Origin of the sequence: Klebsiella grimontii (assembly GCF_042137965.1) — a bacterium.
Lineage (GTDB): Bacteria > Pseudomonadota > Gammaproteobacteria > Enterobacterales > Enterobacteriaceae > Klebsiella > Klebsiella grimontii.
Map to the genome: position 1 here is coordinate 678589 of NZ_CP169721.1, position 56791 is coordinate 735379.

The following is a 56791-nucleotide window of genomic DNA, read 5'->3' on the forward strand; positions in this document are numbered from 1 at the left end:
TTACGCTCAAGCCGATCGTCGAAGAGCAGGGCAACAGCTTTATTCTGCTGCTGCATCCGGTCGAGCAGATGCGCCAGCTGATGACCAGCCAGCTTGGCAAAGTGAGCCATACCTTTGAGCAGATGTCGGCGGACGACCCGGAAACCCGGCGGCTGATTCACTTTGGCCGCCAGGCGGCGCGCGGCGCTTTCCCGGTGCTGCTGTGCGGTGAAGAAGGGGTGGGTAAAGAGCTGCTCAGCCAGGCGATTCACAATGAGAGCGAGCGGGGCGGCGGGCCGTATATCGCGGTCAACTGCCAGCTGTATGCCGACAGCGTCCTGGGCCAGGATTTTATGGGCAGCGCGCCGACGGACGATGAAAACGGTCGCCTTAGCCGTCTTGAGCTGGCCAACGGCGGGACGCTGTTTCTGGAAAAAATTGAATATCTGGCGCCGGAGCTGCAGTCCGCGCTGCTGCAGGTGATCAAGCAGGGGGTATTAACCCGTCTGGACGCCCGTCGCTTGATCCCGGTGGACGTCAAAGTGATCGCCACCACTACCGTCGATCTTGCCAATCTGGTGGAGCAAAACCGCTTTAGCCGCCAGCTTTACTACGCGCTGCACTCTTTTGAAATCGTTATTCCCCCGCTGCGGGCGCGGCGCAACAGTATCCCCTCGCTGGTGCACAATCGCCTTAAGAGCCTGGAAAAACGCTTTTCCTCGCGGCTGAAGATGGATGACGATGCGCTGGCGCAGCTGGTGGCCTACTCCTGGCCGGGCAATGATTTTGAGCTGAATAGCGTTATCGAGAATATCGCCATTAGCAGCGATAACGGCCATATCCGTCTGAGTAATTTGCCGGAATATCTGTTTGCCGAGCGGCCGGGCGCCGACGCGGGGTCATCGCTGCTGCCCGCCAGCCTGACCTTTAGCGCCATTGAGAAAGAGGCGATTATCCACGCCGCCCGGGTGACCAGCGGTCGGGTACAGGAGATGGCGCAGCTGCTGAATATTGGCCGTACCACGCTGTGGCGAAAAATGAAGCACTACGATATCGATGCCGGTCAGTTTAAGCGCGGACGTATGGAGTAGTTTCCTGGTGACTGGTGCGGAATAGTCGAGTAGAAAAGCAGCACGCAAGCGTTTAGCTGCGGTCTGAATCAAAGAAAGGCAACGATCTCTTTGATATCCCGGCAAAGATGGGTCCATAGTGTAAGCATGTTCATTACGTGGTTAATTTTAAGGATAAGAGCATGCCAACAGCAATCGATAAAGCCCTGGATTTTATTGGTGGTATGAACACCTCGTTGTCGGTGCCGAATACTATGGATGAAAGTACCGCGAAGGGAATTTTGAAGTATTTGCATGAATTAGGCGTACCGGCGAACCCTGCCGACGTCACGGCCCGGGGTGAAAAGGAGGGATGGGATGCCGGGTTCACGGAAAAAGTCGCCGGATGGGCGGACAAAATTGCCTCCGGTAAGCGGATCGTCATTAAAAACCCGGAATTCTTCACCGTCTATATGCGCGAACAGCTGCAGGCGCTGGTGTAACCTGACCTCATTTTAAGCGGCGGCGCCGGATGGGGCTGCATAATGCAAAAAGGGCTGACGATTTCTCGTCAGCCCTTGCTGTATCTGGTGGCCCCTGCTGGACTTGAACCAGCGACCAAGCGATTATGAGTCGCCTGCTCTAACCACTGAGCTAAGGGGCCGTGGCGAAGGATTATAAAGTAACTGTTCCCCGCAATCCAGCCTAAAACGCACGCCTGCTGTTTTTATAAACAACGCATTTTCAATCCTTTATAATGACCTTTTAGGTATTGAGCTGGGGAAAATATGATTAACGATATTCTGGCGCCGAACCTGAGGGTCGTCTTTTGCGGTATCAATCCGGGGAAGTCTTCCGCCCATACCGGTTTTCATTTCGCCCATCCGGGAAATCGCTTCTGGAAGGTGATTCACCAGGCCGGGTTTACCGACCGTCTGCTGAAGCCCGAGGAGGAACTTCAGCTGCTGGATACTCGCTGCGGGATCACCATGCTCGTCGAGCGCCCAACGGTGCAGGCCAGCGAGGTCGAGCTGCTGGAGCTCCGTGACGGTGGCCGGGAGCTGGTCAGAAAAATGGAAGAGTATCAGCCGTATGCGCTGGCGATCCTCGGTAAACAGTCCTTCGAGAAAGCGTTTCAGGTACGCGGCGTAAAATGGGGTAAACAGCAGGTGACCATAGGCGCGACGGAAGTATGGGTGTTGCCAAATCCCAGCGGGCTCAACCGGGCGACGCTGGATAAGCTGGTGGAGGCCTACCGGGAGCTTGACGAGGCGCTGGCAACGCGAGGGCTTTAAGGCACTGCGGACGACTCTGCGCTGGCTAAAGCCTGAGGCTTTAGCCAGCTTTTGCGTTATCGCTAATATTCCCTTTTTCTATCATTAATAGTACTGAGTTAAAAGCGAAGTCGAGAAAGGATTTACGGTCTTTTTCAAGGTGACGTAAAAGATAGGATTCTCTATGTGAGGATTTTTCTACGAGTCCGGTCAGGCAGAGCCAGAACAGCATCGTGACGTCCGCGGCGGGAGCATTCAGCGCGATCTCTTTTTTTTCGGCGGCGTCGGTAATTTGCGCGGCGATAATATGGTTTATCTGTTCACCAATCATAGAGATACTTTTCAACGCTTTATTGTTTTTAGTGATTTTTTCAGAACTCGCGATTTTGCCTGTAATTGCGGGAAAATAGGCAATGCTCGCTTCGTGGAGAGCGATCAGCGCATGGCATAGCTCGCGATAAAAGTCGCGAAATGAATTTTGCCGATTGGCTATTTTTAGCACCTCCTGATGGAAATGCTCCATTCCCTGAAGGATAAGATGATCCAGAATATCTTTTTTATTTTCAAAATAGGTATAAAGCGTTGTTTTGCTAAAACCCGTTTCATGGGCGATCACATCCATGGTGGTATTTTCTATTCCGCGACTGAGAAATAAGGTATTAGATGTGGTTAAAATAACCGTTCTATTAAAATCAGCCAGCTGAATTTTACGCTTGCTATTCATTCCATTTCCCTATGATTTATCTTCCGTTTTAGGCCCTATGGGCTATCCATAAACCCATAGTACAAACGTAAAACGGTGAGTCCAGTTGTTTATCTGCCTATAAAGAAGTAATTAAGAATATGGCCTGAATATATTTTTAAGGGTTTTATATTTTGGTTTTAATATTTCTTAAATAAATGATTACCGTTCAGGCATAAAAAAAGCCAGTCATTTGACTGGCTTTTTGCGGTACGCGGCGATAATTAATCGTCGAGGAAGCTACGCAGCACTTCAGAGCGGCTCGGATGACGCAGTTTACGCAGCGCCTTCGCTTCGATCTGACGGATACGTTCGCGGGTAACGTCGAACTGTTTACCCACTTCTTCCAGCGTGTGATCGGTATTCATGTCGATACCGAAGCGCATACGCAGGACTTTCGCTTCTCGGGCGGTCAGGCCAGCCAGAACGTCATGGGTGGCGGCGCGCAGGCTCTCGGTGGTGGCAGAGTCCAGCGGCAGCTCGAGGGTGTTATCCTCGATAAAATCTCCCAGATGCGAATCTTCATCGTCGCCAATCGGCGTTTCCATGGAGATCGGCTCTTTGGCGATTTTCAGCACCTTACGAATTTTATCTTCCGGCATCAGCATACGCTCGGCCAGCTCTTCCGGCGTCGGCTCGCGGCCCATCTCCTGCAGCATCTGGCGGGAAATACGGTTGAGCTTGTTGATCGTCTCAATCATATGCACCGGAATACGGATGGTGCGCGCCTGGTCGGCGATAGAGCGGGTGATCGCCTGACGGATCCACCAGGTTGCGTAGGTGGAAAACTTATAGCCGCGGCGGTATTCAAACTTATCAACCGCTTTCATCAGACCGATGTTGCCTTCCTGGATCAGGTCTAGGAACTGCAGACCGCGGTTGGTGTATTTCTTGGCGATCGAGATAACCAGACGCAGGTTCGCTTCAACCATCTCTTTCTTCGCACGGCGGGCTTTCGCTTCACCGATGGACATGCGACGGTTGATATCTTTTACCTGCTCAATGGTCAGGCCGGTCTCTTGCTCAATCTGTTGCAGCTTCATCAGGCCGCGCTGGACGTCTTCTTTTACGTCAAGCAGCTTCTCTGACCACGGCTTGTTCATGGCGATGGCCGCGTTGAACCAGGTTTCGCTGGTTTCGTTGCCAGTGAACAGAGTGATGAAGTTTTTCTTCGGCATTTTGCACTGTTCAACGCACAGCTTCATGATAATACGTTCTTGAGTACGAACGCGATCCATCATGACACGCATGCTGTTAACCAGGTAATCAAACTGCTTCGGCACCAGACGGAACTGTTTGAACACTTCAGACAGCTTGAGGATCTCTTCCTGCGCTGCGGCGTGGCTACGACCTTTCGCTTTGATGGTGTCGCGGGTCAGTTCGTACTGCGTACGCAGTTCGGCGAATTTCTCGCGCGCCAGCTCAGGGTCGATGCTGTTGTCGTCATCGCTGCTGTCGTCGTCTTCTTCTTCATCTTCGTCTTCGTCGTCATCCATCTCTTCCTGAGAGAGTTCAGAACCGACGTGAGTGGCGGTTGGCGCCAGATCTTCTTCAGCGTTCGGGTCGACAAAGCCGGTGATCAGATCGGACAGGCGCGCTTCTTCCGCTTCAACGCGATCGTACTGCTCCAGCAGATAGGTGATCGCTTCCGGGTATTCCGCAACCGAGCACTGGACCTGGTTAATCCCGTCTTCGATGCGTTTAGCGATGTCAATTTCGCCTTCGCGCGTCAGCAGTTCGACGGTACCCATTTCGCGCATGTACATGCGCACCGGGTCGGTTGTGCGTCCTATTTCAGACTCAACGCTGGAGAGAACCTGCGCGGCAGCTTCTTCCGCATCTTCGTCGGTATTGTTGTTCGTTTCAGCAAGCAAGAGATCATCGGCATCCGGTGCTTCTTCCATCACCTGAATGCCCATGTCGTTGATCATTTGGATGATGTCTTCGATCTGGTCGGAGTCGACGATATCTTCCGGCAGATGGTCATTGACCTCGGCATAGGTCAGATAGCCTTGCTCCTTACCACGTTGGACAAGAAGCTTCAGCTGTGACTGCGGGTTTTGCTCCATAAGACGGTATCCACACTTAATTCGTTTGATTGGTGTAAGCAGGCGAACTGCCAACATTTAAAGCGAGGGCGTACTTATATTATTGCCGCTGCGCCTCGAGCGGCTGTCGGGGGCTTCCCGAACGATATTCGGCAGTTAAGCCGTTAAATACGTCATCCTTCAAGTTGTCTTAGCGTTAGCTGCGTTCCTTCATCCTGGTCATGGATTTATGTTTCCTTCCAGGAGTTCGTTCTCTTGCTGCCTTGATACAACTTGAATGATTTAATCTTTCGCTTATTTTTTGGCCAGTTCCTGGCTGATAGTCCAGAGCTCCCGGCGTTCTTCACTGCTTAAACCGTGCGTGCGGTCGCGAGCTATCAACTCTTCTTGCCGCAGTTCCAGCAGTGAATCAAACATATGGTTGAGCGAGTCGGTGAAGGTTTTTTCAGCAATATCCTTATCTGCTATATCGTCCCACATCGACAGTTTTTCAAGGGTTGCGGCTTCATTTGTGCCGCGATACTGCTCTAAAAGCAGTCCGGTAGTCAGGCCCGGCTGTGCTAAACAGGTTTTAACCAGTTCGTTGAACAAACCAAGCCCGGGCATTTTACGCGGGTCCAGCCCTTCGAGAGGCGGTACCAGCGGGGCCAGGTCCGGGTTTTGTACCAGTAGTCCTATCAGTATACGCATGGTCGTGCGTTTTAGCTGCGGAGCAGGGCGCTGGATGCCATTTTCAGACTGTTTTGGCATTAAACGTTCAAGCTGCGCATCGTCTAAAATCCCCAGCTTATTGCCTAACTCCTGACGCAGATAAATGCGCAGCGTTTCGCCCGGTACCTGAGTTATTAGCGGCAAGGCTAACGTACTCAGCTGCGCGCGTCCGTCCGGGGTGCTCAAATCCACCTGCGGTAGCAGGCTGTTGAACAAAAACGTGGAGAGCGGCTGAGCCTGCTCCATCCGCGCTTCAAATGCGGCTTTCCCCTCTTTGCGCACCAGCGTATCCGGATCTTCGCCATCCGGCAGAAACATAAAGCGTAGCTGACGCCCGTCGGTCATATACGGCAGCGCCGTTTCCAGCGCGCGCCAGGCGGCATCGCGGCCAGCCCGGTCGCCGTCGTAGCAGCAAACCACCTGATTGGTGACCCGGAACAACAGCTGAATATGGTCAGCGGTCGTCGACGTTCCTAACGACGCAACGGCATAGTTGATGCCGAATTGCGCCAGCGCCACCACGTCCATATAGCCTTCGACCACCAGCAGGCGGGACGGTTCAGCGTTGTCCTGCTGCGCTTCATAAAGACCGTACAGCTGGCGGCCTTTATGGAAAATATCGGTCTCCGGGGAGTTCAGGTACTTCGGCAGGGCATCACCCAGCACGCGACCACCAAAACCAATCACCCGGCCTCGCTTATCGCGGATGGGGAACATCACCCGTTCGCGGAAGCGGTCGTAACTGCGCCCCTGATCGTTCGTGACCAGCATGCCTGCATCAATCAGCGACTGGCGATTTTCTTGATTACCGCCAAAACGTTTTAAAACGTTGTCCCAGCCGGGAGGGGCGTAGCCAATCGCAAAGCGCGTAATGACCTCACTGCTTAAGCCGCGTTTTTCCAGATACTGGCGCGCGGGGTCGGCGGCGGGTTGCATCAGAGACTGTTGATAAAACGTGTTCAGACCATCCATCAACTGATAAAGATTTTGCCGCTGATGGCGCTCAATCTGGCTGGGCCCGCTACCTGCTTCATACGGCACGTCAAGATTATGCATGGCGGCCAGCTCTTCGACGGTTTCCACGAACTCGAGCTTGTCGTAGTTCATCAGGAAGTCGATAGCGTTGCCGTGCGCACCGCAGCCAAAGCAGTGGTAAAACTGTTTTTCACCATTGACGGTGAAAGAGGGGGTTTTTTCGTTATGGAACGGACAGCACGCGTGATAATTCTTGCCCTGCTTTTTCAGCTTTACCCGGGCATCGATCAGATCGACGATGTCGGTGCGCGCCAGCAGGTCATTGATAAATACTCGTGGGATTCGTCCAGCCATATGCCCCGTTTTATACACTTGAGCCTTCAGATTGCCTCTGCGTTGGCTAAGTTCGTTCACCCCTGCCACTTACTTGAGTAAGCGCCGGGACTCACTCCCTTACTGCCTGAGTGCATCCTGAATGATGTCGTGTATATGCTAATGCATAAACGAAAATAAGCCGCGCATTCCTTTCGGAAGCACGGCCTTACAACTACAACTCGGTCTGAATTGAGAGCTATGCTCCCAACAGATTAGTACAGACGAGTGCGGCGTGCGTTTTCGCGAGCCAGTTTCTTCGCGTGACGTTTCACTGCTGAAGCTTTAGCGCGCTTACGTTCGGTAGTCGGTTTTTCATAGAACTCACGACGACGAACTTCCGCCAGAACACCTGCTTTTTCGCATGAACGTTTGAAGCGACGCAGCGCTACGTCGAACGGCTCGTTTTCACGTACTTTAATTACCGGCATGTAACTCTCACCTTTGATAAATTCGGTTTGCCGCTGGCATCAGCGCCAGCTTATTTCAAAATGGTGCGGAATTTTACTGCAATTGCTGCTGCTTTGTAAAGCACCGACGCGATTTTTGAAAGGGACTTTTATAAGGACAGGGAGTATACACGAAGTGAACGCCAGGGGTGAGGAAAGTTTTACATCAACCCGCATTGGTCCTACACTGCGCGGTATTGAAACGAGGTAAAACTAGCCATGCGTGTACTGGGAATTGAAACATCCTGCGATGAAACCGGCATCGCCATTTATGACGACGAAAAAGGTCTGTTAGCCAACCAGCTGTATAGTCAGGTGAAATTGCACGCTGACTACGGCGGCGTGGTGCCTGAGCTGGCCTCGCGCGACCACGTGCGTAAAACTGTCCCCCTGATTCAGGCGGCGCTCAAGGAAGCCGGGCTGACGGCAAAGGATATTGATGCCGTTGCGTATACGGCGGGCCCGGGTCTGGTTGGCGCGCTGCTGGTCGGCGCCACGGTTGGCCGATCGCTGGCGTTCGCCTGGAACGTTCCGGCGATCCCGGTACACCATATGGAAGGGCACCTGCTGGCGCCGATGCTGGAAGATAATCCGCCGCAGTATCCTTTTGTCGCGCTGCTGGTTTCCGGCGGTCATACCCAGCTGATCAGCGTCACCGGCATTGGCCAGTACGAGCTGTTAGGCGAGTCTATTGACGACGCGGCGGGCGAAGCCTTCGATAAGACGGCTAAACTGCTGGGGCTGGATTATCCCGGCGGCCCGATGCTGTCGAAGATGGCTTCTCAGGGCACCGAAGGGCGCTTTGTCTTCCCGCGACCGATGACCGACCGCCCCGGCCTGGATTTCAGCTTCTCTGGTCTGAAAACCTTTGCCGCGAACACCATCCGCAACAACGGCGATGACGACCAGACCCGCGCCGATATCGCCCGCGCGTTTGAAGACGCGGTCGTGGATACGCTGATGATTAAGTGCCGCCGCGCACTGGAGCAAACCGGCTTTAAACGGCTGGTGATGGCGGGGGGCGTCAGCGCTAACCGTACGCTGCGCGCGAAGCTGGCGGAAATGATGCAAAAGCGCGGTGGGGAAGTCTTCTATGCCCGTCCTGAATTTTGCACCGATAACGGCGCGATGATTGCCTATGCCGGGATGGTTCGTCTGCGCTCCGGGGCGAAAGCGGAGCTCGGCGTGACCGTTCGTCCGCGCTGGCCGCTGGCTGAACTCCCGGCGGCATAACGTCTTCTGTTTCACAGGCCGACGTCCTGTCGGCCTGCCTTCCTACTTATTCCATACTCTTACACAGCGAGCAAATCGCGCCCTGATGCTTGTGCGAATGCATTACGTCCGGACGTTCGTACTCCTCCCGGCAGCTCAGGCAGCGGTAAACGGTGGTCGACGCGTTGCCCTGCGCATCGTAGCGCGGCTCGGGGATCCCGTCATCGCGCTGTTTAATGTAATAGCGCCCGCGGGTGGTGATCCCCATGACCGGCGTCATTACGAAAGCCACCGCCAGCGCGATCAGCGGCGAGAACGGCGCCAGCGTTTCGCCCAACAGGCCGAAGAAGGCGCTAATCGACAGGCCTGCTGCGAGGGCAAAAGCCACCACGCCAACCGGGTTGACGTTATAGATCATCCCGCGACGATACTCCGGCTGCGCCGGGGCCAGCTTCAGCAGGCCTTTGTTGACGGTGATATCGGTGGCGACTACCACCACCCAGGCGATGGCAAAGTTGGAATAGAAGCCGAGGATCCACGCCAGAGCGCTGAACATGTCGCCTTCCATCAGGGCAAGGGCAATGGTCAGGTTGACGATGACGAAAATAATCCGCCCCGGGTAGCGCTTGGTGGTGCGCGTCCAGGCGCTGGTCCACGCCAGCGAGCCGGAATAGGCGTTGGTGACGTTAATTTTAATCTGCGAGATAACCACCAGTACCACCGCGAGGGTAAGCGCCAGCCAGCCGGGGACCAGGTTATCGAAGACGCTGACGAACTGCTGTACCGGCTCGGTGTTATGCACTGCCGGGAAGCGGGTCAGCAGATAGAAGCCGAGGAAAGCGCCGATAATCTGTTTAATCGCGCCTAACACGACCCAGCCCGGACCAGCGGAGAACACCGCCAGCCACCAGCTTTTGCTGTTTTCCGCGGTCTTCGGCGGCATAAAGCGCAGGTAGTCGATCTGCTCGCCAATCTGCATGATCAGCGACAGGCATACCCCCGCGCCGAGCATAATGGCGGTCAAGTCTACCGTTGCGGCGTTGTTTTTACCGGCGAAGTTCATAAACCCATCCACCAGATCCGGGTCTTTGGCGATAAGCCAGGCCACCGGAACCACCATCAGGACCAGCCACAGCGGCGTTGTCCAGACCTGAAGGCGAGTCAGCGCCTTCATGCCGTAGACCACCAGCGGCAATACCATCAGCGTGGCGATGAGGTAGCCCATCCACAGCGGGATCCCCAGGCCCACCAGCAGCCCCTGCGCCATGATCGAGCCTTCAAGCGCGAAGAAGATAAAGGTAAATCCGGCGAAGATAATGCTGGTGATCACCGAGCCAAAGTAGCCGAAACCGGCGCTGCGGGTGATCAGGTCGAGGTCGATGTTATAGCGCGCGGCGGTAATCGCCAGCGGGATACCGGTAAGAAAAATAACCAGCGCCGCCAGCAGGATCGCGTAAATCGCATTGGTGGTGCCCCACGCCATGCCGATGCTGGCGCCGATAGAAAAGTCAGCCAGATAGGCGATGCCGCCTAAGGCGGTCACCGCCACAACCCCCGGTCCCCAGCGGCGAAAGCTCAGCGGAGCATAGCGAAGGGTATAATCTTCCAGCGTTTCTTTTGAGCCGGAGGCACTGGTTTGCGCAGGTAAATCAGTTTTTATATCCAGTGATGACATAGTCATTCCTTAATGGTTAGGCATGACTGGAATTAGCAAACCTTATGCCACATCGCAGGGCAGGCGCTATCAGGGCTTCATGAAGGGGATGGCTAAAGAGAGGGCGGGGCATGCACCATCCCGACACCTCTGCGCCGGGATGGTGCAGGGGTTACTTGCCGAGCATGCCTTTGTCTTCGATAAAGGCGATGATATTTTGCAGGCCGTCGCCGCTTTTCAGGTTGGTGAAGCTCCACGGGCGTTCGCCGCGCATGCGCAGGGTATCGCGCTCCATCACTTCCAGAGACGCGCCCACGTACGGTGCAAGATCGGTTTTATTGATCACCAGGAAGTCGGATTTGGTGATCCCCGGTCCGCCTTTGCGCGGGATCTTTTCCCCTTCCGCCACGTCGATGACGTAGATGGTGAGATCCGCCAGCTCCGGGCTGAAGGTGGCGCTCAGGTTATCGCCGCCGCTTTCCACAAAGATGAGATCGAGATTGCCGAATTTCTCGCTCAGCGCTTCCACCGCGGCAAGGTTCATTGACGCGTCTTCCCGAATGGCGGTATGCGGGCAGCCGCCGGTTTCGACACCGACAATTCGTTCAGGCTCCAGGGCGCCGGCTTCGGTGAGAATGCGCTGATCTTCTTTGGTGTAGATATCGTTGGTCACCACCGCCAGCTGCCAGGTGTCGCGCATGGCTTTGCAGAGGGCTTCCAGCAGCGCCGTTTTTCCGGAGCCGACCGGGCCGCCGACGCCGACGCGCAGCGGTTGCTTAATCATGTTCATACCTTCTCCTAAGAACGGAATAATCGGGAATACTGGGTTTCGTGCCGGGCGGAAGCGATAGCCGCCAGCGGCGTCGCCGAACCGAGGGCGTCGTCCGGGGCGGCGAGGGCGCTGTCCATGTCCGCCGCGTAGCGGTCGCACAGGCGTAGAATCAACTGCTGGGCCGCCTGCTGGCCAAAGGGCACCAGCTTGACGCCCGCCATCACCGCGCTTTCAATCCAGCTATAGCCAAGGCTCAGGGCCAGGTCAGGAATGGCGATTTGCCAGCGTACGCCGAGCCACGCCATGCCGGTTAGCTGACTTTGCTGGCACAGCTTGCGCCACTCGGGCGGGCAGTCCGGCTGCCAGTCGGCCAGCAGCCGGGTGAAGGCCGCGCCGCGGTTGCGCTCTTCATCGCGCAGCTCGCGGGTTTCCCGGCAGGCGAGCAGGTAAGCGGTCCAGCGCCTGGCGCAGGCCAGATCGCCCGCTTCGCAGGCCCGGTAAAGCCGGGCGAACAGCGGCAGATCGACGGTAAAAAAGCTCTGCTCCATCTGCCGCAGCTGCCAGCGCTCAAAGGCGGCGGTATCCGCTACCCAGCCCGCTTCCACCGCCCACTCCAGCCCCTGGGACCAGCTGTAGCCGCCAACCGGGAGGCTGCTGCTGGCAAGCTGCATTAAGCGCAGACGTTTTTCCGGCGTCGGCATTTAGTGGCTGTGCTCATGATGGTGATGATGGTGATGGCCGTGTGATTCGCTGGCGTAGGCGCCGGCTTCCGGTTCAAACGGCAGATGCGCGAAATCCACGGCCAGACCAAACTGGCGCAGCATATCGTCCAGGACGTGATCGTGATGATAGCGCAGCTCGCCGGGCATAATTTGCAGCGGCACGTGGCGATTGCCAAGGTGATAGCAGGCCTTCGCCAGCACAAAGGGGTCATCGCAGCGTACGACCGAAACGGCTTCATCGGCGGCGATCACTTCGATGAACTCGCTGCCGTTTTCGTTGCTGAGAATATCGCCGCCGCGCAGCAGCAGGCCGCGCGGCAGCAGCAGGCCCGCCTGACGACCATCGTTAAGCGTGACTTTTATGCGGCTTTTTACCCGCACGTCAATCGGCAGGGTAACGCTGGCCGTGGCCTGCGCCGGGGTCTCCACCCGTTGGGTTAAATAAAGCATGTGCGCTCCTTAAAACAGGAAATAACGTTGCGCCATCGGTAGCACGTCCGCCGGTTCGCTGGTAATCAGTTCGCCGTCGATGCGCACCTCGTAGGTTTGCGAATCCACGGTAATATTGGGCAGCAGGCCGTTGTGGTGCATATCGGCTTTTTGTACCTCGCGGCAGCCTTTCACCACCGCCGTCGCGCTGTGCAGGTTCAGCCGTTCAGCGACGCCGTTTTCCGCCGCCGCCTGCGACAGGAAGGTCAAACGGCAGCGGTGACGGGCGCTGCCCAGCGCGCCGAACATCGGGCGATAGTGCACCGGCTGCGGCGTTGGGATAGAGGCGTTGATGTCGCCCATCGGCGCCATGGCGATCATGCCGCCTTTAACGATTGTCGCCGGTTTCACGCCGAAGAACGCCGGGGACCACAGCACCAGATCCGCCAGTTTACCGGCTTCAATCGAGCCGACTTCGTGGGCGATACCGTGGGTCAACGCCGGATTAATCGTGTATTTGGCGATATAGCGCTTTACGCGGAAGTTGTCGTTATCGCCGCTCTCTTCCGCCAGCGGGCCGCGCTGAACTTTCATCCGGTGCGCTACCTGCCAGGTACGTAACACCACTTCGCCGACGCGCCCCATCGCCTGCGAATCAGACGAGGTAAGGGAGAAGGCGCCGAGGTCGTGCAGGACGTCTTCCGCGGCGATGGTTTCCCGCCGAATGCGCGATTCGGCAAACGCCACGTCCTCGGCGATATCCGGATCGAGGTGATGGCAAACCATCAGCATATCCAGATGTTCGTCAATGGTGTTGACGGTATAGGGCAGCGTCGGGTTGGTCGACGACGGTAAAATATTGGGGTGCGCGCAGGCGGTAATAATATCCGGCGCATGGCCGCCGCCCGCGCCTTCGGTATGGAAAGTATGGATAGTGCGCCCGCCGATGGCCGCCAGGGTATCCTCAACGAATCCGGACTCATTGAGGGTGTCGCTGTGCAGCGCGACCTGCACGTCCATTTCGTCAGCCACGGTCAGCGCGCAGTCGATTGCCGCCGGGGTCGCGCCCCAGTCTTCGTGAATTTTCAGGCCGATAACCCCGGCCGCGACCTGCTCACGCAGCGCGTCGGGATTCGAGCCGTTGCCTTTACCCAGTAGGCCGATATTGACCGGCAGGCTGTCGGCGGCCTGCAGCATCCGCGAGATATACCACGGCCCTGGCGTACAGGTCGTGGCGTTGGTGCCCGCCGCCGGGCCGGTCCCGCCGCCGATCATGGTGGTGACGCCGGAGACCAGCGCCTCTTCCGCCTGCTGCGGGCAGATCCAGTGAATATGCGTATCGACGCCGCCGGCGGTGACGATCTTACCTTCCGCCGCAATAATTTCCGTGGCCGCGCCGATCGGGATCGTGACGTTGGGCTGAATATCCGGATTGCCGGCTTTGCCGATCGCGAAGATCCGTCCGTCTTTGACGCCAATATCGGCTTTGACGATCCCCCAGTAATCGACGATCAGGGCGTTGGTCAGCACCAGATCCACGCACCCGGCGGAAAGCATCTGTCCCTGCCCCATTCCGTCGCGGATCACTTTACCGCCGCCAAATTTGACCTCTTCGCCGTAGGTGGTCAAATCATCTTCGACCTCGATCCACAGCTCGGTGTCCGCCAGGCGAACTTTATCGCCGGTGGTAGGGCCGAACATGTCGGCATAGGCCTGACGTGAAATTTCACTCATCGTTTGCCTCCAGCGCGCCCATCACCTCGCCGCGAAAACCGTACACCGCACGGGTTCCGGCCAGCGCCACCAGCTCCACCTCGCGTTTTTGACCCGGCTCGAAGCGCACTGCGGTGCCGGCAGCGATATTCAGCCGATAGCCGGTCGCCTGCTGGCGATCGAACTTCAGCGCCGGGTTGACCTCGGCGAAGTGGTAATGCGAGCCGACCTGAATCGGCCGGTCGCCGTGATTTTCAACAATAATGCTGCAGGTTGCGCGGCCAGCGTTGAGGGCTATCTGTCCGGGCTTTATCTGATATTCTCCAGGGATCATCGCGTTACCTCAGATTATCGGATTATGAACGGTGACCAGCTTCGAGCCGTCCGGGAAGGTGGCTTCGACCTGGATATCGGGGATCATTTCCGGCACGCCTTCCATGACCTGGTCACGGCTCAGGACGTGGCGTCCCTCTTCCATCAGCTCGGCGACGCTTTTGCCATCGCGCGCGCCTTCCATAATAAAGGCGCTAATCAGGGCCACGGATTCGGGATAGTTGAGCTTCAGGCCGCGGGCCAGGCGACGCTCCGCCACCAGTGCGGCGGTAAACAGCAACAGCTTGTCTTTTTCTCTGGGTGTCAGTTCCATAGCGTTCTCTTAAGTCAGCCAGATTCGGGGAAGTACCGGAGATTTGCCGGTCAGATGCGGGCGCATGAATTGCCAGATATCGCGCATCGCCCGCTGGCAAAGCAGATTATCATCGCTTAAAAAACGTACCGCTAGCAGGCCGTCGGTGAGCGTAGCGCCGGCGTAATTTGCCAGCGGCGTAAGCTTTTCGCGTACGCCTTCCAGCAGCGTTTCGTTCGCCGGGTAGAACAGCATCGTTCCCACCCACGGCTGCTGCGCGACGCAGGCCAGCTGTCCATCGGCCAGGCTCAGGCGCTCAATCAGCAGCGGAGAGCCGTCGACCCACACTTCCAGCCGATTGGCGAGCGCGCCGTGGCTAAAAGCTTCGCCGATAACCGGTCGGCCAAGGCACAGCAGGTCCCAGGCCAGCAGCGTGCTGGAGGCGGCGAGATGAAAGGCGGTAGACAAAGCGGCGTTGGCGCCGGGAAAGAAGATCGCGTCCTGCGGCAGCCACTCGAGCGTCGAGTTTTCGGCCAGCGTCAGGGTTTGCTGAAGCCGCGCCTGCGCGCCGCTGCTGCGATAAAACTTGCTGGCGCCGGGCATGGTGATCAGGGTATGGCAATCGGCATCAATGGTCGCGCTAATGGTGAGCTCATCGCCGCCGACGATGCCGCCGGGCGGATGAAGCAGATAGAGGTGGCAGGTCTCTGCTTCGGGATAAAACGGGCGCTGAACGGTGAGGGGACCGACATGGCGACGGGAGGCGAGCGTGGTTTTCCCGCCGAGAAATTGAAACTGGAGGTCCAGCGTGGCCTGCCAGCCTTTTTTATTCTGTGCTAACACGGTGCCGTGCAATGTCGCGCCCCTGCAAAATCAAGATAAAACAGCAGCGAAGAGTATTGATCGGGGGGCAATCATCCCGATCATATGAAAAGCTTATGCCCGTCATACTTCGAGCCGCAGCGGCGTTGGCTACGGGCTACTCGGCCCATCCATGGGCCTCGCCCTGGCGGGCCGTCGCAAGCGACGTTCAAATCTGCTCCCGGCAGATTTGTCGCTCGCCCGAATCACTGACTGGAGTAAGCTCATTGCCGCCTTGCGGCGAAGCAAAGGTTATTTCTGCTCCGGCGCTTTTTTCTTCTTTTTGAAACGAGACCAGATTCGGGTTTCCTGACGACGCCACAAACGCTGAATGTTGTCATGATGGCGCAGCAGGATCAGGCACGACAGCATCGAAACGGGGAAAGTGTACTGCGGTTTGAACCACCAGACATAGAAGGGCGCAATCAGCGCGCTCACGATGGCCCCAAGAGAGGAGTAGCCGCTGAGCAGAATCGTCAGCAGCCAGGTTCCGGCCATTACGCCGGTAAGATCCCAGCCGATTGGGGCAATGGCGCCGAAGGCGGTCGCCACGCCTTTACCACCGCGGAAGTTAAAAAATACCGGCCAGATATGGCCCACGCAGGCGGCAATCGCCACCAGACCGAGCCAGAACGGGGTCAGGCCTAGCGCCCACGCGCCCCAGACCGGCAGCATGCCTTTCAGTACATCAAAAATCAGTACCGCTACGGCTGCGCCTTTGCCGCCAATTCGCAGGACGTTCGTCGCCCCAGGATTGCCGGAGCCGCTGTCGCGAGGGTCAGGAAGGCCAGCGAGGCGGCAAACGAGAATGGCGCTGGAGATTGAGCCGCAGAGGTAGGCGAGGATAACCAGTCCAGGCGCGATTGCACTCATCAGCTGTTCCATTTAGAAAGAGTTGGTTTATCCCCAGCGCTGTCGGCGCGTTGGCCCGCCCGGACGCATCGCAACGCCGTGCGCCTGGAGCCTTGCCGCGTCGCGGTCTTACTGCAACGCAAATTATTTAGGGGATGTCTTTGCATCTGTGGATAATACGCATAATTGGTCAGAAGTGGTATCCGGTTTAGTCAAAAAGCAGGCGGGTCGTGATGGATATTGTATTTATAGAGCAACTTTCGGTAATCACCACAATTGGTGTTTACGACTGGGAACAAACCATCGAACAGAAGCTGGTGTTCGATATCGAAATGGCGTGGGATAACCGCAAAGCGGCGGCCAGCGATGATGTCAGCGATTGCCTCAGCTATGCTGATATCAGCGAGCTGGTGATCAACCACGTTGAGGGAGCGCGCTTTGCGCTGGTGGAGCGCGTGGCGGAAGAGATCGCCGACCTGCTGCTGGAAAAGTTTCAATCGCCATGGGTACGTATTAAAGTCAGCAAGCCCGGCGCGGTAGCGCGAGCGGCCAACGTTGGCGTCATTATTGAACGTGGCCTTAATCTGAAACAAAACTTTTCAGGTCATACTCGTTAAACAAAGCGTGTTTATACCGGTCATAGAATCCGGCTATCAGGCTATGCTATTTGCCGTTTTGTTCCTGAACAGCGCTCGAAATCCTTGCGTACAACCTGTACGCTCAGTTTTCTGCGCGCTGTCTGTGGCCAAATAAGCACGCCTGATAGCTCGGTTCTTCGTTCCTGGTTTTTTTCATTTTACTTTTTAAAGGGTTTAATTGGATGAGCGATATACACTCGCTGCTGATAGCGGCAATATTGGGTGTGGTTGAGGGTTTGACAGAGTTTTTACCTGTCTCCAGTACTGGTCATATGATTATTGTCGGTCATCTGCTGGGTTTTGAAGGCGATACCGCAAATACTTTTGAAGTAGTGATTCAGCTTGGTTCCATTCTGGCCGTTGTGGTGATGTTCTGGCGCCGTCTGTTTGGCCTTATCGGCATTCATTTTGGTAAAAAGCCCGAACATGAAGGCCAGGGCAGCGGTCGCCTGTCGCTTATTCATATTCTCTTGGGGATGGTCCCGGCGGTGGTGCTGGGGCTAATTTTCCACGATACCATCAAGTCGCTGTTTAACCCGATTAACGTGATGTATGCGCTGATTGTGGGCGGCGTGCTGCTGATCGCGGCGGAAGTGCTGAAGCCAAAACAGCCGCGCGCGGTGGGCATTGATGATATGACCTATCGTCAGGCGTTCGTCATCGGCTGCTTCCAGTGTCTGGCGCTATGGCCGGGCTTCTCGCGTTCCGGAGCGACGATTTCCGGCGGGATGCTGATGGGTGTAAGCCGCTATGCGGCCTCTGAGTTCTCGTTCCTGCTGGCGGTGCCGATGATGATGGGCGCAACCGTACTGGATATGTACAAGAGCATTGGGTTCCTCAACGCCAGCGATATTCCGATGTTTGCCGTCGGTTTTGTCACGGCGTTTATCGTTGCGCTGATTGCGATTAAAACCTTCCTGCAGCTGATTAAACGTATTTCGTTTATCCCGTTCGCCATTTACCGCTTTATCGTCGCGGCAGCGGTCTACGTGGTCTTCTTCTAAGCGCCCGCCCTCAGTCGCGCGGCTGAGGGCAACGCTTTTCTTTCCAGCGGGCGACGGCCTGAATTCGCCGACGCGTTAGCTCTTCACGAATCTCAACGCCCTGAAAACCTTCCGCCAACACCTCTTTTGTTGAAACCGACCGGGCAACTTCCCAGGCTTCCAGCAGCAGGCGTCCCTGCGGATAATCGCAGGCTTCAAAGCCGGTGCGCCCGCGCACGTCGGCCTCGCTGGTTAAGGCGATTTGCCTGACACGATGCGGCTTGCGCCAGGCGTCGATATTATCGAACAGCTTGACCAGCGTTTTCGGCTGCAGGATGGGGAGCGTATGAATCAGATCGTGAAATTCGGCGACCAGCTTAGCCAGGTCGCGAATGTCGTTCGGTACTCGCAGACGGGCGCAGAGCTGCTCGACCAGCTTAACCCCCGCCGGGCCGTGACCATGATGGCGGGGCCAGAGCGCTTTCGGCGTTAGCCCTTTCCCCAGGTCGTGGCATAGCGTGGCAAAACGGACATCCACTTCCGGAGAGAGCATCGCCGCCATGGTGACGGTCATCAGCGTGTGCAGACCAGTGTCGATTTCCGGGTGCCATTTCGCCGGAGCAGGTACGCCATAAAGGGCGTCGACTTCCGGGAACAGCACCTTGAGCGCCCGGCAGTCGCGTAGTGTCTGGAAGAAGACCTGCGGGTTGCGGGTGGCAAGGGCGCTTTCCGTCTCTTTCCACACCCGCTCAGGCGTGAGGTGCGCCAGCTCGCCGGCATCGGCCATCGCGCGCATCAGCGCCATGGTTTCATCGGCGATGCGGAAACCCAGGTGCGCGTAGCGGGCGGCAAAGCGCGCCACGCGCAGGACGCGTAGCGGATCCTCGCTAAAAGCGGGCGAGACGTGGCGCAACAGGCGCTGGCGTAAGTCAGTCTGGCCGCCGTAGGGATCGATAATCTGGCCGTCGGCGTCCTGGGCCAGCGCATTGATCGTCAGATCGCGGCGCAGCAGATCTTGTTCAAGGGTAACGTCGGCTGCGGCATAGCAGGTAAAGCCGGTGTAACCGGAACCTGACTTGCGCTCGGTACGCGCCAGGGCATACTCTTCGCGGCTTTGCGGATGAAGGAACACGGGAAAATCACGGCCTACCTGCTGGTAGCCCGCGTCGAGAAGTTGCTGAGGCGTGGCGCCAACCACGACCCAATCTTTGTCTTTAACCGGTAGCCTTAATAACGCATCTCGTACTGCACCACCGACCAGATAAACCTTCACGCCTTACTCTCCCGTCTTCATTTTCTTACGATGATACGTAAGTCTGGCAGAGAAGACGAATTAGTTCATCCAACGGTCTTTGCGTTTGCGGCTCGGTACCAGGTGCGGCAACACCAGTCCGAGGATCAGGCCGACGCCCAGCACGCCGCCGCCGTACATAAACCACTGCATGATAATGGTGCGCTGTTTGTCATCAAGCTGCAGATTCGCGGCGTTTACCTTTTTCTGCGCGACAACCAGCTCATTTTTCAGCTTTTGGTTCTCTTCTTTCAGGCCGTTGATAACGGCGTCGCTACCGGCGACTTTCTTCTGCATGTCCGCCGTGCGCTGGTTCCAGGTGGTGTCGATATTGTTCAGTTTGTCGGTCAGGGTTTTGACCTGGTTTTCCAGATCCGGCACGCGGGTGCGCAGGCTGGGCTCGTTGCTCAGCTCTTTCAGGGGGATCCAGGCTGTACGGCCGCTGCCGTCGCGTACCTGAGCATAGTTCGTGCTGTCGTTGGTTTGCAGCACCGCGACTTCCTCACCGGCGTTGATGGTGCCCACGAGACGATAGTTATCGCCCGGACCGCTGCGCATCCAGGTATTCAGTTCATCTGAAACGTAACGTTTTTCTTCCGCGTGAACCGCCGTGGCGGCGCTCAGCGCCAGCAAAGTCAATGTAATAAGGCGTAATTTAGGCATCAGGTCATCGTTTGGTCATAAAAAGTTGAACGATAGTAGTGGCATCGCCGAAGCGACGCAAAGTTTTCCGCCACAATCGGAATCATCCAGGAGGTGGCCCGGCAAAATGCGCATTGCATGGCGATTCGCCGCAAAATACTATTTACTGACAAGAAATATCGTTGTTAGTTCGCCGCAATTTCCCGGCACAGCATATAAGCGGAAGAATTCAGTCATGGCTCAAGAAATCGAATTAAAGTTTATCGTCGCTCAGGATGGCGTTGACGCGCTGCGTCAGCACCTCAACACGCTGGAGGCAAAGCATACGCCCGCGGGTCAATTGCTGAATATTTACTATGAAACGGCGGATAACTGGCTGCGCCGCCACGACATGGGGCTGCGCATTCGCGGCGACCAGGGACGCTATGAAATGACGCTGAAAATCGCCGGGCGCGTCGTCGGCGGCCTGCATCAGCGTCCGGAATACAACATTCCGCTGGACACGCCGGAGCTGGCGCTGGAGAAACTGCCGGCTGAGGTCTGGCCGCAGGGAGAACTGCCGGCGGAGCTCGCACAGAACGTACAGCCGCTTTTCAGCACTGATTTTGCGCGTGAAAGATGGGTTGTAAAGGACGGCGATAGCGAAATTGAAATCGCGCTCGACCGCGGCGCAGTCAAAGCCGGTGAACACCAGGAGCCGATTTGTGAACTGGAGCTGGAACTGCTGTCCGGTAAAACGCAGGACATTCTGACCCTTGCCCGTCGCCTGCTGGATACCGGCGTACTGCGCCAGGGTAGTCTGAGCAAGGCGGCGCGCGGTTATCATCTGGCGCAGGGCAATGAAGAACGTCCGCTCACCGCGTTGTCTATCCTTCGCGTCGCGCCGAAGGCCAGCGTCGAACAGGCACTGGAAGCGGCGCTGGAAAGCGCGCTCGCGCACTGGCTGTATCATGATGAACTCCTCAATCGCGGCAATGCGAAAGCGAAAGCGGAGATTCTGCACGCCATCGCCCGCGTGCGGCATGCGCTGGTGCTGTTTGGCGGCATTGTCCCGCGCAAGGCCACCACGCTGCTGCGTGAGCGTCTGAACGAAGCCGAAACGGCGCTGGCGGAGGCCGAAACGGCCCAGGCGGCGCTTTTCAGCGTGGCGACCGTCAGAGCGAAGCTGACGCTCACCGATCTGCTGGTAAACCGCGGCTGGCGTCCTTTCCTGAACGCCGCCGGGGAACAGAAGATTGCCGGATCGTTTAAACGCTTCGCGGATATTCAGCTCTCCAGAGCGGCGGCGGAGCTGAAAAACGCCTTCCGCCAGCCGTCCGCTGACGGTTATGTCGATCAGCTTCCGCGCCTGACCCGCGAAATTGACACCGTTCAACTGTTATCCGGAGCCTATCTCGACGTCGCCGGGCCGTGGCTGGAAAACTGGCAAGAGACCCGCCGGGCGATTGCGCATAACGACAGTAGCGTTATCGAATATTTTCGTCGCCAGGCGCTGGCAGCGGAGCCGTTCTGGCTGCATAGTGGAAAACGATAATTTCAGGCCAGGGAGCCCCTAAGATGCCGCTTTCTTCGCAGTTACAGCAGCACTGGCAGACGGTCATAGACCGACTGCCAGCGGATTTTCCCGTATCGACGTTGAGCGAACGGGCGCAATCGGTTATGGCCTTCAGCGATTTTGTCGCGCAGAGTCTGATCGCGCAGCCGCAGTGGCTGGCGGAGCTTGAAAGTGCGCCTCCCGAGGCGCTGGAGTGGCATCACTATGCCGAGTGGCTGCAGGTTCGCCTGGCCGAGGTCAATGATGAGGCCGCGCTGATGCGCGAGCTGCGGCAGTTTCGCCGCTGGATTATGGTGCGCATCGCCTGGGCCCAGGCGCTATCGCTGGTCAGCGAAGAGAGCAGTCTACAGCAGCTCAGCGCGCTGGCGGAGACCTTAATCGTCGCCGCGCGCGACTGGCTTTACGCCGCCTGCTGCCGCGAATGGGGGACGCCGTGTAATGCGGAAGGTTCAGCTCAGCCGCTGCTGATCCTCGGCATGGGCAAGCTCGGCGGCGGCGAGCTGAATTTCTCCTCCGACATCGATCTGATTTTCGCCTGGCCGGAGCACGGCTCCACCCGCGGCGGCCGTCGCGAGCTGGATAACGCGCAGTTTTTTACCCGTCTCGGACAGCGCCTGATTAAGGTGCTGGATCAGCCCACCCAGGATGGCTTTGTCTACCGCGTGGATATGCGCCTGCGCCCGTTTGGCGACAGCGGCCCGCTGGTGCTGAGCTTTGCCGCGCTGGAAGATTATTACCAGGAGCAGGGGCGCGACTGGGAGCGCTATGCGATGGTGAAAGCGCGCATCATGGGCGAGAACGATGGTGTTTATGCCGGCGAGCTGCGCGCTATGCTGCGGCCATTTGTCTTCCGCCGTTATATTGATTTCAGCGTGATTCAGTCCCTGCGTAATATGAAGGGAATGATTGCCCGCGAGGTGCGCCGCCGGGGTCTGAAGGATAATATCAAGCTCGGCGCGGGCGGTATCCGCGAAGTGGAGTTTATCGTCCAGGTCTTTCAACTGATTCGCGGCGGTCGCGAGCCGATGCTGCAACAGCGGGCCCTGCTGCCGACGCTGGCCGCCATCGAGGAGCTGCACCTGCTGCCGGAAGGCGATGCGCAGAGGCTGCGCGAAGCCTATCTGTTTTTGCGACGCCTCGAAAACCTGCTGCAGAGTATCAACGATGAGCAGACGCAAACTCTGCCGCAGGATGAGCTTAATCGCGCCCGGCTGGCTTGGGGGATGGGCGCTGCCGACTGGGAGACGCTCAGCGCGCGGCTGGCGGAGCAGATGGCCAACGTGCGGCGCGTGTTTAATGAACTGATCGGCGACGATGAAACGCAGTCGCCGGATGAACAGCTTGAAGAGTACTGGCGCGAACTGTGGCAGGACGCGCTGCAGGAGGACGATACCAGCCCGGCGCTGGCGCATCTTGCTGATAACGATCGCCGCAGCGTGCTGGCGCTGATCGCCGATTTTCGTAAAGAGCTGGATCGGCGGACGATTGGTCCGCGCGGCCGTCAGGTGCTCGATCAGCTCATGCCGCATCTGCTTAGCGAAATCTGTTCGCGCGCCGATGCCCCGGTGCCGCTGGCGCGCATCACGCCGCTGCTGACCGGAATTGTCACCCGTACAACCTACCTGGAGCTGCTGAGCGAGTTCCCCGGCGCGCTAAAGCACCTGATTAGCCTGTGCGCCGCATCGCCGATGGTCGCCAGCCAGCTGGCCCGTCACCCGCTGCTGCTGGACGAGCTGCTGGACCCGAATACGCTTTATCAGCCGACGGCCACCGATGCCTATCGCGACGAGCTTCGGCAGTATCTGCTGCGCGTACCGGAAGAGGATGAAGAGCAGCAGCTGGAGGCGCTTCGCCAGTTTAAGCAGGCGCAGCTGCTGCATATTGCCGCGGCGGATATCGCCGGAACCCTGCCGGTGATGAAAGTGAGCGATCACTTGACCTGGCTGGCGGAGGCGATGATTGATGCGGTCGTCCAGCAGGCCTGGCTGCAGATGGTGGCCCGCTACGGGCAGCCGACGCACCTTCACGAGCGCCAGGGGCGCGGTTTTGCGGTGGTCGGCTACGGCAAGTTGGGAGGCTGGGAGCTGGGCTACAGTTCCGATCTCGACCTGGTATTCCTCCACGATTGTCCGATGGAGGTGATGACCGACGGCGAGCGCGAAATCGACGGTCGGCAGTTTTATCTGCGCCTGGCGCAGCGCATCATGCATCTTTTCAGCACCCGCACCTCGTCGGGCATTCTGTACGAAGTGGACGCTCGCTTACGTCCTTCTGGCGCGGCGGGCATGCTGGTGACTACCGCCGATTCCTTTGCTGATTATCAACAAAACGAGGCATGGACCTGGGAGCATCAGGCGCTGGTTCGCGCCCGCGTGGTGTACGGCGATCCTGAGCTACAGGCGCGCTTTGACGCGATTCGTCGGGATATTCTCACCGCCCCGCGGGAAGGCGAAAAACTGCAAACCGAAGTGCGGGAAATGCGTGAAAAAATGCGCGCTCATCTGGGGAATAAGCATCCCGATCGCTTTGATATTAAAGCCGATGCCGGGGGGATCACCGATATTGAATTTATTACCCAGTATCTGGTCCTACGCTATGCCAGTGATAAACCGAAGCTCACGCGCTGGTCCGATAACGTCCGTATTCTGGAACTGCTGGCGCAGAATGACATTATGGACGAGGGAGAGGCGAGGGCGTTAACTCACGCTTACACTACGCTGCGCGATGCGCTACATCACCTGGCGCTGCAGGAACAGCCGGGGCACGTGGCGCCAGAGGCGTTTAGCGAGGAGCGTGAACAGGTCAGCGCCAGCTGGCAGAAGTGGTTGATGGCTTAACTAAAAAACCGGGTGTGCTATTATCGCGCGCAAAGTTTGCGTCTCGCAGGAGAGAGGAATGAAAGTAACGCTGCCAGAGTTTGAACGTGCAGGAGTGTTGGTGGTTGGCGATGTGATGCTGGACCGCTACTGGTATGGTCCCACCAGCCGCATTTCGCCGGAAGCGCCGGTGCCGGTGGTGAAGGTGGAAAATATCGAAGAACGTCCTGGCGGCGCGGCAAACGTGGCGATGAACATTGCGTCCCTCGGCGCGACCTCTCGCCTCGTTGGCCTGACCGGGATTGACGATGCCGCCCGCGCGTTGAGTAAGGCGCTGGCCGACGTTAACGTGAAGTGCGATTTTGTCTCCGTCCCGACGCACCCGACGATTACCAAACTGCGCGTGCTGTCGCGTAACCAGCAGCTGATTCGTCTCGATTTTGAAGAAGGGTTCTCCGGCGTTGACCCGCAGCCGATGCACGAACGTATTCAGCAGGCGCTGGGCTCCATTGGCGCGCTGGTACTCTCTGATTACGCCAAAGGCGCGCTGACCAGCGTTCAGACCATGATTAAGCTGGCTCGCGACGCGGGCGTTCCGGTGCTCATTGACCCGAAAGGCACGGATTTTGAACGCTATCGTGGCGCCACCCTGCTGACGCCTAACCTCTCAGAGTTTGAAGCGGTAGCGGGTAAATGTAAGGATGAAGAAGAGATCGTTGAGCGCGGGATGAAAATCATTGCCGATTTCGATCTCTCCGCGCTGCTGGTGACCCGTTCCGAGCAGGGGATGACGCTGCTGCAGCCTGGGCGGCCGCCGCTGCATATGCCTACTCAGGCGCAGGAAGTTTATGATGTTACCGGCGCGGGCGACACGGTCATCGGCGTGCTGGCGGCGACGCTGGCTTCCGGCAACACGCTGGAAGAGGCCTGCTATTTTGCCAACGCGGCGGCGGGCGTCGTGGTGGGTAAACTCGGTACCTCTACCGTTTCGCCTATCGAACTGGAGAACGCGGTGCGCGGGCGCTCAGAGACCGGTTTTGGCGTGATGGGCGAAGAGGAGCTGAAGCTGGCGGTCGCCGCGGCGCGTAAGCGCGGCGAGAAAGTGGTGATGACCAACGGCGTGTTCGATATTTTACACGCGGGCCACGTTTCCTATCTGGCGAACGCTCGCAAGCTGGGCGACAGGCTGATTGTGGCGGTGAACAGCGACGCATCAACGAAGCGTCTGAAAGGCGAGTCTCGTCCGGTCAACGCGCTGGATCAGCGTATGATCGTGCTGGGCGCGCTGGAGGCCGTCGACTGGGTGGTCTCTTTTGAAGAGGACACACCGCAGCGGCTGATTGCCGGCATTCTACCGGATCTGCTGGTGAAAGGCGGCGACTATAAGCCGGAACAGATTGCCGGTAGTGAAGAGGTATGGGCAAACGGCGGCGAGGTGCTGGTGCTCAACTTCGAAGACGGCTGTTCGACGACCAACATCATTAAGAAGATCCAGAAAGATAACAAACAGTAATGTTTTCTCTCCCCACCGTAGCGGCGGTATATCCGGGATTATCGCGCTAAACGCCGCATAACCGACGATTTCGCTACAAAGTAGTGCAAAAGAGGCCCGCGATCGCCTAATCGCGGGCCTCTTTTTATTTAATGACGGCATAAATGATTTGGCGCAATAAATCACCATGTTGGGCGCATTTTTCGTACAAAAAACGTTAAGGTAAGGATAAATACTGAAGTAAGTAAAAAGCATATGACCAATCAGAACACCAACGGCTGAAGGAGTATGCGTATGAAGAATAACGATATGTATTTAATGAAGAATTTTGATTTTCTGGCCCAGAGTTTCGCCAGAATGAACGCACAAGGTCAGCCCGTCGATCTTCAGGCCATTGTTGGCAATATGGATGAAGCGCATCGTGAATGGTTCTGTCAACGCTATGAGCTTTACTGCCGGCAGGCGAACAGCGCGATGACGCCAGAAGCGGAGCTGGAGCACTAATCAACTTTCCACCTTACCGATATGACAACGGGCCTTGCGGCCCGTTGCTTGTTTTTACTGCTTCTCTTCAGCGTCAGGCGTCGCCGACGCGCTCAGCGAACGGCTTTCCAGATCGTTAAGACGCTGCTCCAGCAGCGCCAGCTTTTCACGCGTGCGCAGCAGCACCTGCGTCTGCACGTCGAACTCTTCGCGGCTTACCAGGTCCAGGCGAGTTAACTGCGACTGGAGCACCTGACGAATTTTTTTCTCCACGTCTTCCCCCAGATCGCGGAGCCCTTTCGGCATCGATTCATGAACCTGACGGGCGATTTGTTCAATTTTTTTCGGGTCAATCATGGTGGTATCCTGCTCTGGTCGGTTATGGGCTCATTGTAGTGCGATCGTCGGTGCCTATAAACCATAAATGTTTGAAGCTTATGCATTGCCGACGATAGTCAATAGCGTTATAGTGACTTTGCTTATTCTCAGGGCGGGGCGAAATTCCCCACCGGCGGTAAATCAACCATAGCGTTGAAAGCCCGCGAGCGCTTTCTGTGAATGCAGAAAGGTCAGCAGATCCGGTGTAATTCCGGGGCCGACGGTTAGAGTCCGGATGGGAGAGAGTAACGGCTCAGTCGGGTTTCTGCCCGCTTGCGTTGACTTTTGCCGCTAAACCGGCGCTCCTAAGACTGCCCTGATTCTGGTAACCATACAATTAATGAGGTTTTTTTTACCATGAATCAGACGCTACTTTCCTCTTTTGGTACCGCTTTTGAACGTGTGGAACACGCTTTAGATGCACTGCGCGAAGGCCGCGGTGTGATGGTACTTGACGATGAAGATCGTGAAAACGAAGGCGATATGATTTTCGCCGCTGAAACCATGACCGTTGAGCAAATGGCCCTGACTATTCGTCACGGCAGCGGTATTGTTTGCCTGTGCCTGACGGAAGATCGCCGTAAACAGCTCGACCTGCCAATGATGGTTGAGAACAACACCAGCGCCTACGGTACCGGTTTTACCGTGACCATCGAAGCCGCTGAAGGCGTGACCACCGGCGTTTCCGCCGCTGACCGCGTGACCACCGTGCGTGCGGCGATTGCCGATGGCGCGAAGCCGTCCGACCTGAACCGTCCTGGCCACGTTTTCCCGCTGCGCGCGCAGCCGGGCGGCGTGTTGACCCGCGGCGGCCATACCGAAGCGACTATCGACCTGGTGACGTTAGCAGGTTTCAAACCGGCTGGCGTACTGTGCGAACTGACCAACGATGATGGCTCTATGGCCCGCGCGCCGCAGTGCATCGAGTTTGCTCAGCAGCATAATATGGCTGTGGTCACTATCGAAGATTTAGCGGCTTACCGTCGTGAGCACGAACGTAAAGCCAGCTGATCGCTGACATTGCGCCAAATAATAAAGCCGGGTTATCCCGGCTTTATTATTGTCAGTCATGAAATTTTTAATGACTATTGATAATTTATCTTGATGATGACATCTTTACTGAATGGCCCATCGGCCACAGATTCAGACGGTTTTTTAGTGAGTTCGGCGGTATAGTTATGCGTTACTGTTGAAGGTTCACCGGGTATATATGTTGTAAAAGGCATATATTGGTTGAAAAGAACATCAGTATTAGCCGTGTCATCTACGATATTTAATAATAGCCCGTTCCCTATATCCAGATGTGTGGAATCGTAGAGATTTTCATTAATATAGAAACTGGTAGTAATATCAAATCGTTCAGTGCAGCCTGCAGTTTGATCTCGAATAGTTGAAAGACTAAAGTTTTTTTTCAGGACCGGCATGTTTTTTTCGTAGTTATAAATAGCTCCGAAATCAACAGTTTGATTTTCTGGATATAGCTTAACTGATGCTGTGCAGGTCAGAATATGGATATTATCCAGCCCTGAAATATAGTAACGTAAATTGTTAGCGTCGCTAAGCAGGTTCGCTCCCCCTTGGCCATCAAATTGCAGTACGTTAATATCGCCAAAATTATAGACCGTTGAGCTATCGGGAGGAATCGCTGCAATTTTAACGTACAGGCGGAAGCGGGCGTTAAAGGTTATATTTTTTTGCAGTGACGAACCATTACATACAGGATCATGATAGACATTTGGGATTGGAGCCTGATCTATCCTATCAAGACAGGCGCCGGTGTTGATCCCTTGATTAATGCCTTCATAATCGACACCGGCATATGTTACGCCAAAAGTAAAATAGGGATTGTTGAGCACATCGCCGCTATTAAAAGCTGATAACTTTATCCACGCATAGATATTTTCTGTGGGATTCGATGGAGACCATTCGCTCGCTTTATCGCAGTAAACCGTAATGTTAATGTCCGAGCTTTCCCATATCTTTTTCCCTAGCTGGATGTCGTTAGGGATGGTGAATGGGGGGAGAGTTAGCGTTGCGCTCACCGGGCCGCCATAGGTATTTTGATAGCAGTCAACCGCCCACGCAGGGAATGAAAACAGGCAGGCTAATAATGCTAAAAAACTGATTGCTTTTTTCATTATTATTCCTTTTTCACCGGTTCGGACTGGCATGTTGCCTGAACAGAGTTGCAGCTGATCTTAAACATATGCAGGCCACCGTAATCGCCAATATAGCCGACCTGGAAATTCGCCGGTAAATTTTTAATTTCCTGGACCGCCTGGCCAAAGGGTTCGGCCATCATGCTGGCGGTTTTCGGTAGCAATGTTTTGCCGTTAACGCCGATATAACCGACAGTAATAAAGTAGGGAGACTTGTTCTTCAGCGTCAATCCACTGGCGGTTCGGCTAATGTCGACTTTGCCGACCAGATTTACCTGTCCATCAGGTATTTCGATAGCCTTTGGTCGCCAGAAAAGTTTAATCCGGCTCTGCATGGCAATCTGCATAACGTTTTTCTGTTCTGAACGCGGCGGAATTTCCCGAATATTGTAATAAAATAGCGATTCTCTGTCGGCAGGAAGCTGCGCCAGCGTTGCTTGCCCCATCAGGCGCACCTGCGCCTGCTCGCCGGCTTCAAGGCGCAACATTGGCGGTATTGCGGTGATATAAGTACGAGATTTTTTATTATCCTTGTCCTCTATCCATGATTGGGCAAGGAAAGGCGTGTCGGGACTCTGGTTGGTCAGACGCACCGAGACGCTTTTATCCGATTGGTTATAAATGATGCGTGTTCTGTCAGGAGATACGGCGGCATTGGCCGCAAAACTGGCGCCCGCCAGGCATAAAATTCCTTTTGTCATTACGTTTATCTTCATTGTCTTCATCCTGAATTAATGTTGAGACTTACACGGTAAAATAACGGCCTGACCATCAGCATTACTGTGGTTAGGTGGTGTAATGTCGCAGGCTTTATCGTTCCATTTGAGCGTCAGGATACTATTTTCCTGCACGCCGCTGAGGTACACGAAGCCATCATCGGCCACCAGTCCGATATCACGACCGGTCGATTTATCTGTCACGGTAACGCCCAACGGCGGATAGCGTCCATCTTCCAGGCGGATGACGCCAATAATTTGATAGCCTTTGGTCGCGCTGAGCGGCATATAACCAATGGCTCCCTCGGTTAGCGTGGTGCGAATAACCGAGTTAGTGACATCGACACCTTCAGGTAGGTTGTTATTATTTACCATTACCGTGGCGGTAGTATAGTTACCCACCGATGGGACCACGGAAATACCAAATATATTAGTCTTACTGCGATTGTTATTCACTTCAACGCCAGAGATGCTATCCGCATCCACCATGACGCGGGAACTATTACCGGGGCTATAATCATGGAATGCCGCCCCATAACGCGTTGCCGTAAACGAACCGTTCCAGCCCGCGCTTAATGTGCGATAGTTGCTGGGCTGCACGCTGCCGTTAACATTTAGCCGGCCCCAGGGAGAGTAGTGTTGGTAATAACCGCGCAAGGCCGCTTCGCCATCGCTATAGTCTTTATCGCTGCCAGATACGGATAAATTCCAGGTGTTGTTGCGGTCCGAACTGTCATAGTATGTTGCAGTTTGTGTAGTGGCGTCGTCGCCGTAGCGTTGCAAACTGTAGGTAACATTGCGGTTGTTTTCAAATGGTACTGAAATAGAGAAATAGTATTGATTTTCTTCATCATCGCCCCAGCTCACGCGGCTCATTGCCAGAGAGGCGGACATATTCTTGAAATCGCCAATATCAAAGTTGCGGCTAACGGAGAATGAATAGTTGGTATTGGTATCACTATTCCAGTAGGTATTGCGCGTAATGCTCAGATAGCTGTTTAGCGCCAACGGTTCGATATATTGGTTAAATGAGAGGACATAGCTCTCTTTTTCATTATTGTTGGTATTGTTACCATCACGCGAATTGATATATTCACTCATCGTGACATATTCTTTATCCGAAAAACGATAACCCGCGAAGGTTATCTGACTGCCCGTTTCCTCGAAGCGCTTAGAATAGTTTGCGCGATAGCTGAAGCCGCGCTGCTTGCCTTCATTGTCATCGCGTAAATTGGCCTCTGCCTGCGTGACATCAAAGGAGAGGGAGCCAAAGCTATTCAGGTTAAAGCCGATTCCGCTGGTCGCCGCCTGGTAGTCGTCGGCGGTAACGATCGCGCCGCCGTATAAAGAGATATCGCTCAGCCAGCCCCATGAAATCTCTCCCGTCCAGAAGAGTGGGTTGTTAATGTCGTTGTGGGTGGTTGATGTAGGCTTGCCCACGGAGCTTTTATAACGTATCTGGCCCTGACGCGTCAGAAACGGGATAGAGGCTGAACCGACCTGAAACGTGCTTTTACGCCCATCTTCTTCTTCAATGGTGACATCCAGTTGCCCCTGCAACGTGGTCCCCAGATCGGTAATTGTAAACGGTCCGGGGGAAACGGAAGTTTGATACAAAGTACGGCCGTTCTGTGAAACGGTGACCCTGGCGTTTGTTTGAGCGATGCCGCTTATTTGCGGCGCGTATCCGCGCAGGTCCGGCGGTAGCATCTGTTCGTCGCTCTCCAGTGAAGCGCCGGTAAAATGGAACGTATCGTAGAGATCGGAACTGAGATCATACTGCCCCATGGTGAGTTTCGACGCCAGGGATGGAATAGGGCGGAACAGATAGGTTCGCGGCAGACTGCTGTTGCTGCCGTTGGAGTTATTTTCAGTAAACGACTGATCGTACTGATAATCGCTGCGTAGACGCCATGCGCCTAAGTTGAAACCCAGCGTGCCGTAGGTATTTACGTTTTGGTTGCTGTCGCCATGGCTGGGAACATACTGGCTGGCGTAGAGGTTATAATCCATGATAAAACCAGTAACCCCCACGTCCCAGAACTCCGGCGGGGTCCAGTTTTTGGCCCGATACTTCATCCACGCCTGGGGAACCGTTAAGGTCAGTATCATATTCGCTTTGTCCAGGCGAGTGACCAGGTCCGATTTATGGCTCAGATCGAGGCAACCTTGCGGGTTCAGCGGCTGTAGAGACAAGATAAACGCATCCGCAAAACCAAATTCTGTTAGATGTTCTTGAGTCAGGCAAAGCAGAGACCCATTTTCATTATCCGATTTTATCCATTCGAGATTATAGGCGCGCGGAAGCGTATTTTTGTTTATTTTTACGCGTACTAAATAGGTACCAACAGGGATGTAACCTTTCTTTTCAAATTGCGAGAGATCGACGTTTTCCCGATCTTCGGCATCGATCATATCTGTATTAAATTCAATGGCATAAATCGACGTTGATAAAGAAAATACCATACATACAGAATAGAGGGCCCGCTTTATTAAAAGAGATAATCCTTTGGGCGTTAAATCGGAATAAATGAGATTACGCATAAAATCCGTTTCTTTTAATAAAGTAGGCCAACAAAGCCGGTGATTTTTCACCGGCCTGGATTAATCAAGCAAGACAACAAATAGTGATTATTGATAAGCCAGGACGTAGTTTGCCTGAGCGTAAACATCACCTTCGGTAGCTTTTTTGGTCGGAGATTCCATACGTGCGTGGAAGTTCAGATCCTGAGTCGGGTTGGTATCGGTAAACATGACCGGAACTGCGGTGCCCAGAGTAACGGTGTTGTAACCTGCATCCAGGATACGCACGCCAACGTTAGTTGCGCCGCCGTAGTTGTTTTCTTTGGTGTTGGACATCAGGCTAGTGTCGGAAACATCAACGTTAGCAGAGGTAAAAGTCACATTAACTTTGTTAATAGTAGTGGTTTTGCCTTCAGTATCAGTGCTGGTCAGTACGCAATCACGCAGTTGAATAGTGAAGTCAGCAGACTGAGAATACTGGCCGCCATTCAGCACGGTGTCAGCAACCTGACCCAGATTTACGTCAATCTGAGAGCTTTCCGGAGCAACAGAGCAAGGTGCAGTAATTACTGTGCCGGAAAAATTAACGATACCGTGACCCTGATCGATTGCGCTTGCATTAAAAGCAGCTGTAGATAAAAGGGTAGTGGTGGCAACAGCGAGCAGTGTTTTCTTTAACATGGAATATAATCCTTTATAGATTAATCATATCTAGCGAATATAAACAAAATCCTGAAAGTTAAATATTAGAACCTGGGGGTTAATATTAACTTACGGCGCGAAATTATCATGTCACCATCTGTTACACTCGTTATTTATAGTTAACATTTATCTTTAGTTTAAGTTAATATATATGTTATTATTGCGTTTCTTAGACTATAGTCTGAATTGCTAAGCATGTTTAGCGCGATTTTTAACTTTTAATATATTTTATGTGAATGTAACTTCTTCTTTTTGCTATCGGATTTTTATCACCATAATAGCTGTTAACTTAAAATTGTCCTTTACTATAGAATATGCGGCTGACTATTTTTATTACTTAATGTTAAATTGGATAATTTGAACTTATTTCTTATTTGTTATGGATTCACGAGATGAATTGACTATGCCGATCCTGACATAAAATGATTTTATCTGCCAATCAACCATAGACTATGTCTTATGGCGACACGGTTCTTAATATGTAGGTCTTTTAACCCATTAATCTCATAAATTAGTATGGTCTGGACTACGTTATTGGAGAACATGACTTTATTCAGTTGGCGGCTAACACCAATTTATTAGTATAATCTATGTATATGGAAAACTCGATACTCATTGTCAGAGTATATAGTTGGTTATTCTCTTTTAATGAATGGTTATGAATAAAATATCCTGCAGAAATATAGCGTTAGTGAGCTTTTCCTGATAGGTAATGATTACGAGCTGATTAAAAATAGAGCGGGTGCGCCATGCAGAGTTGATCTTGTCATCTACATGCGAATACGCGATATAGAGTGTCTACAAGATGCTCCCTCTTTGTCGACAAATAACAGAGAATGCTTATCGGCTCAGTCAGTATTGAAAGTTTTTGCCAGTAAGCCTCTTTCTGTGACTCACGTTGCCCGTGGACTGATTTTGAAAAACGTTTAAGATGCGGAAAATAAACAGCGTGTAATCATGGTAATTTGTTGAATTTAAATGAAAATTTAAATTTCTATTCTGGTTGCAATCCAATTTTATTGATATTCAAATTTTCTGACGATCATCATCATGCTTATCTGAGTTTATCCTGAATAAAAAGCGCGTAAGGTAAATGCATCCACTATTCTCAACCAAGGATATTACTATGTCACGTATCCGCATGCCGGCACTGTTTTTAGGCCACGGTAGTCCGATGAACGTGCTGGAAGATAACATCTATACCCGCGCCTGGCGGCATCTGGGCGAGACGCTGCCGCGGCCTAAAGCTATTGTGGTGATATCCGCGCACTGGTTTACACGCGGTACGGGAGTGACCGCGATGGAGGCGCCGAAAACAATCCATGATTTTGGCGGTTTTCCACAGGCGCTTTACGATACGCATTATCCGGCGCCGGGTTCACCTGAGCTGGCCCAACGCCTGGTTGAGCTGCTGGCGCCGGTGCCGGTGACGCTGGATAAAGAAGCCTGGGGCTTTGACCACGGTTCATGGGGCGTGTTGATTAAAATGTATCCCGATGCCGATATTCCGATGGTGCAGCTGAGTATTGATAGTACGAAACCCGCCGCATGGCATTTAGAAATGGGGCGTAAGCTGGCTCAGCTGCGCGATGAAGGCATTATGCTGGTGGCCAGCGGCAATGTGGTGCATAACCTGCGTACTGCGCGCTGGCACGGCGAGAATACGCCCTATCCTTGGGCGGAGTCGTTTAATGACTACGTGAAGGCGAATCTGGACTGGAAAGGTCCCGTAGCCGAGCATCCGCTGGTGAATTACCTGGCGCATGAAGGCGGATCGTTATCTAACCCGACGGCCGAGCACTTTCTGCCGCTGCTGTATGTTCTTGGCGCCTGGGACGGCGAGGAGCCGATAACTATTCCGGTTGAAGGAATAGAGATGGGGTCGTTGAGTATGCTGTCAGTAGTGATTGGCGCTTGAGAAAAAACAAAACCCCGGCAGTAAGCGGTGCTGCCGGGGTTCAATGTTACTCGACGAAAATGTGCGGATAAAAGCGCGACAGGTCCTGCGTGATCAGCGCCCGGTCTTCGCGAATGCCAATCCCCGCAGGCTGATCGTTAATTAGCCAGCTGCCGATGAGCGTGTAGCTATCGCCAAACTTCGGCAAAGGATAGAACTCCTGTACAATGGTGCCTTCTTCGCCGTACGGCCCTTCTACAGCTTCCAGCACCTTACCGTTCTCCATGATAGAGACGTTAGCGCCTTCGCGGGAGAAGATAGGCTTGATAACGTACTTGTCCATCTCCGGATGCGCATCTTCGCTGAAATAAGCGGCCAGCAGGTTCGGATGGTTGGGGAACATCTCCCACAGCAGCGGCAGCAGCGCTTTATTGGAGATAATGCTCTTCCATGCCGGCTCCAGCCAGCGAACGCCGGCATCTTCCAGCTTGGTGGAGAACACCTCGCGCAGCATGTACTCCCACGGATAGAGCTTGAACAGATTACCAATCACCTGGTCCTGCAGGTCGGTAAACTGACCTTTTTCGCCAAGACCGATATCTTCGATGTAAAGGAATTCGGTCGCCACGCCCGCTTCTGCGGCGCAGTCCTGCAAGTATTGCACGGTACCGCGGTCTTCAATGGTATCGCGGCAGCAGGCCATATGTAGCAGCTGAAAACCGAACTGCTCGCGCAGTTCGCCGAAGCGATCGATCAGCTTCTCCTGCAGGCTGTTGAACTGATCGCTGCCCGCCGGAAGTTGACCGGCGTTGAGCTGATCTTCCATCCAGATCCACTGGAAGAATGCCGCTTCATACAGAGACGTCGGCGTATCGGCGTTGTTCTCCAGCAGCTTCGGCTCACCGACGCCGTCCCATGCGAGATCGAGACGCGAATACAGCGAAGGCTGATGGGTTTTCCACGACTGGCGCACGAAACCCCATGTATGTTTGGGGATGCGAAATTTGGCCATTAATTCATCGCTGGCGACGACTTTCTCTACCGCCTGCAGACACATCTGATGCAGCTCAGCGGTGACGTCTTCGAGCTTCTCAACCTGCGCCAGCGTCAGCTTATAATAGGCTTCTTCACTCCAGTACGGCTCACCGTACATGGTGTGAAAGTTAAAGCCATATTCTGTCGCTTTTTCACGCCAGTCCGGGCGCTCGGTAATGCTGATTCTTTCCATGTCGCTTAGCCGCCCATCGAGCGTGAAGAAGAGGAGCTTGCTGAGCTACGCTGCATAGTTGATTGCTTAGCGACCGAGTCGCCAAACCCGCCGCGCGTCACGGTGCTGGTGGTGGCCGGTTTCGGCGCCATCGCGGTTTTCGGCACGTTCATGGAACGGCCCGGCTGCGCTGCGCCGTAGCTCTTACCGCCTGCGTCGGTATATTTACCATACGCCGGGCTGGCCGGATTTTTTGAGCTGAACAGCGGTTGCTGAGCGCCCATTCCGCCGCCCATCATCCGACCCATCATGTAGCCAGCCATCAGCGGCATCCAGAAGCTGCCGCTGCTTTGCGCCTGGGCCTGGTTTTCCGGAGCCATGCCAGCCTGAGCCGGCGCCTGCTGGCACTGACCTTCACCGAATTCGGCGACGCAATCTTCACGAGAGGCGTATTTCGGCGCGGTACGTTCCGCTTCTTTAAGCGCGTTATTGTAAGCGGTGGTGCACTCTGCGGATTTGCTCGGGTTAGCGGCAGAGCAGTCATCGGCGTTTTGATACAGAGAAACCGTTTCATCGCTTTGTTCACAACCGGCGAGCATAAATACCGCCGTCACGGCAAGCGCGACGGGAGTTAAGTGTCGAGCGCTCCAGCTTTTGCGGAAGGAGGCGTGTTTAATATTTTTTGTCCGTTTCATATTTGTCTTCCTGGACCCAGTGGTATGCGTTTTGTTAACGCTCAGGATAGAGGATGAGTGGTGGAAAATGAAGCGAATAGGGGCGGAAAGCGGGGGATCTTTACGTTGCCTTACGTTTAACGCTTCGCTTACCCAGCGGGTAAGCGAAGCGCGGACTGCGCAAACTTGATTACTGGCGGAAAGGATTGCTGCCGCTGGTGCTGCGCGCTGATGCCGGTTTTGCCGCGGCGGTGTTGCTGTAGCCGTCAGCGCTGGCATCCTGCTGCGGGTTCTCCGGCGCGACGCTGTCCGGTGAGGTCGGAATCGCTTTACCCAGCGTATTGTTCAGCGCAACCAGATCCTGCTCGTTCAGCGTACCGAGCGCAGACTTGATATTCAGCTCGTTAATCAGGTAGTTATAACGGGCGTTGGACAATTGCTGTTTGGCGTTATACAGCGTGGTCGTCGCGTCCAGGACATCGACGATGGTACGCGTACCCACCGAATAACCGGCTTCCATGGCATCCAGAGAGCTCTGGGCAGAGACCACGGCCTGTTTGTAGGCATTGATGCTGCTGATGGACGCGTTCACGTTGTTAAACGAGGAACGAACGGTCTGCACCACGCTACGATGCGCGCTTTCCAGCTGCTCGCTGGCGCCGACAAAGTTGTACTGCGCCTGTTTAACCTGGGAGTTCACCATCCCGCCCTGATACAGCGGCAGGGAGAAGCTCAGGCCGATTTTGTTCTGCCCTACGTCAGCATCTTGCGCAAGGCTTTTAGACCCGCTGTAGCGGTTATTTGACACTCCGCTGGACGCGTTCAAATTCAGGGTTGGCAGATGACCATCCTGCGCCTGGCGAATTTGCTCGCGCGCCAGATCCTGGCTCAGGCGGGCCTGCAGCAGCGACAGGTTGCGGTTTTCCGCTTCTTTCAGCAGCGCGTTAACCGCTGAAGGTTTAGTCGTTTTAAAGCCATCCACGTTCAACGAGGCCAGCTCCGGATAGTAGTTACCGGTCACCTGGCGCAGCTCTTCAACCGCGTTATCGAGGCTGTTGCGCGCGGTCACTTCATTTGCCAGTACGGCATCGTACTGTGAACGGGCGTTCTGCACGTCGGTGATGGCCACCAGGCCAACGTTAAAGCGCTGGGTGGTCTGATCTAACTGGCGATAAATAGCCTGTTTCTGCGCTTCGGTAAAGGAGAGCGTATCGATAGCGGCCAGCACTTTAAAATAGGCGGTCGCGGTGTTCAGGATCAGCGTTTGCTGGTCCGTCTGGTAAGTGACGTCCTGAATGCCAGCGTTCTTTTCCTGCAGCGTCAGCGCGCGCCATTTCGACATATCGAACAGAACCTGCGTGAGCTGCAGCGAGCCGCTGGTGACGTTTGAATTCTGGTCTTTATAATCACGGAAGCCGCTGGTATAGGTATAATCAGCACCCAGACCGAGCTGTGGTAGTAATGGGCTACGCGCTTCGTTGATCTTCTCGAATGCGGCATCACGATCGGCTGCTGACTTACGCAGATCAGGGTTGCTGATACGCGCCTGCTGATAAACCTGCAGCAGGTTTTCTGCCTGGCTCATGGCGCTGAAGCCAGTCAGGCCCAGGCCGATAAGGATGGGAAAGAGTTTCTTCATTTGCATTCCTTGTTGTGAAGCATTTAGCGCTACTCAAATTCTAAAAATAATCACTGATTGTATAGAGTCTGTTACCGTAAAAAGTTGGCGTAATGTGCCATGGGGCGGTAATTTGCACCAATCTAACATACGAACCGTAAAACGGTAGCCACACCGCCTATAAATTCATAACTTCATGTTCTACAGGATATCGAAATGAGCGACGTCAATCAGCAGGGGATTACCTTCTCTAAAAACGATGTAGAAATTATTGCACGCGAAACGCTTTATCGCGGTTTTTTTTCGCTCGATTTATATCGTTTTCGCCATCGCCTGTTTAACGGCGGCATGAGTGATGAAGTGACGCGTGAAATTTTTGAGCGCGGGCACGCCGCAGTCTTGCTACCCTTTGACCCGGTGCGCGATGAAGTTGTGCTCGTCGAACAGATCCGTATTGCGGCGTACGATACCAGCGCGAGCCCGTGGCTGCTTGAAATGGTCGCCGGTATGATAGAAGAAGGCGAATCTCCTGAAGATGTCGCCCGTCGTGAAGCGGTGGAAGAAGCCGGGCTTAATGTTGGCCGGATTAAACCGGTCCTGAGCTACCTGGCCAGCCCCGGCGGCACCAGCGAAAGATTGTCTATTATGGTGGGGGAAGTCGATGCCACGACGGCAAAAGGGATTCATGGATTGGCCGACGAAAATGAGGATATTCGTGTCCACGTGGTGAGCCGGGAACAGGCTTACAGATGGGTGGAAGAGGGGAAAATCGACAACGCAGCCTCTGTCATCGCGCTGCAATGGCTGCAACTGCATTATCACAATTTACGCAACGAGTGGACAAAATGAAGCGTTATACGCCTGACTTTCCTGAAATGATGCGCCTGTGTGAAACCAACTTTGCCCAGCTGCGCCGCCTGTTGCCGCGAACGGATGCAGCGGGAGAAAAGGTGAGTTACCAGGTGGGCAACGCGCAATACCGATTAACCATCGTCGAATCGACCCGCTACACTACGTTAGTGGCGATTGAGCAGACGGCTCCGTCGGTGAGCTACTGGAGTCTGCCGTCAATGACGGTACGGCTCTATCACGATGCAATGGTCGCTGAAGTGTGTTCAAGCCAGCAGATCTTTCGCTTCAAAGCGCGGTATGATTATCCTAATAAAAAGTTGCATCAACGCGACGAAAAGCATCAAATTAATCAGTTTTTGGCCGATTGGCTGCGATACTGTTTAGCACATGGAGCGATGGCGATTCCGGTTTGTTAGCGTCGTGAAACCTAAGGACACCATTTGGAAAGCCTGTTAAACCTACCTTTGGCTGGTGAGGCCAGAGTCAGGATATTACAAATTACCGATACTCACCTGTTTGCTGAAAAACACGAAACGCTGTTAGGTATCAATACCTGGGAAAGCTATCAGGCCGTACTGGATGCTATCCACGCCTCACAGCGAGAATGCGACCTGATTGTTGCTACAGGCGATCTGGCGCAAGATCACTCTGCCGCGGCCTATCAGCATTTTGCTGAGGGCATCGCGAGTTTTGCTGCACCTTGCGTCTGGCTGCCGGGTAATCATGATTTTCAACCGGCGATGTATAGCACGCTGCAGGAATCAGGCATCTCCCCCGCTAAACGCGTATTGCTGGGCGACCATTGGCAAATATTGCTCATGGATAGCCAGGTGTTCGGCGTGCCGCACGGCGAGCTGAGCGATTTCCAGCTTGAATGGCTTGAGCAGAAGCTGGCGGAAGTCCCGGAGCGGTATACGCTGCTGCTGTTGCACCACCATCCTATGCCGTCAGGCTGCAGCTGGCTGGATCAGCATAGCCTGCGCAATGCCGGGGCGCTTGATTGCGCGCTGGCCGCGTTTCCTCGCGTTAAGCATCTGCTGTGCGGCCATATTCATCAGGAACTGGATCTTGACTGGAACGGTCGGCGCATGATGGCCACGCCATCCACCTGCGTGCAGTTTAAGCCGCACTGCGCTAACTTCACGCTGGATACCGTCTCTCCGGGCTGGCGCTGGCTGGATCTGCATCCTGATGGCACGTTGACCACTGAAGTTTGCCGCCTTGAAGGCGTGAAATTTCACCCGGATATCGCTTCAGAAGGATACTGATGTCTACGCTTCTCTATCTGCATGGTTTTAACAGCTCGCCGCGCTCGGCAAAAGCGACTGCGCTGAAAGAGTGGCTGGCGCGGACCTATCCTGACATCTCAATGGTGATACCGGAGCTCCCGGTTTACCCCGCGCAAGCGGCGGAATATCTGGAGGCCATCGTGCTGGAGCACGGCGGCGAACCGCTAGGCGTTGTCGGTTCCTCGCTGGGGGGATATTACGCGACCTGGCTATCGCAGTGCTTTATGCTGCCGGCGGTTGTCGTGAACCCTGCGGTGCGCCCGTTTGAGCTATTGAACAATTTCCTTGGCCCCAATGAGAATCCATACACGGGGCAGCAATATGTGCTAGAGTCTCGCCATATTTACGATCTCAAAGTCATGCAAATTGACCCGCTGGAAGCGCCGGATTTAATCTGGTTATTGCAGCAAACGGGCGATGAAGTGCTTGATTACCGCCAGGCCGTTGATTATTTCGCCTCCTGCCGACAGACGGTAGAGGAGGGCGGTAATCACGCATTTGTTGGCTTTGAAGATCATTTCACTCAGATTATCGATTTTCTGGGCCTGCGCTGAGCGGTTCGGAACGACCTACGAATACACACCATGACGCAATCTTCATATAACGCTGATGCCATTGAGGTACTCACCGGGCTAGAGCCGGTTCGCCGCCGTCCGGGAATGTACACTGATACCACACGTCCAAATCATCTTGGTCAGGAAGTTATTGATAACAGCGTGGATGAGGCCCTGGCCGGTCACGCGAAACGCGTGGAGGTCATTCTCCATGCCGACCAGTCGCTGGAAGTTATCGATGATGGCCGCGGAATGCCGGTGGATATCCATCCTGAAGAAGGGGTTCCGGCAGTTGAACTGATTCTTTGCCGCCTGCACGCGGGGGGGAAATTCTCCAATAAGAACTACCAGTTCTCCGGCGGCCTGCACGGCGTAGGGATTTCAGTGGTCAACGCCCTATCGAAACGCGTTGAAGTGAACGTGCGCCGCGACGGTCAGATCTACAGCATCGCCTTTGAAAATGGCGATAAAGTAGAAGATCTCCATGTGACCGGCACCTGCGGTAAGCGCAATACCGGTACCAGCGTGCACTTCTGGCCGGATGAAAGCTTTTTTGACAGCCCGCGTTTTTCCGTCTCACGCCTCTCGCATTTGTTAAAAGCCAAGGCCGTTCTTTGCCCGGGCGTAGAGATTGTTTTCCGCGATCTGGTCAACGACAGTGAACAACGCTGGTGCTACGCCGATGGACTGACCGACTATCTTAGCGAAGCGGTTAACGGCCTGCCTCTGCTGCCGGAAAAACCGTTCGTCGGCACCTTCTCTGGCGATACCGAAGCGGTCGACTGGGCGTTGCTGTGGCTGCCGGAAGGCGGCGAGCTGCTGACCGAAAGCTACGTCAACCTGATCCCTACCATGCAGGGCGGCACCCACGTTAACGGTCTGCGTCAGGGTTTACTGGACGCTATGCGCGAGTTCTGCGAATACCGGAACATCCTGCCGCGCGGCGTGAAGCTATCGGCGGAAGATATCTGGGAGCGCTGCGCTTACGTGCTTTCCGTGAAGATGCAGGATCCGCAGTTTGCCGGGCAAACCAAAGAGCGCCTCTCTTCACGTCAGTGCGCCGCGTTTGTTTCCGGCGTCGTTAAGGACGCGTTCAGCCTGTGGCTAAACCAGAACGTCCAGTCGGCGGAGCTGCTGGCGGAAATGGCGATTTCCAGCGCCCAGCGTCGTCTGCGTGCGGCGAAAAAAGTGGTGCGTAAAAAGCTCACTAGCGGTCCTGCCCTTCCCGGCAAGCTGGCGGATTGCACCGCTCAGGATTTGAATCGGACCGAACTGTTTCTTGTGGAAGGGGATTCCGCCGGCGGCTCTGCCAAGCAGGCGCGCGACCGCGAATACCAGGCGATCATGCCGCTGAAAGGTAAAATCCTTAACACCTGGGAAGTCTCTTCCGATGAAGTGCTCGCTTCCCAGGAAGTGCATGATATTTCCGTCGCGATTGGTATCGATCCGGATAGCGATGACCTGAGCCAGCTGCGATACGGCAAGATTTGTATTCTGGCTGACGCCGACTCCGATGGTCTGCACATCGCGACGCTGCTGTGCGCGCTGTTCGTCAGGCACTTCCGCACTTTGGTTAAACACGGCCACGTTTACGTGGCGCTGCCGCCTTTGTACCGTATCGACCTCGGCAAAGAGGTTTACTACGCGCTGACGGAAGAAGAAAAAGCGGGCGTGCTCGAGCAGCTCAAGCGTAAGAAAGGCAAACCGAACGTACAGCGCTTTAAAGGGCTGGGCGAGATGAACCCGTTGCAGCTGCGTGAAACTACCCTGGATCCGAATACCCGCCGTCTGGTACAGCTGATTATCAACGATGAAGATGAACAGCAGACAACCGCTATGATGGATATGCTGTTAGCGAAGAAGCGCTCTGAAGATCGGCGTAACTGGCTGCAGGAGAAGGGCGATCTGGCGGATATCGAAGGGTAACGCAGGCGAATGCCGGACGGCGGCTCGCGTGCCCCGTCCGGGATACAGTTTTAAATTTTATGTCTTTTCCGGTACTGCAGCGGCGTTTCGCCAATGCCCTTGCCGAACGCGCTGATAAAATAGGTGACATCTGAAAACCCGACCATTCGGGCGATCTCGCGCACGCTCTGCTGGCTATGCAATAGCGCCTCGCACGCTTTTCTTAGTCGTATCGTATTGAGATAATTGACAATACTTTCGCCTGTTTCCTGATGAAAGCGGCGCGAAATATAGCTCTTCGATTTACCCAACTCTTCCGCCAGCCTGCTCAGGCTAAATTTTCGCATGTAATTCTCGTCAAGCCAGAACATCACCTGGCTTGCGGTACCATCGGTTATTCCCGACATGCTGGGATGATCTTCGCTCAGCATGCTGAGTAAAGAGAGCAGCAGACAGGAAACCTGCTCGCTATTTAGCGGCGAGTCTCCGGCCAGCTTTTCATAGCGGCTGAATAAAAAATCGATGTGGTGGTGAATATCGGCGACGTCCACTACCCAGGATTGGCCCGCTCGCTGGGTCAGATTATGGAGCCGCTGGCGGGAGTAGGGGAAATCACGTAATCCTTTCAGCAGGGTATACTGGTCGAGATGAATGATGGTTCGCCGGTAACGATCCTGCGCCTGCTCATCCACGATGATTTTATGCAGCGTAAAGGGAGGGAAGAAAAACATCCTCCCCGGGCGCATGGTGTATTGCTTATGATCGACAATCACCACGCCGAACCCCTCCTCTACGTACAGTACTTCAAGACACTGATGCCAGTGATGATAGCGGACCGTATTGGCGAATAACCGGCTAAACGACGCCGTTGCGTCATTGAGGGTTATCAGTTCCAGACGTTCTTCATTTAAGGGCTGCGCCATAGTGCAATAAATTTAAACTTTTGCAGGGATTATTCGTTTTATAAACTACCTTTTTAAATTTTATCAATTGCTGTTTTATTTTTATCCTGCCGGTGTGACTGAGGTAACATTTCTCATCCCCGGCGATTCACTATGCTTTGCCCATTAAATCAGGGGGGAGCTATGTGGTCGGCAACGAAAGAAAAATCAAAACCATTGTCATCGCGTGACGACGTTATTCGCGCTCTTACAACGATGCTGAGCGCGCTCGACGCCCAATTTCCGGCCGGTCAGGCGCAGTTCACGCTCGGCGATACCTGCGCGCATTATGATACGAATATTGCCGGTATGGAGGGGTTATCCAGAGCGCTATGGGGGCTATTTCCGCTGTGGGCGGGCGGTGAAGAGACGCCTTTTGCTGAGAAATATATCCAGGCGATTAAGCTAGGTACCGATCCCGATAGCCCACAGTATTGGGGCGATACGGGGCCATACGATCAGCGGCTGGTGGAGATGGCGGCCTACGGTCTGGGCCTGGCGTTACTGCAGACGCGCCTGACGGATGTATTCAGCGAAAAGGAACTGGCGAATTTCCACCGCTGGCTGAATCAAATCACCGATGCGCAGATGCCCGACAGCAACTGGAACTATTTCGCTATTATCGTTCAGCTTGGGTTTAAGCGCGCGGGATTAGCCTTCGATCAGGCCGCCATCGATCGCCGGTTTGCGATGATGGAAGCCTACTATTTGGGCGAAGGATGGTACTCCGATGGGCCGGGGCGGCCAAAAGATTACTATATCTCTATGGCTTTTCATTTTTACGGCCTACTGTACGCCACCCTGAGTCCGGATGATGCAGAGCGGGCCGCCACGTTACGCGAACGCTCCCGTTTGTTTGCCCGGGATTTTATCTATATGTCGGCGGCGGATGGTTCATCCGTACCTTTTGGGCGCAGCCTGACCTATCGTTTCGCCATGATTGCCTTCTGGAGCGCGATGGCGTTTTCCGGGGTGGACGAATTTTCTCCTGGCGTGGTGAAAGGACTGATCCTACGCCATTTACGCTGGTGGCAGCAGCAGCCGATTTTCGATCGCGACGGTATTCTGACGCTGGGTTTTGCCTATCCCAATCTGGCGATGTGCGAGGACTATAATTCGCCCGGGTCCCCTTACTGGGCGCTGAAGGTTTTCCTGATTCTGGCGTTACCGGCAGATCATGATTTTTGGCTAGCGGAAGAGTTACCGCTGCCGCCGCTGGCTAAGGTGCGCGTGATACCCCAAGCGGCGCAAATTTTGCAGCACGATCGCCATTCTCGCCATGTAACGATGCTGACGTCGGGCCAGCTGGAGTTAAATAATTACGTCAATACCGAAGCCAAATATACCCGGTTTGCCTACTCCAGCCGCTTTGGTTTTACCCTTGAGCGGGGGCGGTATGGCCTTAAGCATGCCGCCTGCGACTCGATGCTCCTGCTATCTGACAACGATAATTACTGGCGCGGACGGCGCGAATGCGAGGAAGTGACGGTAGCGGAGAACGCGATTTTCTGCCGCTGGTCGCCGTGGTCAGACGTACATATCCGCACCTGGCTTATCCCCTGCGGCGACTGGCACGTTCGGGTACACCACATTGCCAGCGCTCGACGGCTACAGTCCGTGGAGGGGGGCTTTGCGGTACTGAAGGCGGAGCCCTGCCTGGAGGCCGGCAGCAGCCTGATTCTGGCCAGCAATGGGAGCAGCATGATAGCCAATCTTGCTCCCGGCATCGCCAGGCAGGGCGAGTCCGTTATCACGCCGCCCAATAGCAGTATCATGTTTGCGCCCTGCGCGGCCATTCCCACTTTAACCACCGAGCTGGCTCCTGGCGAACATTGGTTGGCCTGTGCGGTTATCGCCAGCGCTGAGATAAATAAAGTTTTTGCCGATATGCCGTTACTCATTCGACAAGATCGCCGCTTTATTATTATGGATAGCCAAAAAGAAACCCAGCAAACTATTTATTTTTAAACGCGGTCGGGCTAACGCCCGGCAACTCATTATTCGATTTTTTACATGCTTTCGCTGAGGATAGTATGGAAAGTACCTATACGAATAACAAAGTTGAGTATTACAAAATAAGCGCCTTCATTTTTCTGTATTTTTTCACCTGGTCTGCCAGTATTAGCCTGCTCGCCATATGGTTAGGGCAAAAAGCCAATCTAAGCGGCGCGGTTATTGGCACCGTCTTTGCCGTGAATGGCGTATTTTCAGTTATTCTTAAACCCATTTATGGCTATATACTTGATAAAATAGGGATGAGTAAGTATCTGCTCTATTTTGTGGTGCTGATGTCGGCATTAATGGCGCCTTTTTTTATTTATGTTTATCAGCCGCTACTGTTAACCAAGACGATGCTAGGTATTATTGTCGGTGCGATTTATTTAAGCTTCGCCTGGTATGCGGGCGTCGCGGCCTGTGAATCCTATACCGACCGTTACAGCCGTCTGAACAATATGGAGTTTGGGCAAATTCGCATGTGGGGATCGCTCGGATGGGCGGTAGCGTCTTCTTTCTCTGGCCTGCTGTTTAACCTCTCGCCAGCGTATAACTTTATCCTGGGAAGCGTCACGTCGATAGTGATGCTGGCCGTTTTATTAAGCCTGAAAGTCAACGAAAATGCGGAGAATGCCGCGCAGGTGCTGGTCAAAGATAAAATTTCTCCGGCGGATGTTTATACCCTTCTGCGTAACCGTAAATTCTGGGCATTCTGCCTGTACGTGGCCGGGGTGGCGTGGATGATGTTTATCGCGGAGCAGCAGTTTTCGCGCTATTTTGTCACGTTCTTTGCTGATGTCCATAAAGGCAACGCCATTTTTGGTTATCTGGGAACGGTACAGTCCGGGATGGAATTTATTATGTATATGGTCATTCCATTCTTTGTTAACTACATTGGCGCAAAACGTGGATTATTAATTGTTGGCCTGCTGGTAGGCGCCAGGTTGGTGATTTCTGGCCTGTGTGATTCCCATCTGTTGATTTCGCTATTAAAACCATTGTATGGCCTGGAAATATGCCTGCTGTTGGTTTCAGTATTTAAGTATATCGCCGAGCACTTTGACAAACGCGTTAATGCAACGATGTATTTGTTAGGTTATCAGGCGATGTTATATGTTGGTAATGTGGTCGTCTCGTCACCTGCCGGGTTTATGTACGATCGTATCGGGTTTGAGAAAACGTATATTATTATGGGCATGATTGCGCTGGTTTTTACCGTGATATCGGCATTTACCTTATCGTCATGCCAGAGTAAACGGCGCAGCTCTGCCACCCTCAATGTTTCAGAAAATAACGCATCAAAATAAGCTAAGCGATAAGGAACCGAAATATGTTAAATAATATCGTAGAGGAACCATTGCGCGATTTCCCCGGCGAGCCGATCTCAATGGATTGCTTCCGGGAAGAAATGAAGCGGGCGCGTGAAGATGTCCTTGAACTGATTGGCCGTCATTTAACGGAATTCGGTGAACAATTTCCCGCTGAGACCTGCGTCGAAGGTTATTATCCGTTGACTGAAAACGTCGAGTGGACGACCAGTTTTTGGACCGGACAGCTATGGCTGGCGTGGGAGATGAGCGGTGAAGATAAGTTTCGTCAGATGGCGGAGAAAAACGTGCGGACTTTCGGTCTGCGTATTGCAGGGCGTCACGACACCAATACGCATGATTTGGGCTTTCTCTACACGCTTTCCTGCGTGGCGGCCTGGCGTTTAACCGGTAATCGCGACGCGCGCGGGTTCTCGCTGATGGCGGCGGAAGCTCTGTTGGAGCGCTTTCACGCGAAGGCGCAGATTATTCAGGCCTGGGGCGATCTCAACGATCCCGCCCAGGCCGGGCGGATGATTATTGACTGCACGATGAATCTGCCGCTGCTTTATTGGGCAAGCGAGCAAACGGGCGACCCGCGCTTCAGGGATGCGGCTCTGGCGCACGTCAGGCAATCGGCGGCTTTTCTGGTACGTGAAGATGCTTCGACCTGGCACACCTATTATATGGATGTTGTCAGCGGGAAGCCGCGCTATGGGAATACTCAGCAGGGTTATGCCGATGATTCCTGCTGGTCCCGCGGCCAGGCGTGGGGAATTTATGGTTTTCTGCTCAGCTATATCTATACCGGCGACAGGGCGCTGGTCGGCCTGGCAAAAAAACTGGCCAACTATTTCCTCAACCGCCTGCCAGAGGACTATGTCTGTCATTGGGATCTGGCGCTGATAAACACCGATGCGCTGCGAGACTCTTCTTCGGCTGCTATCGCCGTATGCGGTCTGCTGGAGTTGGTTAAGCAGTTGCCAACGACCGACCCGGATCGCGAACGCTATCAACAGTGGGCGATGGCGATAATGGCCTCGCTAACGAAGGGCTATCTGATGGCAAAAAGTGACAAGGGTAATGGTTTACTCAAGCACTCGGTCTACCATCTGGCGAGTAATAAAGGCGTCGATGAGTGCTGTAGCTGGGGGGACTATTTTTACGTTGAAGCGCTGATGCGCATGACGCAGAACTGGAAACTGTACTGGTAACGCTATTGCCCGGTAGCGTGCGCTTACCGGGCGGCCAGCGTTGCTTAAATGCCCGCTTCCAGAATACGAATGCTCATCTCCAGCACGTCGCCTTTCACGGCTTCGCTGTAGGCTTTCATGTGCGGGGTCTGCAGGTGCGCTTCAAGATGCGCGACGCTTTCCCACTGCTCGACCATCACAATTGAGTCCGGCGAGGTGGTCTGAAAACTGACGCCAGCGGCGTGATCCACCAGCGGCGCATAGCCGTGGCAGCCCTCTTCCTGGAGAACGGTCGGGGTAATTTTTGCGAACTGATCCAGCACCGCCTGGCGGTGGTGTTGGCCCGGACGAGTGCGAATTTCAGCGATCACTGTCAACATGGTTAACTCAACTCCTTCTGTCTATTCTCATCATACTTCAAGCCGCCGCTCGGTTAGCCGCGCTTGTCGTCTTTTCATAACTCATTACAGTTAACCAAAAATTTCAGCCAGATGCTTGCGATATTCTGCCGTATAACGCGGAACATCGGGCATTTTGATCACATCGTTGGCGATGAAGGTCGGCAGGGCGCTCATCCCGAGGAACTGGTTGGCCTTATGGAACGGCAGGTAAACGCCATCGACGCCAACGCCGTGGAAGAACTGATCTTTCTCGGTGAAGGCTTCCATCGGCGCGTTCCAGGTCAGGGACAGCATATATTTTTTGCCCTGAATCAGGCCGCCGGAGCCATATTTCTTACTGGCATCGGAGCGGGTGCGGCCATCGCTGGCATACAGCGCGCCGTGACCTTCGGTAAAGACGTCATCGATGTACTTTTTCACCGTCCACGGCGCGCCCATCCACCAGCCCGGCATTTGCCAGATAACGGAATCGGCCCACAGGAAGTTTTGCACTTCGGTTTTCACGTCGTAGTCGCTATCGGCGCGGACCACTTTAACATCATGCCCGAGGTCGCGCAGATAGGTTTCCGCGACTTCAGTCAGGGTGTCGTTCAGCTGGCCGTTAGAGTGGCCGAACTTTTTTGCGCCATTAATAATCAGGATGTTGCTCATTTTTTATCCTCAACTTTTCAATTTTGTGGTTAATTTTACCCCGTCGGGCAGAGCGGTAAAATGAGCAAAATGTGCAAAGTCTTTTGCTTTTATAGCAATAATGCCGCTACCAGCGAATGCGCGCCTCGAATCCGCCGTCCCGGGCGTTGCCGAAACTTGCCGTCATCCCGTGCAGCGCGGCGATACGTTTGACGATGGAGAGCCCGAGGCCGCTGCCGGGCTGCTCCTGGCCAGGAGGACGATAAAAGCGCTCGCCGACGCGCGTCAGGGCCTCGGCGCTGATGCCCGGGCCGTTGTCGCGTACGCGGAATTCACCGGCATCCAGGGTGATGTCGACCTGGCTTCCGGCGGGGCTGTAGCGCACGGCGTTATCTAAAAGATTGCGCACCAGCAGGCTTAGCAGCAGCGGCTGCCCGGTGCGCATGATGCTCTTTGCGTTCAGGTGCAGGCGCAGCTCAACTCCGGCCAGCTGCGCCGGGTGGTACATCTCCATGACCGCCGACTGGAGCAGTTCATCAAGAGCGATCGTTTGAACATCATCCAGCTGCGCCAGCGAATCCAGGCGCGATAGAGTCAGTAGCTGGTCGACCAGGCGGGTTGCGCGATCGATACCCTGATGGAGCTGCTCCAGCGCTTTATCCAGCCCTTGCGGATCGTCCAGCGAGAGCTGGGCCACTTCAGTCTGCACCTTCAGCGCCGCCAGCGGGCTGCGCAGTTCGTGGGCGGCATCGGAGGTGAAGCGACGCTCGCGGATCATGGTGTCGTGCGTCCGGGTAAAGAGCTGATTTAGCGCGTCGACCAGCGGACGGACCTCATTAGGCACGTTGTCGCTATTTAGCGTTTCGGCGGAATCCGGCGCCCGGGTGCGCAGCGTGGTGGCCAGCTTTTTCAGCGGCGCCAGTTCCCGGCTTAACAGCACGATGAGCAGTAAAAACATCAGCGGCAGCGCCACCAGCCAGGGCGTAAGCTGTGAGGTGACGATATCCAGCGCCATCTCGCGGCGGTAATCCCACTCCTGGCCGACGACGATACGATGGCGCCCGTCGCGGGTGGTGAGCCACAGAAAGCGCCACTCGTCATCGTCGCCGCGCAGATAGCCGTCGCTGAACCCCTCCCGGTCGTTACCCCACAGGATATCCTGGCCATTTTCGCCATCGTTAAGCACCATTTTGCCGTCGGTCGTAAAGATAGCGAAAGCCAGCGCATCGTCGTCGAGATGGCCGTGCTTGACCTTTTTCTTCGTCCGCACCTGCGGCGCGAGAGTATGCAGCTCGTCGAAATTCATCGCGCTTAGGCGGCGGGCGAAAAGCAGCTGCTGCGTATCGAACAGCTTATCCAGCTTGTCGGTGGTCTGTTGCCAGGCCACAAAGCTGGCCATGCCCCAGGCGGCGCTGGTCAGCAGCAAAAAAAGCAGCGTCAGGCGGACCCGCAGGCTCAGTTTTCCCAGCCGCTTCATGCGTCCCCCAGGGTATAGCCGATGCCGTGTACGGTACGAATGAAAGCGCTGCCGAGCTTACGGCGCAGATGATGGACGTGCACTTCTATGGCGTTGCTGGAGACGTCGTCATCCCAGCTATAGAGCTTTTCTTCAATAAGCTTACGCGGCAGCACGCGTCCGGCATTGCGCATCAGCAGCTCCAGCAGAGCAAACTCCTTTGGCTTGAGCGCCAGGCTCTCGCCGTTCAGGGTGGTTGTGAGTCGGCCTGGATCGAGGACCACATTGCCGTGCCGCAGTTCGCTGCTGCTTTGGCCGTGGGCGCGGCGCATCAGCGCTTCCAGGCGCGCGGCAACTTCAACCAGCGCGAAAGGTTTGCAAAGATAGTCATCGGCGCCGAGCCGAAGCCCTTCGACACGCTGGCTGAGCGCGTCGCGGGCGGTCAGGATCAGTACCGGTTCGTGGCGGCCTTTGTCGCGCCATTCGCGCAGAATATCCAGCCCATCGATACCGGGGAGCGTCAGGTCCAGGACAATGGCGTCGTACGGGGCGTTGTACAGCGCGGCTTTGCCTTCCTCGCCGCGGGTAAACCAGTCGACGCTGAAGCCCAGTTTGGCCAGTCCGGTTTTGAGGCCGTCACCGATCAGTTTGTCGTCTTCCACCAGTAAAATGCGCATTCTCCTGCTCCTGTGTCCCTCGGCTATTCCAGCAGTAAAGCGCGTCGCGGCGCGCGCTGTACAGGAAAAAAAATTATTTTTTCCGCTTAAGAAGTTGTTAAGTTTTGCCCGGTGTAATAGTGACGATATAAACACAAAGGGAGAACACATCATGAAGAAAATCGCCGCAATGACCGCTATCATCGCCTTAGTTTCCATGCCGGTACTGGCCGCTGAGCAGGGCGGATTTTCCGGACCTGGATCCGCGCCAACCAGCCAGACGACCACGCAAAACGGCGGGTTCATTGGCCCGAACGGGAGCGTAACAACGGTCGCCAATGCGAAAACCCTGCGTGACGATACCTGGGTGACCCTGCGCGGTAAAATCGTGGAGCGTATTTCCGACGACCTGTATAAATTCCAGGACAGCTCCGGCATCGTGAACGTCGATATCGATCATAAGCGCTGGAACGGCGTGACCGTAACCCCGCAGGACACGGTAGAGATTCAGGGTGAAGTCGATAAAGACTGGAACTCTGTGGAAATCGACGTAAAGCAGATTCGTAAAATCGCGCAATAATATTTGGCCCCGATCTCATGTCGGGGCATAACCCGTGAATCAGGGATCCTCAACCGGCCTAACGCCCTGTGACTCAGGGCGTTAGATAGGGTATTATCGCCGGTAGTTTTGCCGTCCGAACGGCCGGTACGCAGATTGAGGATTCACGATTAATGAGCGATATGGCAGAGCGCCTCGCGCTGCATGAATTTACGGAAAACGCCTACCTTAACTACTCCATGTACGTCATCATGGACAGGGCGCTGCCGTTTATTGGCGATGGCCTGAAGCCGGTCCAGCGTCGCATCGTCTATGCGATGTCTGAACTGGGTCTGAACGCCAGCGCTAAATTCAAAAAGTCCGCCCGCACCGTCGGCGACGTTCTGGGTAAATACCATCCGCACGGCGATAGCGCGTGTTATGAAGCCATGGTGCTGATGGCGCAACCCTTCTCTTACCGCTATCCGCTGGTCGACGGTCAGGGGAACTGGGGGGCGCCGGACGATCCTAAATCCTTCGCCGCGATGCGTTATACCGAATCCCGTTTGTCGAAGTATGCTGAACTGCTGCTGAGCGAACTGGGGCAGGGCACCGTTGACTGGGTACCGAACTTTGACGGCACCCTGCAGGAGCCGAAAATGCTGCCTGCGCGCCTGCCCAATATTCTGCTCAACGGCACTACCGGCATCGCCGTCGGCATGGCGACGGATATTCCGCCGCACAACCTGCGTGAAGTCGCTCAGGCGGCCATTACCCTGATTGAAAAACCGCAAACGTCGCTCGACGATCTGCTGGATATCGTACAGGGGCCGGATTATCCGACCGAAGCGGAAATCATTACCCCCCGCGCCGAGATCCGTAAAATCTACCAGAATGGCCGCGGTTCGGTGCGTATGCGCGCGGTGTGGACGAAAGAAGACGGCGCGGTGGTGATCAGCGCCCTGCCGCATCAGGTTTCCGGCGCCCGCGTGCTGGAGCAGATCGCCGCCCAGATGCGCAATAAAAAGCTGCCGATGGTGGATGACCTGCGCGACGAATCGGATCACGAAAACCCGACTCGCCTGGTGATTGTCCCGCGTTCTAACCGCGTGGATATGGAGCAGGTGATGAACCACCTGTTCGCGACGACCGATCTGGAAAAGAGCTACCGTATCAACCTGAATATGATCGGTCTCGATAACCGTCCGGCGGTAAAAAACCTGCTGGAAATCCTCTCGGAATGGCTGACTTTCCGTCGCGATACCGTACGCCGTCGTCTCAGCTACCGTCTGGAAAAAGTCCTCAAGCGCCTGCATATCCTGGAAGGTTTGCTGGTGGCGTTTCTGAATATCGATGAAGTTATCGAAATTATCCGCCACGAAGATGAGCCGAAACCGGCCCTGATGTCGCGCTTCGGCATCAGCGAAACCCAGGCGGAAGCGATTCTGGAGTTAAAACTGCGCCATCTCGCCCGACTGGAAGAGATGAAGATCCGCGGTGAACAAAGCGAGCTGGAAAAAGAACGCGACCATCTGCAGGCCATTCTGGCTTCAGAACGCAAGATGAATAACCTGCTGAAGAAAGAGCTGCAGGCCGACGCTGACGCCTACGGCGACGATCGCCGTTCGCCGCTGCGCGAGCGTGAAGAAGCGAAAGCGATGAGCGAGCACGATATGCTGCCGTCCGAGCCGGTCACTATCGTTCTGTCGCAGAGCGGCTGGGTTCGTAGCGCCAAAGGTCATGATATCGACGCGCCGGGGCTGAACTATAAAGCGGGCGACAGTTTTAAAGCCGCAGTGAAAGGGAAGAGCAATCAGCCGGTGGTCTTCATTGACACCACCGGGCGCAGCTACGCGATTGACCCGATCACCCTGCCGTCCGCACGCGGGCAGGGCGAGCCGCTCACCGGTAAGCTGACGCTGCCGCCGGGGGCGACGGTGGAACATATGCTGATGGAGGCCGATGATCAAAAACTGCTGCTGGCTTCCGACGCAGGCTACGGGTTTATTTGTACTTTCAACGATCTGGTTGCGCGCAATCGCGCCGGTAAGACGTTGATTAGCCTTCCGGATAACGCCCACGTGATGCCGCCGCTGGTGATTGAGGACGAGTCCGATATGCTGCTGGCCATTACCGCCGCCGGCCGCATGCTGATGTTCCCGGTCAGCGACCTGCCGCAGCTGTCGAAAGGCAAAGGCAACAAGATTATCAACATCCCGTCGGCGGAAGCGGCTGCGGGCCAGGATGGCCTGGCGCATCTGTTTGTCCTGCCGCCGCAAAGTACGCTGACGATTCACGTCGGCAAACGGAAAATCAAACTCCGTCCGGAAGAGCTGCAAAAAGTCACCGGCGAGCGCGGCCGCCGCGGCTCTCTGATACGCGGACTGCAGAAGATCGACCGGGTGGAGATTGATTCACCGCGTCGCGCCTCCGCGGGCGATAGCGAAGAGTAGGATGACCCTCCCTCGCAGTTCGGCGGGGGAGGTTAATATTTACCGCAAAATCGTTGTTTATTCAGGCATTGCGATTAACAATATCCGCCAGCATCGTTCGGGTGCTTAACGCGCTTTGCAATGATGCCCGATGCCTGCAATCTGCGAAACAGCGAGTATAATTCTAAGCGGTTTGGGTTTTAGAGGTAGCTATGCTATTTATTTTTCGACTAATTATCGTTGTCATCTATTGTATTCTGGTCTGCATCTTCGGCTGTATTTATTGTCTGTTCAGTCCGCGTAATCCTAAGCACGTCGCCACCTTCGGTCACCTGTTTGGCAAACTGTCGCCGGTTTTCGGCCTGAAAGTCGAGCTGCGCAAGCCGGCCGATGCGGAAAGCTACGGCAACGCCATCTATATCGCTAACCACCAGAATAACTATGATATGGTGACGGCATCAAATATCGTGCAGCCGCCGACCGTTACCGTGGGTAAAAAGAGCCTGGCGTGGATCCCATTTTTCGGCCAGCTCTACTGGCTCACGGGGAACCTGCTGATTGACCGCAATAACCGGGCAAAAGCGCACGGCACTATTGCCGAAGTCGTGAACGCGTTTAAAAAGCGCAATATCTCTTTTTGGATGTTTCCGGAAGGGACCCGCAGTCGCGGTCGCGGTCTGCTGCCTTTTAAAACCGGCGCTTTTCATGCGGCTGTCGCTGCTGGCGTGCCCATTATTCCGGTGTGCGTGTCTAATACATCGAATAAAATTAATCTCAATCGCCTGAATAACGGTCTGGTGATTGTAGAAATGCTGCCGCCGGTAGACACCAGCCAGTATGGAAAAGAGGGCGTTCGCGCGCTGGCGACGCACTGTCGCGAGCTGATGTCCGCTAAAATCGCTGAGCTGGATAAAGAAGTTGCCGAACGCGAAGCGGCCGCAAAGAAATAACACAGGAAACGCCGCGAACCGCGCGCGTATTGCTGGCGGGAAACGAATTCCCTTGTTAATTAGTCAGTATTTCATGGAGTAAATATGTCACTCAGTCGGCGTCAGTTCATTAAGGCTTCAGGCGTAGCGCTGTGCGCAGGCGCCGCGCCGCTGAAGGCACAGGCCGCTGGTCAGCAGCCTGCGCTGCCGATCCCTCCTCTGCTGGAGTCCCGCCGCGGGCAGCCGCTATTTTTGACGCTACAGCGAGCGCACTGGTCGTTTACGCCCGGAACCCGCGCATCGGTGTGGGGGATTAACGGCCGCTATATGGGGCCAACTATTCGTGTCTGGAACGGCGACGATGTGAAGCTGATTTACAGCAACCGCCTGACGGAAAACGTCGCGATGACGATCCGCGGTCTGCAGGTTCCCGGTCCGCTGATTGGCGGCGCCGCGCGCATGATGTCCGCCAACGCCGACTGGGCTCCGGTACTACCAATCCGCCAAAGCGCGGCGACGCTGTGGTATCAGGCCAACACGCCAAACCATATGGCAAAACAGGTCTATAACGGCCTGGCCGGGATGTGGCTGGTGGAAGATGATGTCAGTAAAAATCTGCCGATCCCCAATCACTACGGCGTGGATGATTTCCCGGTGATTATTCAGGACAAGCGTCTGGATAACTTCGGTACGCCTGAGTATAGCGAGCCCGGTAGCGGAGGGTTCGTTGGCGATACGCTGCTGGTGAACGGCGTTCAGGGGCCTTTCGTGGAAGTGTCGCGCGGCTGGGTGCGCCTGCGCCTGCTGAATGCGTCCAACTCCCGTCGCTATCAACTGCAGATGAGCGATGGTCGATTGCTGCACGTGATTTCCGGCGATCAGGGGCTGCTGCCGGCGCCGGTTTCGCTGAAGCAGCTGTCGCTGGCGCCGGGCGAGCGTCGTGAAATTCTGGTCGATATGACCAACGGCGATGAAGTGTCGATCACCTGCGGGGAAGCGGCCAGCATCGTCGATCGTATTCGCGGCTTTTTCGAACCGTCGAGCATCCTGATTTCCACGCTGATTCTGACGCTGCGCCCGACGGGCCTGCTGCCGCTGGTGACCGATAGCCTGCCCGTGCGTTTGCTGCCGACGGAAATTCTGGCCGGCGCGGCGATTCGCAGCCGCGATATCACGCTTGGCGACGATCCGGGTATTAACGGTCAGCTGTGGGATCCGCAGCGTATCGATATTACGGCGCAGCAGGGAACCTGGGAGCGCTGGACGGTGCGCGCCGACCGGCCGCAGTCGTTCCATATTGAAGGCGTCATGTTCCAGGTGCGTAACGTCAACGGCTCCGCGCCGTTCCCGGAAGATCGCGGCTGGAAGGATACCGTCTGGATCGATGGCCAGGTTGAGCTGCTGGTCTATTACAATCAGCCCTCCTGGCCGCACTTCCCGTTCCAGTACTTAAGTCAGACGCTGGAGCTTGCCGACCGGGGCTCTATTGGCCAGATTCTG

52 protein-coding genes, 1 tRNA gene, 2 pseudogenes and 1 riboswitch (2 of these 56 running past the window's edge) are annotated in these 56791 nt (G+C 55.0%); of the genes and pseudogenes, 25 read left to right on the plus strand and 30 right to left on the minus strand.

All coding sequences use genetic code 11. The annotated features are described in order from the left end of the window. Window positions 1-1070, plus strand: the 3' portion of a protein-coding gene (dhaR, locus tag ACE3MN_RS03275; protein ID WP_049086672.1) for a dihydroxyacetone kinase operon transcriptional regulator DhaR. It extends 844 nt beyond the left edge of the window; 1070 of the gene's 1914 nt are visible here — the last part of the coding sequence; the start codon falls outside the window, past its left edge; the stop codon is at window positions 1068-1070. A 137-nt stretch (window positions 1071-1207) separates the two neighbouring features. Continuing rightward, window positions 1208-1531, plus strand: a complete 324-nt coding sequence (locus ACE3MN_RS03280) for a DUF1889 family protein (RefSeq protein ID WP_071830695.1) — start codon at window positions 1208-1210, stop codon at window positions 1529-1531. Window positions 1532-1616: 85 nt separating this feature from the next. Here ACE3MN_RS03280 and ACE3MN_RS03285 read toward each other — a convergent pair. Continuing rightward, window positions 1617-1692 (minus strand) — tRNA-Ile (locus ACE3MN_RS03285). A 124-nt stretch (window positions 1693-1816) separates the two neighbouring features. Here ACE3MN_RS03285 and mug point away from each other — a divergent pair. Further along, window positions 1817-2323, plus strand: a complete 507-nt coding sequence (mug, locus tag ACE3MN_RS03290) for a G/U mismatch-specific DNA glycosylase (RefSeq protein ID WP_102650082.1) — start codon at window positions 1817-1819, stop codon at window positions 2321-2323. Window positions 2324-2363: 40 nt separating this feature from the next. Here mug and ACE3MN_RS03295 read toward each other — a convergent pair whose 3' ends face one another. From ACE3MN_RS03295 to rpsU, 4 genes are all read right to left on the minus strand, one after another. Next, window positions 2364-3026, minus strand: a complete 663-nt coding sequence (locus tag ACE3MN_RS03295) for a TetR/AcrR family transcriptional regulator (protein ID WP_024358694.1) — start codon at window positions 3024-3026, stop codon at window positions 2364-2366. A gap of 242 nt (window positions 3027-3268) precedes the next feature. Next, on the minus strand, window positions 3269-5113 hold the full coding sequence (rpoD, locus tag ACE3MN_RS03300) for an RNA polymerase sigma factor RpoD (RefSeq protein WP_004125383.1): 1845 nt from the start codon (window positions 5111-5113) through the stop codon (window positions 3269-3271). Window positions 5114-5386: 273 nt separating this feature from the next. Next, on the minus strand, window positions 5387-7132 hold the full coding sequence (dnaG, locus tag ACE3MN_RS03305) for a DNA primase (RefSeq protein ID WP_004872393.1): 1746 nt from the start codon (window positions 7130-7132) through the stop codon (window positions 5387-5389). Window positions 7133-7365: 233 nt separating this feature from the next. Continuing rightward, a complete protein-coding gene (rpsU, locus tag ACE3MN_RS03310; RefSeq protein ID WP_001144069.1) occupies window positions 7366-7581 on the minus strand; it encodes a 30S ribosomal protein S21 in 216 nt (71 codons plus the stop codon). Between the two features lie 237 nt (window positions 7582-7818). Between rpsU and tsaD the strand changes: the two genes are divergently transcribed. Next, window positions 7819-8832, plus strand: a complete 1014-nt coding sequence (gene tsaD / locus ACE3MN_RS03315) for a tRNA (adenosine(37)-N6)-threonylcarbamoyltransferase complex transferase subunit TsaD (RefSeq protein ID WP_004872392.1) — start codon at window positions 7819-7821, stop codon at window positions 8830-8832. Between the two features lie 46 nt (window positions 8833-8878). Here tsaD and ACE3MN_RS03320 read toward each other — a convergent pair whose 3' ends face one another. From ACE3MN_RS03320 to ACE3MN_RS03355, 8 genes are all read right to left on the minus strand, one after another. Next, window positions 8879-10486 carry a purine-cytosine permease family protein gene (locus ACE3MN_RS03320; protein WP_024358693.1) on the minus strand — a complete coding sequence of 536 codons (1608 nt, stop codon included), beginning with the start codon at window positions 10484-10486 and terminating at the stop codon, window positions 8879-8881. Between the two features lie 151 nt (window positions 10487-10637). After that, window positions 10638-11255: an urease accessory protein UreG gene (gene ureG / locus ACE3MN_RS03325; protein WP_004105899.1), complete on the minus strand. Its 618-nt coding sequence runs from the start codon at window positions 11253-11255 to the stop codon at window positions 10638-10640. An 8-nt stretch (window positions 11256-11263) separates the two neighbouring features. Continuing rightward, window positions 11264-11938, minus strand: a complete 675-nt coding sequence (locus ACE3MN_RS03330; RefSeq protein WP_024358692.1) for an urease accessory protein UreF — start codon at window positions 11936-11938, stop codon at window positions 11264-11266. Then, window positions 11939-12409 carry an urease accessory protein UreE gene (gene ureE, locus ACE3MN_RS03335; protein WP_004125362.1) on the minus strand — a complete coding sequence of 157 codons (471 nt, stop codon included), beginning with the start codon at window positions 12407-12409 and terminating at the stop codon, window positions 11939-11941. A gap of 9 nt (window positions 12410-12418) precedes the next feature. Continuing rightward, window positions 12419-14122, minus strand: a complete 1704-nt coding sequence (ureC, locus tag ACE3MN_RS03340; RefSeq protein WP_024358691.1) for an urease subunit alpha — start codon at window positions 14120-14122, stop codon at window positions 12419-12421. After that, window positions 14115-14435, minus strand: a complete 321-nt coding sequence (locus ACE3MN_RS03345) for an urease subunit beta (protein ID WP_004135711.1) — start codon at window positions 14433-14435, stop codon at window positions 14115-14117. Before ACE3MN_RS03345 ends, ureC begins: the two co-directional genes overlap by 8 nt. A 9-nt stretch (window positions 14436-14444) precedes the next feature. After that, a complete protein-coding gene (locus ACE3MN_RS03350) occupies window positions 14445-14747 on the minus strand; it encodes an urease subunit gamma (protein WP_004125356.1) in 303 nt (100 codons plus the stop codon). A gap of 9 nt (window positions 14748-14756) precedes the next feature. Then, window positions 14757-15581 (minus strand): urease accessory protein UreD, encoded by an 825-nt coding sequence (locus tag ACE3MN_RS03355; RefSeq protein ID WP_024358690.1) that lies wholly within the window; start codon window positions 15579-15581, stop codon window positions 14757-14759. Here ACE3MN_RS03355 and ACE3MN_RS03360 point away from each other — a divergent pair. Further along, window positions 15571-15654, plus strand: a pseudogene (locus ACE3MN_RS03360) (short-chain dehydrogenase); the annotation flags it as partial. The gene ACE3MN_RS03355 and the pseudogene ACE3MN_RS03360 overlap by 11 nt on opposite strands. Window positions 15655-15839: 185 nt before the next feature. On the opposite strand, the gene plsY reads toward ACE3MN_RS03360, so the two are convergent. After that, complete coding sequence (plsY, locus tag ACE3MN_RS03365) at window positions 15840-16460, minus strand: glycerol-3-phosphate 1-O-acyltransferase PlsY (RefSeq protein ID WP_004125351.1); 621 nt, start codon at window positions 16458-16460, stop codon at window positions 15840-15842. A 212-nt stretch (window positions 16461-16672) separates the two neighbouring features. Here plsY and folB point away from each other — a divergent pair, with 212 nt between their 5' ends. Next, window positions 16673-17056 (plus strand): bifunctional dihydroneopterin aldolase/7,8-dihydroneopterin epimerase, encoded by a 384-nt coding sequence (gene folB, locus ACE3MN_RS03370; RefSeq protein ID WP_004135716.1) that lies wholly within the window; start codon window positions 16673-16675, stop codon window positions 17054-17056. 203 nt (window positions 17057-17259) lie between these two features. Then, window positions 17260-18081 (plus strand): undecaprenyl-diphosphate phosphatase, encoded by an 822-nt coding sequence (bacA, locus tag ACE3MN_RS03375; RefSeq protein WP_004135718.1) that lies wholly within the window; start codon window positions 17260-17262, stop codon window positions 18079-18081. A 10-nt stretch (window positions 18082-18091) separates the two neighbouring features. On the opposite strand, the gene ACE3MN_RS03380 is transcribed toward bacA, so the two are convergent. Next, entirely contained in the window at window positions 18092-19333 is a 1242-nt protein-coding gene (locus tag ACE3MN_RS03380) for a multifunctional CCA addition/repair protein (protein WP_024358688.1), read from the minus strand. Between the two features lie 60 nt (window positions 19334-19393). Further along, window positions 19394-20014, minus strand: a complete 621-nt coding sequence (locus ACE3MN_RS03385) for a TIGR04211 family SH3 domain-containing protein (RefSeq protein WP_102650083.1) — start codon at window positions 20012-20014, stop codon at window positions 19394-19396. 214 nt (window positions 20015-20228) lie between these two features. Here ACE3MN_RS03385 and ACE3MN_RS03390 point away from each other — a divergent pair, with 214 nt between their 5' ends. The 3 genes from ACE3MN_RS03390 to hldE are packed head-to-tail and all read left to right on the plus strand — an operon-like array spanning window position 20229 to window position 25877. Further along, window positions 20229-21527 carry an inorganic triphosphatase gene (locus ACE3MN_RS03390; RefSeq protein WP_102650084.1) on the plus strand — a complete coding sequence of 433 codons (1299 nt, stop codon included), beginning with the start codon at window positions 20229-20231 and terminating at the stop codon, window positions 21525-21527. 23 nt (window positions 21528-21550) lie between these two features. Next, window positions 21551-24385, plus strand: coding sequence for a bifunctional [glutamate--ammonia ligase]-adenylyl-L-tyrosine phosphorylase/[glutamate--ammonia-ligase] adenylyltransferase (gene glnE, locus ACE3MN_RS03395; RefSeq protein WP_102650085.1), 2835 nt, complete (start codon window positions 21551-21553; stop codon window positions 24383-24385). Window positions 24386-24443: 58 nt separating this feature from the next. Then, window positions 24444-25877, plus strand: coding sequence for a bifunctional D-glycero-beta-D-manno-heptose-7-phosphate kinase/D-glycero-beta-D-manno-heptose 1-phosphate adenylyltransferase HldE (gene hldE, locus ACE3MN_RS03400; protein ID WP_102650086.1), 1434 nt, complete (start codon window positions 24444-24446; stop codon window positions 25875-25877). A 141-nt stretch (window positions 25878-26018) separates the two neighbouring features. Here the strand turns inward: hldE and ACE3MN_RS03405 are convergent. Beyond that, window positions 26019-26159 (minus strand): annotated as a pseudogene (locus ACE3MN_RS03405) (hypothetical protein); the annotation flags it as partial. Here ACE3MN_RS03405 and glgS point away from each other — a divergent pair. Continuing rightward, the gene (glgS, locus tag ACE3MN_RS03410) at window positions 26151-26360 is read left to right on the plus strand and encodes a cell surface composition regulator GlgS (RefSeq protein ID WP_004135725.1); all 210 of its coding nucleotides are present in this window, start codon (window positions 26151-26153) and stop codon (window positions 26358-26360) included. The pseudogene ACE3MN_RS03405 and the gene glgS overlap by 9 nt on opposite strands. Window positions 26361-26414: 54 nt before the next feature. On the opposite strand, the gene ubiK is transcribed toward glgS, so the two are convergent. Beyond that, window positions 26415-26696, minus strand: coding sequence for a ubiquinone biosynthesis accessory factor UbiK (gene ubiK, locus ACE3MN_RS03415; RefSeq protein ID WP_004135727.1), 282 nt, complete (start codon window positions 26694-26696; stop codon window positions 26415-26417). Between the two features lie 120 nt (window positions 26697-26816). Beyond that, window positions 26817-26968, plus strand: a riboswitch (FMN riboswitch). Window positions 26969-27074: 106 nt separating this feature from the next. On the opposite strand from ubiK, the gene ribB reads away from it, so the two are divergent. Further along, window positions 27075-27728 (plus strand): 3,4-dihydroxy-2-butanone-4-phosphate synthase, encoded by a 654-nt coding sequence (gene ribB, locus ACE3MN_RS03420; RefSeq protein WP_004125315.1) that lies wholly within the window; start codon window positions 27075-27077, stop codon window positions 27726-27728. A gap of 74 nt (window positions 27729-27802) precedes the next feature. Here ribB and ACE3MN_RS03425 read toward each other — a convergent pair whose 3' ends face one another. The 4 genes from ACE3MN_RS03425 to ACE3MN_RS03440 all read right to left on the minus strand — a co-directional run bounded on the left by ACE3MN_RS03425 (window position 27803) and on the right by ACE3MN_RS03440 (window position 32796). Beyond that, a complete protein-coding gene (locus ACE3MN_RS03425; protein WP_004135730.1) occupies window positions 27803-28855 on the minus strand; it encodes a hypothetical protein in 1053 nt (350 codons plus the stop codon). A 2-nt stretch (window positions 28856-28857) separates the two neighbouring features. Further along, window positions 28858-29592 carry a molecular chaperone gene (locus ACE3MN_RS03430; RefSeq protein ID WP_024358683.1) on the minus strand — a complete coding sequence of 245 codons (735 nt, stop codon included), beginning with the start codon at window positions 29590-29592 and terminating at the stop codon, window positions 28858-28860. A 15-nt stretch (window positions 29593-29607) separates the two neighbouring features. Then, window positions 29608-32136 (minus strand): fimbria/pilus outer membrane usher protein, encoded by a 2529-nt coding sequence (locus ACE3MN_RS03435; RefSeq protein ID WP_102650087.1) that lies wholly within the window; start codon window positions 32134-32136, stop codon window positions 29608-29610. 87 nt (window positions 32137-32223) lie between these two features. Continuing rightward, window positions 32224-32796, minus strand: coding sequence for a fimbrial-like protein (locus tag ACE3MN_RS03440; protein WP_004135738.1), 573 nt, complete (start codon window positions 32794-32796; stop codon window positions 32224-32226). Between the two features lie 1147 nt (window positions 32797-33943). On the opposite strand from ACE3MN_RS03440, the gene ygiD reads away from it, so the two are divergent. Continuing rightward, a complete protein-coding gene (gene ygiD, locus ACE3MN_RS03445) occupies window positions 33944-34735 on the plus strand; it encodes a 4,5-DOPA dioxygenase extradiol (protein WP_049087447.1) in 792 nt (263 codons plus the stop codon). A 46-nt stretch (window positions 34736-34781) separates the two neighbouring features. Here ygiD and ACE3MN_RS03450 read toward each other — a convergent pair whose 3' ends face one another. The 3 genes from ACE3MN_RS03450 to tolC form a co-directional block, all read right to left on the minus strand. Next, window positions 34782-35942 carry a glutathionylspermidine synthase family protein gene (locus tag ACE3MN_RS03450; RefSeq protein WP_004135741.1) on the minus strand — a complete coding sequence of 387 codons (1161 nt, stop codon included), beginning with the start codon at window positions 35940-35942 and terminating at the stop codon, window positions 34782-34784. 5 nt (window positions 35943-35947) lie between these two features. Beyond that, window positions 35948-36616, minus strand: a complete 669-nt coding sequence (locus tag ACE3MN_RS03455) for a DUF1190 family protein (protein WP_049087446.1) — start codon at window positions 36614-36616, stop codon at window positions 35948-35950. A 169-nt stretch (window positions 36617-36785) separates the two neighbouring features. Next, on the minus strand, window positions 36786-38234 hold the full coding sequence (gene tolC / locus ACE3MN_RS03460; protein WP_049089057.1) for an outer membrane channel protein TolC: 1449 nt from the start codon (window positions 38232-38234) through the stop codon (window positions 36786-36788). A gap of 195 nt (window positions 38235-38429) precedes the next feature. Between tolC and nudF the strand changes: the two genes are divergently transcribed. From nudF to parE, 5 genes are read left to right on the plus strand one after another with little or no spacing between them, the layout of a single operon-like run. Then, window positions 38430-39062 (plus strand): ADP-ribose diphosphatase, encoded by a 633-nt coding sequence (gene nudF, locus ACE3MN_RS03465; RefSeq protein WP_024358678.1) that lies wholly within the window; start codon window positions 38430-38432, stop codon window positions 39060-39062. Further along, the gene (locus tag ACE3MN_RS03470) at window positions 39059-39481 is read left to right on the plus strand and encodes a DUF1249 family protein (RefSeq protein ID WP_004125296.1); all 423 of its coding nucleotides are present in this window, start codon (window positions 39059-39061) and stop codon (window positions 39479-39481) included. The genes nudF and ACE3MN_RS03470 overlap by 4 nt, the downstream gene beginning before the upstream one ends. 24 nt (window positions 39482-39505) lie before the next feature. Beyond that, window positions 39506-40333, plus strand: a complete 828-nt coding sequence (cpdA, locus tag ACE3MN_RS03475) for a 3',5'-cyclic-AMP phosphodiesterase (protein ID WP_004135749.1) — start codon at window positions 39506-39508, stop codon at window positions 40331-40333. Then, window positions 40333-40908, plus strand: coding sequence for an esterase YqiA (gene yqiA / locus ACE3MN_RS03480; RefSeq protein ID WP_024358677.1), 576 nt, complete (start codon window positions 40333-40335; stop codon window positions 40906-40908). The genes cpdA and yqiA overlap by 1 nt, the downstream gene beginning before the upstream one ends. A gap of 30 nt (window positions 40909-40938) precedes the next feature. Further along, complete coding sequence (gene parE / locus ACE3MN_RS03485; RefSeq protein ID WP_024358676.1) at window positions 40939-42834, plus strand: DNA topoisomerase IV subunit B; 1896 nt, start codon at window positions 40939-40941, stop codon at window positions 42832-42834. Between the two features lie 50 nt (window positions 42835-42884). Here the strand turns inward: parE and ACE3MN_RS03490 are convergent, their stop codons facing one another. After that, the gene (locus ACE3MN_RS03490) at window positions 42885-43736 is read right to left on the minus strand and encodes a helix-turn-helix transcriptional regulator (protein ID WP_102650088.1); all 852 of its coding nucleotides are present in this window, start codon (window positions 43734-43736) and stop codon (window positions 42885-42887) included. 162 nt (window positions 43737-43898) lie between these two features. Between ACE3MN_RS03490 and ACE3MN_RS03495 the strand changes: the two genes are divergently transcribed. From ACE3MN_RS03495 to ACE3MN_RS03505, 3 genes are all read left to right on the plus strand, one after another. Continuing rightward, window positions 43899-45722: a DUF2264 domain-containing protein gene (locus ACE3MN_RS03495; RefSeq protein WP_102650089.1), complete on the plus strand. Its 1824-nt coding sequence runs from the start codon at window positions 43899-43901 to the stop codon at window positions 45720-45722. Window positions 45723-45787: 65 nt separating this feature from the next. Then, a complete protein-coding gene (locus ACE3MN_RS03500; RefSeq protein ID WP_102650090.1) occupies window positions 45788-47056 on the plus strand; it encodes an oligosaccharide MFS transporter in 1269 nt (422 codons plus the stop codon). A 23-nt stretch (window positions 47057-47079) separates the two neighbouring features. After that, window positions 47080-48270: a glycoside hydrolase family 88 protein gene (locus ACE3MN_RS03505; RefSeq protein WP_049087440.1), complete on the plus strand. Its 1191-nt coding sequence runs from the start codon at window positions 47080-47082 to the stop codon at window positions 48268-48270. A gap of 44 nt (window positions 48271-48314) precedes the next feature. Here ACE3MN_RS03505 and ACE3MN_RS03510 read toward each other — a convergent pair whose 3' ends face one another. The 4 genes from ACE3MN_RS03510 to qseB form a co-directional block, all read right to left on the minus strand. Further along, a complete protein-coding gene (locus ACE3MN_RS03510; protein WP_004135759.1) occupies window positions 48315-48629 on the minus strand; it encodes a putative quinol monooxygenase in 315 nt (104 codons plus the stop codon). 90 nt (window positions 48630-48719) lie between these two features. After that, window positions 48720-49301 (minus strand): NAD(P)H-dependent oxidoreductase, encoded by a 582-nt coding sequence (locus ACE3MN_RS03515; protein WP_004125278.1) that lies wholly within the window; start codon window positions 49299-49301, stop codon window positions 48720-48722. A 106-nt stretch (window positions 49302-49407) separates the two neighbouring features. After that, a complete protein-coding gene (qseC, locus tag ACE3MN_RS03520; protein ID WP_049087439.1) occupies window positions 49408-50757 on the minus strand; it encodes a quorum sensing histidine kinase QseC in 1350 nt (449 codons plus the stop codon). After that, window positions 50754-51413 (minus strand): quorum sensing response regulator transcription factor QseB, encoded by a 660-nt coding sequence (qseB, locus tag ACE3MN_RS03525; RefSeq protein ID WP_004135762.1) that lies wholly within the window; start codon window positions 51411-51413, stop codon window positions 50754-50756. Before qseB ends, qseC begins: the two co-directional genes overlap by 4 nt. Before the next feature lie 151 nt (window positions 51414-51564). On the opposite strand from qseB, the gene ACE3MN_RS03530 reads away from it, so the two are divergent. The 4 genes from ACE3MN_RS03530 to ftsP all read left to right on the plus strand — a co-directional run. Next, the gene (locus tag ACE3MN_RS03530; protein WP_004135770.1) at window positions 51565-51972 is read left to right on the plus strand and encodes a YgiW/YdeI family stress tolerance OB fold protein; all 408 of its coding nucleotides are present in this window, start codon (window positions 51565-51567) and stop codon (window positions 51970-51972) included. A gap of 152 nt (window positions 51973-52124) precedes the next feature. Continuing rightward, a complete protein-coding gene (gene parC / locus ACE3MN_RS03535; RefSeq protein WP_102650091.1) occupies window positions 52125-54383 on the plus strand; it encodes a DNA topoisomerase IV subunit A in 2259 nt (752 codons plus the stop codon). Between the two features lie 191 nt (window positions 54384-54574). After that, on the plus strand, window positions 54575-55312 hold the full coding sequence (gene plsC / locus ACE3MN_RS03540; protein ID WP_004125254.1) for a 1-acylglycerol-3-phosphate O-acyltransferase: 738 nt from the start codon (window positions 54575-54577) through the stop codon (window positions 55310-55312). An 84-nt stretch (window positions 55313-55396) separates the two neighbouring features. Further along, a protein-coding gene (ftsP, locus tag ACE3MN_RS03545; protein WP_004125252.1) for a cell division protein FtsP crosses the window boundary here: on the plus strand, window positions 55397-56791 show its 5' portion. Its footprint extends 18 nt past the window's final position; 1395 of the gene's 1413 nt are visible here — the first part of the coding sequence; the start codon lies at window positions 55397-55399; the stop codon falls past the right edge of the window.

What these genes read in the sequence shown, in the direction of transcription:
- mug (WP_102650082.1), top strand. Translation starts at nt 1,817, where the DNA reads ATGATTAACGATATTCTGGCGCCGAACCTGAGGGTCGTCTTTTGCGGT.
- ACE3MN_RS03295 (WP_024358694.1), bottom strand. Translation starts at nt 3,026, where the DNA reads ATGAATAGCAAGCGTAAAATTCAGCTGGCTGATTTTAATAGAACGGTT.
- rpoD (WP_004125383.1), bottom strand. Translation starts at nt 5,113, where the DNA reads ATGGAGCAAAACCCGCAGTCACAGCTGAAGCTTCTTGTCCAACGTGGT.
- dnaG (WP_004872393.1), bottom strand. Translation starts at nt 7,132, where the DNA reads ATGGCTGGACGAATCCCACGAGTATTTATCAATGACCTGCTGGCGCGC.
- rpsU (WP_001144069.1), bottom strand. Translation starts at nt 7,581, where the DNA reads ATGCCGGTAATTAAAGTACGTGAAAACGAGCCGTTCGACGTAGCGCTG.
- tsaD (WP_004872392.1), top strand. Translation starts at nt 7,819, where the DNA reads ATGCGTGTACTGGGAATTGAAACATCCTGCGATGAAACCGGCATCGCC.
- ACE3MN_RS03320 (WP_024358693.1), bottom strand. Translation starts at nt 10,486, where the DNA reads ATGTCATCACTGGATATAAAAACTGATTTACCTGCGCAAACCAGTGCC.
- ureG (WP_004105899.1), bottom strand. Translation starts at nt 11,255, where the DNA reads ATGAACATGATTAAGCAACCGCTGCGCGTCGGCGTCGGCGGCCCGGTC.
- ACE3MN_RS03330 (WP_024358692.1), bottom strand. Translation starts at nt 11,938, where the DNA reads ATGCCGACGCCGGAAAAACGTCTGCGCTTAATGCAGCTTGCCAGCAGC.
- ureE (WP_004125362.1), bottom strand. Translation starts at nt 12,409, where the DNA reads ATGCTTTATTTAACCCAACGGGTGGAGACCCCGGCGCAGGCCACGGCC.
- ureC (WP_024358691.1), bottom strand. Translation starts at nt 14,122, where the DNA reads ATGAGTGAAATTTCACGTCAGGCCTATGCCGACATGTTCGGCCCTACC.
- ACE3MN_RS03345 (WP_004135711.1), bottom strand. Translation starts at nt 14,435, where the DNA reads ATGATCCCTGGAGAATATCAGATAAAGCCCGGACAGATAGCCCTCAAC.
- ACE3MN_RS03350 (WP_004125356.1), bottom strand. Translation starts at nt 14,747, where the DNA reads ATGGAACTGACACCCAGAGAAAAAGACAAGCTGTTGCTGTTTACCGCC.
- plsY (WP_004125351.1), bottom strand. Translation starts at nt 16,460, where the DNA reads ATGAGTGCAATCGCGCCTGGACTGGTTATCCTCGCCTACCTCTGCGGC.
- folB (WP_004135716.1), top strand. Translation starts at nt 16,673, where the DNA reads ATGGATATTGTATTTATAGAGCAACTTTCGGTAATCACCACAATTGGT.
- bacA (WP_004135718.1), top strand. Translation starts at nt 17,260, where the DNA reads ATGAGCGATATACACTCGCTGCTGATAGCGGCAATATTGGGTGTGGTT.
- ACE3MN_RS03385 (WP_102650083.1), bottom strand. Translation starts at nt 20,014, where the DNA reads ATGCCTAAATTACGCCTTATTACATTGACTTTGCTGGCGCTGAGCGCC.
- ACE3MN_RS03390 (WP_102650084.1), top strand. Translation starts at nt 20,229, where the DNA reads ATGGCTCAAGAAATCGAATTAAAGTTTATCGTCGCTCAGGATGGCGTT.
- glnE (WP_102650085.1), top strand. Translation starts at nt 21,551, where the DNA reads ATGCCGCTTTCTTCGCAGTTACAGCAGCACTGGCAGACGGTCATAGAC.
- hldE (WP_102650086.1), top strand. Translation starts at nt 24,444, where the DNA reads ATGAAAGTAACGCTGCCAGAGTTTGAACGTGCAGGAGTGTTGGTGGTT.
- glgS (WP_004135725.1), top strand. Translation starts at nt 26,151, where the DNA reads ATGAAGAATAACGATATGTATTTAATGAAGAATTTTGATTTTCTGGCC.
- ubiK (WP_004135727.1), bottom strand. Translation starts at nt 26,696, where the DNA reads ATGATTGACCCGAAAAAAATTGAACAAATCGCCCGTCAGGTTCATGAA.
- ribB (WP_004125315.1), top strand. Translation starts at nt 27,075, where the DNA reads ATGAATCAGACGCTACTTTCCTCTTTTGGTACCGCTTTTGAACGTGTG.
- ACE3MN_RS03425 (WP_004135730.1), bottom strand. Translation starts at nt 28,855, where the DNA reads ATGAAAAAAGCAATCAGTTTTTTAGCATTATTAGCCTGCCTGTTTTCA.
- ACE3MN_RS03430 (WP_024358683.1), bottom strand. Translation starts at nt 29,592, where the DNA reads ATGAAGATAAACGTAATGACAAAAGGAATTTTATGCCTGGCGGGCGCC.
- ACE3MN_RS03435 (WP_102650087.1), bottom strand. Translation starts at nt 32,136, where the DNA reads ATGCGTAATCTCATTTATTCCGATTTAACGCCCAAAGGATTATCTCTT.
- ACE3MN_RS03440 (WP_004135738.1), bottom strand. Translation starts at nt 32,796, where the DNA reads ATGTTAAAGAAAACACTGCTCGCTGTTGCCACCACTACCCTTTTATCT.
- ygiD (WP_049087447.1), top strand. Translation starts at nt 33,944, where the DNA reads ATGTCACGTATCCGCATGCCGGCACTGTTTTTAGGCCACGGTAGTCCG.
- ACE3MN_RS03450 (WP_004135741.1), bottom strand. Translation starts at nt 35,942, where the DNA reads ATGGAAAGAATCAGCATTACCGAGCGCCCGGACTGGCGTGAAAAAGCG.
- ACE3MN_RS03455 (WP_049087446.1), bottom strand. Translation starts at nt 36,616, where the DNA reads ATGAAACGGACAAAAAATATTAAACACGCCTCCTTCCGCAAAAGCTGG.
- tolC (WP_049089057.1), bottom strand. Translation starts at nt 38,234, where the DNA reads ATGAAGAAACTCTTTCCCATCCTTATCGGCCTGGGCCTGACTGGCTTC.
- nudF (WP_024358678.1), top strand. Translation starts at nt 38,430, where the DNA reads ATGAGCGACGTCAATCAGCAGGGGATTACCTTCTCTAAAAACGATGTA.
- ACE3MN_RS03470 (WP_004125296.1), top strand. Translation starts at nt 39,059, where the DNA reads ATGAAGCGTTATACGCCTGACTTTCCTGAAATGATGCGCCTGTGTGAA.
- yqiA (WP_024358677.1), top strand. Translation starts at nt 40,333, where the DNA reads ATGTCTACGCTTCTCTATCTGCATGGTTTTAACAGCTCGCCGCGCTCG.
- parE (WP_024358676.1), top strand. Translation starts at nt 40,939, where the DNA reads ATGACGCAATCTTCATATAACGCTGATGCCATTGAGGTACTCACCGGG.
- ACE3MN_RS03490 (WP_102650088.1), bottom strand. Translation starts at nt 43,736, where the DNA reads ATGGCGCAGCCCTTAAATGAAGAACGTCTGGAACTGATAACCCTCAAT.
- ACE3MN_RS03495 (WP_102650089.1), top strand. Translation starts at nt 43,899, where the DNA reads ATGTGGTCGGCAACGAAAGAAAAATCAAAACCATTGTCATCGCGTGAC.
- ACE3MN_RS03500 (WP_102650090.1), top strand. Translation starts at nt 45,788, where the DNA reads ATGGAAAGTACCTATACGAATAACAAAGTTGAGTATTACAAAATAAGC.
- ACE3MN_RS03505 (WP_049087440.1), top strand. Translation starts at nt 47,080, where the DNA reads ATGTTAAATAATATCGTAGAGGAACCATTGCGCGATTTCCCCGGCGAG.
- ACE3MN_RS03510 (WP_004135759.1), bottom strand. Translation starts at nt 48,629, where the DNA reads ATGTTGACAGTGATCGCTGAAATTCGCACTCGTCCGGGCCAACACCAC.
- ACE3MN_RS03515 (WP_004125278.1), bottom strand. Translation starts at nt 49,301, where the DNA reads ATGAGCAACATCCTGATTATTAATGGCGCAAAAAAGTTCGGCCACTCT.
- qseC (WP_049087439.1), bottom strand. Translation starts at nt 50,757, where the DNA reads ATGAAGCGGCTGGGAAAACTGAGCCTGCGGGTCCGCCTGACGCTGCTT.
- qseB (WP_004135762.1), bottom strand. Translation starts at nt 51,413, where the DNA reads ATGCGCATTTTACTGGTGGAAGACGACAAACTGATCGGTGACGGCCTC.
- ACE3MN_RS03530 (WP_004135770.1), top strand. Translation starts at nt 51,565, where the DNA reads ATGAAGAAAATCGCCGCAATGACCGCTATCATCGCCTTAGTTTCCATG.
- parC (WP_102650091.1), top strand. Translation starts at nt 52,125, where the DNA reads ATGAGCGATATGGCAGAGCGCCTCGCGCTGCATGAATTTACGGAAAAC.
- plsC (WP_004125254.1), top strand. Translation starts at nt 54,575, where the DNA reads ATGCTATTTATTTTTCGACTAATTATCGTTGTCATCTATTGTATTCTG.